Source organism: Pseudomonas paralactis, assembly GCF_001439735.1.
Lineage (GTDB): Bacteria > Pseudomonadota > Gammaproteobacteria > Pseudomonadales > Pseudomonadaceae > Aquipseudomonas > Aquipseudomonas paralactis.
Window position 1 is genome coordinate 57,672 of sequence record NZ_JYLN01000007.1, and the last position, 57,671, is coordinate 115,342.

Here is a 57,671-nt window from a genome sequence, read left to right on the forward strand (position 1 = left end):
CTGCTGCGCGCCGCTGGAGATCAGACCTTTGTTGCTGTTATCCAGGCTGGCGGCGCTGACATTCAACCGCCCTTGGCTAGCCAGCGCGCCTTCACCACTGTTGAGCAAGTGACCACCAAGGCGTACATCCAGAGTGCCGTTGCGACTGGACAGCGTACCTTTGTCACGGTTGTCCAACTGGGTGCCGATCAGGTTGAGCCCTTGCCAACCCGACAGCAAGCCGCCGCGATTGACGATGTCGCCTGCATTCAGCGTCAGCAGTTGCTGACTGATAAGCGTACCGGCGCTGTTGTCCAGGTTACGTAGCGTCAGGTTCAGGGCGTTTTGGCTGGACAGTTCGCCGCCCTGGTTTTGCAGGTCACGTACATGTTTGAGGGTCAACGGGCCTTTGGCGAAGATCAGACCTTTACGGTTATCCAGATCCCCGTTGGCCAGGTCCAGGCTCAGGTCCTGCTCGCCGATCAGCCTGCCGCCACGCAGGGCCATGGACGTCAGCGTAAGGTCCATATCGCCCTTGGCCGACACCTCGCCGCCATCGCTGGCGTCCAGTGCCTGGGCATTGAGTTGCAGACGGCCCTGGCTGTTGATCAAGCCTTTGGCGCTGTTGTCCAAAGCCGACGTATTAATTGTCAGCGCGCTGGTGCCGAGCAGGCTGCCGCCCTGGTTATTGAGGCTCCCCGCGTTGACCGTGAGGGCTTGCGCAGCATTGATCAAGCCTTGTTGCCCGTTAGTCAGCAGCCCGGTGCTGGTCAATTCAAGCCCGCCGCGACTGGTCAGCGTACCGCCGCTGTTATCGACGACACCCGCCTGAGCACTCAGGCTCGCCGCCGCGACCAAACCCTTGATGTTGCCGAGCGCCTGGTCGATTCGCAGGGTCAGGCCCTGGTTGCTGAGCAGGCGACCGTTGCTGTTATCCAGGTTGCGCGCAACGATATTGAACGCCTGAGCGCTGGAGATTTCACCGGCCTGGTTGTTCACGCCGTTGAGGTGGTTGAGCACCAGCGGCCCATTCGCGTTGATCAGGCCTTGCTGGTTGTTAAGCTGGCCGTTGTTCAGGTTCAGCGTCAGCGCGGCGTTGCTGAACAGCTTGCCGCCTGGCTGATCAAGCCCGTCGACGCTGGCCGTCAGGGCCTGGGCGCTGCCGATACTGCCGGCGCTGTTATTGAGTAGCCCAGCCTTCAGTTCCAGGGTGTCGCCACTGGTGAGACGGCCCCCCGTGTTATCCAGCGCGCCGGTGCTTACGCTGACCGCCCCTTTGCCGCTGAGCACGCCCTTCTGGTTCCCCAGGCTGGCGCTGCGCAGCTGAAGGGTGCTGTCAGTCACAAGCTCACCGCCGTCGTTGTTCAGGGCCCCCTGCGTACTCAGCACCAACGCGTCGGCGCTGGACATCCTCCCTTGACGGTTGAGCACGCTCGCCGCATCGACGCTCAGGCGCCCCTCACTGTTGAGCACGCCCTGGCTGTTATTCAACTCACCTTTAAGCTCAAGTTGCAGAAGCTGCTGAGCAAGCAGTTTGCCGGTGCTGTTGTCCAGGCCCTGAGCACTGAGCATCAGGCGCTGGGTATTTAGTTGGCCCTGGTTGCGATTAAGCAGCTTGGTAAGCGTGAGATTCAACGATTGCCCGGCCAGCACACGACCGGCATCGCTGTTATCCAGGGTTTGCCCGGTGACGGTCAGGTCGGCGTTCGTCGACAGTTCGCCGCCACGGTTATCGATGCTATCGACCCGTAGTTTCAGCGTTTTATCGGCGCCAACCAGGCCTTTGCGGTTGTCCAGGGATGCTGCACGCACATCCACGGCTGCAGTGCTGATAAGTTGACCGCCGCGGTTATCGACCTGATCGATATCAGCGCTCACCCCTGCCTTGCCCGATACATCACCGCCACGGTTATCGAGTCGCACGGAAGACAGCTGCATGGCGCCGTCGGCAATCAGCGTTCCGCGCTGGTTATCAAGTGCCTGTGTGGCAGAGACGTCCATCACGCCACGACTGTTGATCAGGCCGTCAGTGTTGTCCAGACGAGCGCTGCTGGCGTTGAGCGAGGCTGCGCTGATCGCACCTTTGGCGTTGCCCAAGGCATCTTGAATCTGCAGTGTCAGGCCTTGGTTACTGATCAGCTTGCCGCCGCCGTTATCCAGGTTGCGCGCCGCCAGGGCGAAGGCTTGCTGGCTGGAAATCTCACCACGCTGGTTGTTCACATCAGCCAGGTTTTTAAGCATCAGCAGCGGGCTATTGATAAGGCCGCCGACGTTGCTCAGTTGGCCGTGGTTCAGGTCAAGTTCGAGCTGAGTATTACTGAACAGCTCACCGCCCTGTTGATCCAGACCGGTCATCGTGGCGGTAAGGTTTTTGCTGCTGGCGATACGTCCGCTGTTGTCTACCTGGGTTGCGGCCAGGTCCAGACGATCGGCGCTGGTGATACGGCCATTGTTGCTAAGCGCGCCGGTGGTCAGGCTCAGTGCACCACGGCTGTTGAGCAGGCCTTCGGGGCCGTTGTTGAGGCTGGCGCTGGAGAGCGTCAGGGTGGCATCGGTCTCCATGATGCCGCCCTGGTTGGTGATACCACCGCTGGCAGCAAGGGTAAGCGCACCCGCCGAAGAGACCGCGCCCGCGCTGTTGTCGAGGGTCGCGCTGGTCAGTTGCAGGGTGCCTTCGCTGCTGATTTTACCCAGTTGGTTATCCAGTCGCCCGTCCAGTTCTGTGCCGGGAATGGCCGTCAGCAGCAGGCTCAGCGACTGCTGGCCCGCGAACCTGCCTTGGCTGTTGTCCAGGCGCGCCCCGGTAAAACGGTTGTCTTGCGCAAACACCAGCCCTTGGGCCTGGTTGATCACCTGCGCCACGGCCAGTTGCAATGCAGTACCAGCCAGCAATTTGCCGGCGCTGTTATCCAGGCGCTGCCCCTTGAAATCCACACTGCTCTGACTGGAAATTTCGCCCGCACGGTTATCAACGGCGTCGACCGTCAGTTTCAGCGCTTTTGTGGCCCCTACCAAACCGCCGTCGCGATTATCCAGGGAAGTCCCGCTCAGGCTCAGCTCGTGCTGAGCAACCAGTTCACCGCCTTGCTGGGCCAGTACACCGATGGTTGCCTGTAAATCGCTTTGGCTGGCGATGCGGCCAGCCGCGTTTTGTACAGTGTCGGCAGTCAGCCGCAGCGGGCCCACGGCGCTGATCAGGCCCTTCTGGTTGCGCAGCAGCTGCCCGGCGAAGCCCAGGGCCGCCTTGCTGCCGAGTGAGCCTTGCTGATTGTCCAACTGCCCCACGTTGAGCTGTAGGTCTTTGTGAGCAAGGATCACGCCGCCGCGGTTGTCGACGTTGGCACTGTGCAAGGTCAACAGAGCCTGGCCTGTCAGTTGCCCCCCGCGGTTATCCAGGCCACCGGTGTGCAACTGCATCGCGCCCTTGGCCAGCACCTGCCCTTTGGCCTGGTTGTCCAATAACCCGTCGACAGTGGCCGTGAGTTGGCCGTCACTGGCCAGTTTGCCGCCCTGGCGGTTATCCAGGCTGGCCGCACGCACGTCCAGCGATGTGCCGGCGCCGAGTGTGCCCGCCTGATTATTCAGCGCGCCCTTGACCTTGACGTCTACGCGAACATCACCGAGTACTTGGCCTGCGGTGTTAGTCAAACTGGCCGCATCCAACTGCGTCTGGCCTGCGCTGACGATTTCGCCCTGGTCGTTGAGCAGGTCCTCTCGGATCGCCAGTCGTGCGTCCCGGGAGCTGCTCACCTTGCCTTCGCTGTTGTCCAGTCGCGCAGCATCAAGCCCGACACCGGCGGCTGAAATCAGCCCTTTGACGTTGAGCAGGGCCTGTTCGATTGTGAGGGTCAAACCCTGGTCGCTGAGCAAGTTGCCCGCGCTGTTATCCAGGCTGGCCGCACTTAGGGCGAACGCCTTGGCACTGGAGATTTCACCGTTACGGTTGTCGACGCTGTTCAGGTTTTTGAGCAACAACTGGCCTGGGGCATTGATAAAACCATCGGCGTTATTCAAGTGCCCATGGTTCATGTCCAGGGTCAGTTCGCTGTTGCTGTAAAGCTCACCAGCCCCGCGCTGGTCAAGGCGATGGATGCTGGCGTTGAGCGCTTGGCCACTGGCGATGCGGCCTTCGAAACGGTTATCTACGTCGGTTGCTGTGAGGTTGAGGCGATCAGCGCTGGTGACACGGCCTTGATGCTGGTTAAGCAAGACGCCTGTGGTCAGTTGCAGCGCACCGTCAGCCACAATGCGCCCGTGGCTGTTGTCGACACTGCCCGCATTCACCGTTGCCGTATCAGCGCTGAGCACCTCGCCGTTCTGATTGGCGAGGGCATTGGCGGAGCTCAACAGTAACGCCCCGCCGCTGCTGATACGCCCGCCGTTGTTGCCAAGGCTGGCGCTGCGCAGTTGCAAGGCGGCGTCGCTGCGTATCACGCCTTGGCTGTTGTCAGCCTGTTCGGCGAGGGTCATGTCGAGGTTGCGTTTGGCGTAGAGACTGCCTTGGGCGCTGTTGTCCAGGCTGGTTGCTTTGAGGTTGACGTCCTGTTGCGCAGAAATCAGGCCCTTGAGCTGGTTGTTCAGCCTGTCGAGCGTCAACTGGAGCGTGCTATTGGCCAGTACGCGGCCCGCATTGCTGTTGTCCAGTTCGCGGCCGGTGATCGTCAGTTCGGTAACGCTGGAAACTTCACCCCCTCGGTTGTCCACTTTGCCGATGGCCAGGTTCATGGCCTTGCCAGAATTGAACAACCCGGCCTGACGGTTATCCAGCTCGTCACTCTTGACCTGCAACTGCCCGACCGAGGTGATGCTGCCGTCTCGGTTATCCACGCGCCCTACCACAAGCTGCGCGTCCCCCTTGCTGGTGAGGCGGCCCTTGGCCTGGTTGTCCAGGCTGACGGCATTCACCATCAGCGTCTGACCGGCAGCTAACGTGCCGTTGGCATTATTGACCGCGCCGTGGCTGGTCAAGGCCAAGCGGTTATCGCCCTGGATGCGCCCCTGGCTGTTGTTGAGCGCAGCCACTTCGACTATCGAGCGCTGCCCCAGCAGCTCACCGCCGCGGTTATCCAGCACACTGTCCACGCGCAGACTCAAGTCAGAACCGGCACTCAACTTGCCGCCCTGGTTGTCCAGACTGGCGCTGTTTACCTGTAAGGCCGCGGCGGAAATCAGGCCACGGGTGTTATCCAATGCCTGGGCGATTCGCAGGGTCAAGGCTTGTTGGCTGAGTATCTTGCCGTCCGCCGTGTTCAAGGCAGTTGCCGCCAACTCAAAGGCGCGGGCACTGGAGATTTCACCGCCCTGGTTATCGACGCTGCCCAGTTGCTTGAGCAGCAGCTGCCCTGGGGCGTTGATCAGGCCTGCACTATTGTTGAGATGGCCACCTTGCAGGTCCAGGCTTACATCGGCCTGGCTGGAGACCTGCCCCTTGCGGCTGTTGTCCAGCGCGGTAACCGTCATCCCCAACCCAGTGGCACTGCTCAGGTGCCCGCCCTGGTTGCTCAGGTTGCCGGTCGTGATCTGCAGGTCGCCGGCACTGGAGAGTGTGGCGTCATCATTGGTTAAACCGGAGGCAGTGATGGTCAAACGACCATCGCTGCGCAGGGCGCCCCGGACGTTGTTCAACTGGCCGCCGAGGGCCATACCCAATTGAGCTTTGGCATACAGACTGCCGCCTGCACTGTTATCCAACGCTTGCGCCGTGAGCTGTACCTGGTGCGCGGCAATGCGCCCTTTGAGCGAGTTGTTCAGCTCTGTGGCACTGAGCTGCAAGTCAGTGCCGGCACTCAAAAGCCCCGCTTGGTTAAGCAGGCTGCCCGCAATAACTGCCGTCAGTGCACCGTCGCTGGTCACGTTACCTTGGCGGTTATCCAGACTGGCGCTGTTAAGCCTCATGCTATGCCCAGCGGCCAACGTGCCTGCCTGGTTACTGACCGCACCGCCCGTTTGGAGCAGCAACGTCGATTCGCCCTGCACCAGGCCCTGGTCGTTGGTTAGCGTCCCAACGCCAAGCACAAGATGTTTGCCCAGCACCTTCGCACTGCGGTTATCGAGTTCGCCCTCGACTTGCAAAGTGAGGCCGTCCACCGCAGCCAGTCGACCAGACTGGTTAACCAGTGTTCCCGCTTGAACATCCAGGGACTTGGCGGTTAACACACCTTTGGTATTGTCCAGTGCGCGGGCAATGCGCACGCTCAAGGCTTGCTCGCTGAGTAGCTTGCCCGCGGCGTTATCCAGTTGATCCGCGACCAGGTCGAAGGTTTGGGCGCTGGAGATCTCGCCACCCTGGTTATCGACGCTGTTAAGTTGAGTCAGCAACAACTGGCCCGGAGAGTTGATCAAGCCGCCCTGGTTGTTCAAGTAACCCCGATTGAGGTTCAGGCCAAGAGCGCCTTGACTGAAGAGTTGGCCGCCATTGCTGTTGTCCAGGCTACCCATGCTCAACTGTGCGCCTGCGTCGGCACTGAAATTTCCGCTTTGATTGACGAGCAAACCGCCCACCCGGGCGTCAAGCCGACCACGGCTATAAACTCGACCGCGTTGGTCGTTGATCAAACTGGCAACATCAATGTCCAGGCCGCTGGCGGCGATCAGTCCTGCCCCGTTATTCAGAGTCTGCACAATTTTCAGGCCCAAGGCCTGGTCGCTGAGCAGCTTGCCGGCGCGGTTGTCCAGGCTGTTCGCCGCAAGCGTAAAGCCACGGGCACTGGAAATCTCGCCGCTGCGGTTGTCGACGCTATTGAGGTTATTCAACGTCAACTGGCCACCGGCGTTGATCAAACCACCGTCGCGGTTGTCCAGATGGCCGTTGCCCAGGTCCAGGATGACATCGCTGTTGCTGTAAATGCGCCCTTGGCCGTGCTGGTCGAGGTGGGTGACACGGGCATTCAGAGCTTTGGCGCTGGTCATCGACCCGCCCTGGCTGTTATCGAGCGAGCCGGTCGCCAACTGCAGGGCGCCGCCACTGACGAGTACACCCTGTTGCTGGTTATTGAGGTTTGCGGCGCTGATCTGTGCGGCCGTACCAGACTCGATTCGGCCCTGCTGTTGATTATCCAAGGTACCGGCAATGTTCAGCCCCAGACTGCCCTGACTGCTCGCGCTACCGGACTGGCGGTTATCCAGTTGCCCGGCGTCAATCTGTAGATGCTGCCCCGCTACCAGGCGACCCCCTTGATTGTTAACCATGCCATTGGCAGTCAAACGCAGCGCCTGGCCGGCAGAAATCAGCCCGGCGACGTTATCCAGGCTGTCGACCTGCAAGCTGACTTCGGCAAGACTCGATAGCTCACCTTTACGATTGACCAACTGTCCAATGCGACCGCTGAGCCCTCGGTCGCCAACCACCAGGCCCGCGTCAGCATTGAGCAACTGCGCAGCATTCAGCTCAATGCGTGCGGCGCTCAATACGCGGCCTTGCTGCTGGTTATCGAGCTTTTCAGCACTCACCTGGAGCTGATTTTGCGCACTCAGGGTGCCGCTCCGGTTGTCGAGAGTGCCATCAACCTTGACGGACAGGTCACGGCTGGCGATGACGGTCTTGCCGGTGTTATTCAATCGGGCGGCGGTGACTTGGATATCACCCTGAGCATTGCGCGTCTGATCAGGGTTGACGCCGGCTTCGATGATGCCGTTGTTGGTCAATACCCCACCGCTGTGCAGCGCCACACGATCACGCGCCGCCAGGCTTTTTTGATTGATCAGCTCGCCCTGCGTCTTCATCTCCAGAACGCTGCCCGCTGCGACCACACCCTGGGCCTCAACGCTATGGGCCTTTACGTTAATGGCGCCGCCTGCCGTTGTCTGGCCCATGACCACCTTGCCGCCAGCGTCGATTTGAATATCGCCGCCAGCGACCATATCCCCCGACAACTTCACGCCGACACCCGCCTCGGTGCCCATCAGCTTGACCGCGCCTACATACATGCCGCCCAGCGCCGACGAGTCAATCGCCAGATCCGGCGCCTGGCTGCCATCTGCGGCCCGCGCGGTGGCATTTAAGCTGCGTGCGTCCACATCATTACGACCGGCGACGATGGTGAGCTTTTTCGCCTGGATCTGGGCATTGATGGTGGTAGCGCGGGTGATGATTTCGAATTGATCGACGTTGCTGGCGTTCAGGCCCGCGCCTTCGATGGCGACACTGCCCTGATCCACCTGATAACGATTGATCTGGCCGTTTTCGATCACGGCTTTACCGGTGGTGAGCGTCGCTTGTGGGGTATTGATAAAGCCGCAACCGTTACAGCTGATGCCATACGGGTTGGCAACGATCACATGCGCCGATTGCCCGGCCACTTCGGTGTAGCCGCGCAGTTGGCTGGGGCTGCCGCCGTTGACTTCATTGAGGATGATGTTGGCAGCGGTGCCGTTGAGATTGGGGTTGCCGACGATGATGCCGCCCAGTTGCGTGGCCTGGGTGCGGTCGGTGGCGTTGTTGAGGATCACCCCATTGGCGCCGACGTTGTAGTCATGGAATTGGTTATGCGACAGCCCGCTGGCATTTGGCGTGGCGATGTTGACGATGGGCACGCCATTGCCCGCTTGCCCGAGCGTAGTGCCCGGCGCATTCACGACGATGCCGTCCGCCTGAGCCAGTAACGGATGCCAGAACATGGCGTTGGCCAGGATCAGCGCCAACCCACGTTTAGGCAGCCCCAGAGAATGGGAACGGCTTTTTACGGCAGCAGAAGGCTGACGCGCGAGGAATGCGTACTGGCGAACGTCCATGTCATGTCTCGAAGCCCGAAGGCGGTCAAAAATTTAAAGAAAAAAATCCATGCGCAAATAGATCGGTGCTTCACGGTCCGTGATCGCGTCCGGTCTTTCCAAGGAGTGCGCAAAGGTCACGCTGGCCGCGACGTTCTTGCCACGCGCAAACAACTCCACCGAGTTGCTGCTCATGCGCCCGTGCTGCTCGGCGTTGTAGCGGCCATGGCTGATGACGCCCTGGTCGTAGCCGAGGCTGGTGCCATATTCGCTGAATACCGGCTGCATCCAGGCCCAGGTCACCGGCCGGCTCCAGCGCAAATCGTTGCGCCAATAACCGCCGCTGTCGCCGGCCAGCATTTGGTCTTTGTAGCCACGAATCGACGACTGTCCGCCCAGGCTCATGCGCTGAGGGCTGAACAGCACGTCTTCACTGCGCTGGCCGGTCATCAAACTGCTGAAGCTGAGGGACTCGCCCCACAGTTTGAAGGGGTACAGGTAGCTCACCGTGGCGGTGTATTTGCGGTAACGCGCATCGGGCTGGCCGGGCTTGGGGTCATGGTTGGCCTGAGCGTCGAACGCGCCGATGCCGTTTTGCATACCCAAGTCGATATTGAGAAATGAGCCGCCGATACGCCGACCATGGTTGACACCCACTTGCGCTTCACTGAGGCGGTTGCTGCTCAAGGCGAGCTTGCTGTCTTCGATGAAGTTGTTGGTACGAAGATAGGCAATACCGGTGTTCAGGGAGGTCTTGCTCAAGGCATCACGATGGATGACCCGCTCCAGGCGCAACTGGTGATTCTGGCTGTCGCCGGTCTGCTTGAACTTGAAGTTGTTGGCCTGGGCCTGGGAGCGGTACTCACTTTCGATGTAGCTGTACGAGAGGTTCCACCAACCGAACGGCAGGCTATAGCTGAGCATCGAATTGCGTGAGGTTTTTTGGTGATCGCTTTGAGCATCGTGGCCACCGCGCAGCGAGAGTTGGTCAGCCAGGCCCAACGGATTGTCCCAATCGAGACTGGCGCCCCACTGCTGCTCACCGGTGCTGCGCTGGCCGCCGTTATGCCGCGACAGGCCGACACGCCAGGGCTTTTGCGGTGTGTTTTTGACCAGAACATCGCTGCCACCCACGGCCTTGCCCGGCGCCAACTCCATCTGCGCCTGATTCGACGGCAAGCGATTCAACTGATCGACCATCTGCTCGATTTCGCGCAGGTTGAGCAGCTCGCCCTGCTTGCCGGGGAAACTCATGGTCAATTGACGGTCGGTGATACCACTGCCTTCGGCGCCCTTCAGGCTTTCCAGCCGGCCTTCGACAACCTGAATTTTGAGGTTGCCACTGGAAAGGTCCTGCTGAAGCAGGTAGGCGCGACTGGTGACCAGGCCCTTGGCCAAATAGCGATCGGTGATGACCTTGAGCACTTGGTTGAGCTGCGGTACGCCCAGGCATTGGCCGGTGTAAGGTTTGATAAGGCTCGTGCGCTCATCTTCGGTCAGCGCATCAGCGCCGCCCAGCTCGATGGTTTTGATCGGGAAGCAACGGGTGTCGACAGGCGCGACCGGTGCGGCGGGCGCCGCAGATTTGCCAGGCAGATCCTTGAGCTCTTCGATTCGCCGTTGCTGATCCTCAAGCAGGCGGTCCTGGCGATCACGGATCAGGTCGGTGATGCCTGGGGCATTCTGCGGCGTGGCAGCTTGCACCCCGCCAACAAAGCCCAGGCAAAAAAAAGCGGACAGCAGATGACACCTGGTCCGACGCGGTAAACGCCACATTCTCTAGATCCCTCTATTGTGGCCTTAAGCCACCAATGGAGGGCGATCATAGGATGTCATTTTGATGGCGTCAATTAAGCGTGTGAGTTTGTTCAATCTCTAACACGCGGCGAAGCGCGCTGAAAGGTAAGACTTTTTTGTCTGCGGCTGCTCATTGGCAACGAGCATTCAAAGGGGTTTTGCATGACATCCCATTGATCTCAGGAAGAAAAAATTTCAGCGCCTTGTCGCACCGGCTTCTGATATCGAGGCACTTGCTGCCTGGCCAATTGCGCCTGCACACCCGCGACAGCCTCAAGCACTCTCTGCGCCCACTGTTCATCCTGCGGGTCAACCACGACCACCCGAAAGCCATGCTCATGGCCTTCAATGCGCACGCCCTCGGAATCATCCACATGCAAATCGATATCGAAGGCCGACGGAAGCTTCGAAGGTGTGTTCAACAGCCCGCGTGCGCTCAGGGTCTGGTTATGCAGGACGCTGTTTACCACCCCATCGACACGAATGCCGTACAGCATCAGCCAACGCCTGATGTAGGAAGGCGCCCGCCCTGACGAGGTGTAAACCCAGATGCTGCATCCCTGGCGCCGTAACTCCCGGGTCAGGGAGCGAGTGCCGACACGCAGCGGCTCGCCCCACCAGCGATGGACGCAGGCCGGCAACCAGCTGCTTTCGACGGGGGAATGATCAAGTTGGCAGGCCAGTGTGTCGTCGATATCAAACGAGATCCGTACGCGCGGTCGCGCGAGCATACGCGTGGACAAGGCTTGTACGAGTCGGCTGACGGACGTTCGGCAGTTGCCTGCGAAAGTTTCATACCGGCGCATCATTGGCCTCCCTGATAGATTGGCTGCGGTGTGTCGCTCAAGAAAAACACCCCTGGATCAGGCGCTTGCTCTTCCAGGAACGCGGCGTACTTCTTCTTGATTTTTGGCAACTCATACAACGCCTTCACCCCATGTTTGGCCGAGTTGCGGATCACCGAAGAGGGGTTGAAGTAGCCCTCGGCGTTTTCCAGCGTGAGCACGAACGGCGGCAACCCGGCGCGCATCAGCAGGTAGCTGACGATCAACGACCCGCTGCGGTTATTGCCTTCGATAAATAATTGCGGCTTGCTGAGGATGCGTACATACACACCCGCCGCACGCTTCCACACCGATTCGCTGCGGTACGCGCAGTACCAATTGAACAAGTCCTTGATGCCGCCCTCAACGTTGTTGAAAAAGTGCTCCTCGGTAGCGGCCAGGTGCTGCGCATATTCCAGCCTGCGCGCCGGGTCTCGACCGCAGAGCACCGTGGCGTTGATCTCCAGCATCAGGTCAAGGTGATGCAGATCAAACAGGTCGACGCCCCGGGCGACATAGTCGTCAACCAGCGCGTAGCCCTCAAGCACGTTCTCCAACACCTCGTCCGTCAGCGGGTCCCGCGGCTCGGTAAACTGCGTGCTGAGCTGGGCAAAGCGGCTCTGCACCTTACGCAGGGCGCGTTCAATCGCTGGCAAATCTAGACGATGCGTTGCAGGCATTGGCATTCCCGAGAAGACGTTGGCGCAGGTGCGGCGGTTATCGAACATGGAGGACTCAGCTGAACTTGCCGCTGATGTAATCCTCGGTCATTTGTTCACGCGGGCTGCCGAAAACCTGCGCGGTCGCGCCCATTTCCACCAGGTAGCCCGTGCGCGTGCCCTGGGAAATATCCACCGAGAAAAACGCCGTGGTGTCCGCTACGCGAATGGCCTGCTGCATGTTGTGAGTCACCAGGGCGATGGTGTAATCCTTCTTCAACTCGACCATCAGTTCCTCGACCCGGCGGGTGGCGATGGGGTCCAGGGCCGAACACGGCTCATCGAGCAACAGCACTTCCGGCTCGGTGGCGATAGCGCGGGCAATGCACAACCGTTGCTGCTGGCCACCGGAAAGCGACAAGCCACTGACCTTGAGCTTGTCCTTGACCTCATCCCACAGTGCCGCGCCTTGCAGGGCGTGCTTGACGCGATCGCCCAGATCACCCTTGTAGCGGTTCAGGCGCAGGCCGAAGGCGACGTTGTCGAAGATGCTCATGGAAAACGGGTTGGGCTGCTGGAACACCATGCCGATGTAGCGGCGTACCACCACCGGATCGACGCCCTTGCCATATACATCCTGGCCGAGGAAATGCACATGGCCCTCAAAGCGAAAGCCCTTCACGAGGTCGTTCATGCGGTTGAGGCTGCGCAACACGGTACTTTTGCCGCAGCCCGAAGGGCCGATAAAGCCGGTGATCTTGTTTTTTTCAATCGGCACGTGGCTGTCACGCACCGCCATGAAGTTGCCGTAGAAAATTCTGTCCAGCTTGCAGTCCATGACCACAGGCGACTGGGTGACAAACGGAGCGGCTATTTGCGCAGTTGAGACGTTCAAAATTCAGATGCTCCCGTTCTTAATACTTGGGCTTGCCGAAGATACGGCTGACAATATTGACAACCAGCACAATCATCACCAACACCAACGAGGCCGCCCAGGCGAGCTCAAGCTGGTTGTCGAAAGGCATGCCGGAGAAGTTGTAGATCAGTACCGCCAGCGAGGCCGTGGGGTTCATGACCGCGAGGTCGCCGTCGTGGTAGATCCAGTAGTTGCTGAACAGCGCGGTAAACAGCAGCGGCGCGGTTTCACCGGCAGCACGGGCCACGGCGAGCATCACGCCGGTGAGGATCGCCGGCAGGCCGGTCGGCAAGATGATTTTCCAGATCACCTGCGAGCGGGTGCAGCCCATGCCGTAGGCGGCGTCCTTCATGATTTTGGGCACCATGCGCATCGACTCTTCGGCGGTCAGCACCACGATCGGCAGCATCAGTACCGCCAGGGCTACACCGCCCGCCGGTGCCGAGTAAGTTCCGGTGGTCATGACCACCAGGGCGTAGGCAAATACCCCGGCCAGAATCGACGGCAACCCCGTGAGCATCTTGGCGGCAAAGCGCGCAGCGTTCGCCAATTTGCTGTCCGGCCCCAGTTCGGCCAGGAAGATCGCCGCCATGATGCCGACCGGTACCGCGATGGCAGCCGCGATGCCGACCATCACAAAGGTACCTGCCATGGCGTTGCCGAAACCGCCACCGGTCTCGAAGCCGGTAGGCGGCAGTTCGGTGAACACTTCCAGGCTCAGGCGTGCGCCGCCACGGGTGATCAGCATGTAGAGCACGGAAATCAGCGGCACGCTGGCAATCAGCGCCCCCAGCCAGACCAGCGTGGTCAACACCAGGCTGCGCAGCGCGCGGCCTTCGAACTTGCGCTGCAGGCTGGGCACCGCAGTGATCGGGGACGTGAGGTTAGTCATTGTTTGTTACCGCGCTGGGCGTAGAGCATGATCATGGAACCGATGACGTTCACCAGCAGCGTGATAAACATCAGCACGAGCGCGGCGTACATCAACACCTCGATCTCGTTCGGCCCGGCTTCGGGAAAGTTCAGCGCCAGCAAGGCCGCCAAGGTATTGGCCGGCGCAAACAACGACAGTGAGATGTTGTTGGCGTTGCCCACCAGCATGGCCAGCGCCATGGTTTCACCCAGTGCGCGACCGAGCCCGAGCACCAGGGAACCGAAAATACCGGTGGCGGCGGATGGCACCATTACCTTGAGAATCGCCTCCCAATGGGTGGTGCCCATGCCATAGGCGGCCTGTTTGGTTTTCATCGGTACGCTGGTCAGGGCGTCCTGGGACACGGCGGCAATCGTCGGCAGAATCATGATCGCCAATACCAGCGCCGCCGGGAGCAACCCCGGCCCGCTCAAGGACGTGCCGAAAAACGGTATCCAGCCCAGCTCGCTGTTCAACCAGGTGGTCAATGGCCGGATCGCCGGGATCACCACGTAGATGCCCCACAGCCCATACACCACGCTGGGGATGGCCGCGAGCAATTCAACGATGGTGCGAAACACTGCGGCGAGCTTCGCCGGCAGGAAATCCTGAGTGAGAAAAATTGCCATGCTGACGCCGAAAACCCCTGCAATCAGCAGCGCGATCAAGGCGCTATAGAGCGTGCCCCAAATCGCCGGCAGGATCCCGTACTTGCCTTGGTTGACATCCCAGACACTACCGAAGAGCACGTCAAAACCGTGCTTCTCCATGCCGGGAAGGGCCTTGCGTCCCACCTCGAATACCAAGGCTGCGACCAACGCCAGAATCAGTACCACCCCGATTCGCGCGAGCCCTCGGAAGGTGCGATCGACCAGGAAGTCCTTTGCAGAGGGGGGCTGGCAGGCAGAATCGGGGTTAACCGGGACGACGAAAGGTTTGATCATGGGCGAATTCCGGAACAAGGGGGGAAACGCTCCCGGCCTGGCTGACAGCCCAGGCCAAGAGCGACCTCACGGGTGTTACTGGATGTTGGCGGAAGCTTTGCGCACCTGATCGACAACCGATTGCGGCAGCGGGATGTAGCCCATCGAGTCGGCGATTTTCTGCCCCTCGGTCAAGCTGTATTCGACCATTTCGCGCATGGCCTTGGCCTTGGCCGGGTTACCGTTGTCCTTGCGGAAGATCATCCAGGTGTAGGACGTGATCGGGTAGGACTTCGCGCCGTCCGGGTCCGGCAGCCAGGCCACCAGGCTTTCCGGCATCTTCACGGCTGCCAGGGCCTCGGCACCGCTCTCGGCATTGGGCACCACATACTGCCCGGCCTTGTTCTGCAACTGGGCAAAGTCGACCTTGGCCAACTTGGCGAAGCCGTACTCAATGTAGCCAATCGCGCCTGGCGTCTGGCGTACGGTGGCGGTCACGCCATCGTTCTTGGGCGACTTGATGAACTTATCGCTGGCCGGCCAGTTGACGGTGTTGCCCTCCCCCAGCGCCGTTTTGAATTCAGGGTTAATGGTCGCCAGGTGCTTGGTGAATACCGCTGTGGTGCCGCTGGAGTCTGCACGTACCACCACAGTGATCGGCATGTCGGTCAGTTTCAGGTCCGGGTTGGCGGCGACGATCTGTGGGTCGTTCCACTTGGTGATCTTGCCCAGGAAGATATTGGAGTAAACGTCGCGTGGCAGCTTGAGGCCCTTGGGGTTGCCCGGCAGGTTATACGCCAGCACGATTTCACCTGCGGTCATTGGCAGCAATTGCACGCCTTCGGCCACCTTGGCGATGTCCTCATCCTTCATGGCCGAGTCACTGGCGGCGAAATCGACGGTTTTATTCAAGAAGTCCTGCACGCCTGCGCCGCTGCCCTTGGATTGATAATCCACGGTAACGCCAGCGGTCTTCTTGCTGAAGTCCTTGAACCAGGTGAGGTAGATCGGTGCAGGGAAGCTGGCGCCGGAACCGGTGAGGCGCACGTTCTCGGCGGCGAAGGTCATGGAGGAGGCACACAGAGATACCGTAACGGCGAGTGCTGCGGACTTCATCAAGCTTTTCATTAAAAGGAACTCGTTGTGGTGACGGGCTCCCGAACTGTGCAGCAGGGTTGTTACATTTTTATGAAAATTGAATGGCAGGCTGCGGATTTGTCCCTGATTGCCCCTACAACGCGGAATTTTCTGGCATCCAGTTAGTAACAAATTGCGACTGGATTACCGCCGAATGCACAAAATGAGGCTGCCGACAGCCGGCAGCCTCACTCATCAGGCTTATTTGCCCTCAGTCAAGGCGTTGTAACTGGTGAACAGGTTGCGGTAATCCGGGATGTGGTTGGAGAACAACGTCCCCAAGCCTTCAATATCGTTGCGCCAATCGCGATGCAACTCACACGCCAGGCCAAACCAGGTCATCAGTTGCGCGCCATTGGCCGTCATACGGGCCCAGGCCGATTGCTGGGTCAGTTCGTTGAACGTGCCGGAAGCATCGGTCACCACAAATACTTCAAACCCTTCAGCCAGGGCCGACAGCGCCGGGAACGCCACGCACACTTCGGTCACCACGCCGGCAATGATCAACTGCTTCTTGCCCGTGGCCTTGATGGCCTTGACGAAGTCTTCGTTGTCCCAGGCATTGATCTGGCCAGGGCGGGCAATGTACGGAGCGTCCGGGAACAGCGCTTTGAGCTCGGGTACCAGTGGGCCGTTCGGGCCGGTTTCGAAACTGGTGGTGAGGATGGTCGGCAGCTTGAAGTACTTGGCCAGGTCAGCCAGGGCCAGCACGTTGTTCTTGAACTTGTCCGGGTCAATGTCACGAACCAACGACAGCAGACCAGCCTGATGGTCCACCAGCAATACAGCGGCGTTATCTTTGTCCAAACGAACGTAAGGTGTAGACATTGTGGTACTCCTGATAAAAAAGATGATGCCCTGAGCGGGCACCTCGTAAAAAAACCCAGCGTGTTTACTTTCGCTGTGAGTCCGGTTCTTCGTGACCATCGAAGTTTGCAGCGTTACCTGATGCAGTCAGGAGCCACCTTAGTCATCAGGTTCAGGGTTAGGTAGTGGCTGAATCAGGCCGCTGCATCTCATAAATGGAACGATGCCTGTGACCCGCCCGCTTGGACGTGCCAGCCGTTACAATGAGACCATCTGCTCAGCTCTCGCCGCGTACCGCGTTCCCGACACTCTTTCCAGGCAGCCTTAATGGACATAAAGCAACTCAAATTCCTGATCGCGCTGGAACAGACCCGCCATTTCGGTCAGGCCGCCGCACGCTGCCACATCACCCAGCCGACCCTGTCGATGCGCCTGCGTAACCTGGAGGATGAGCTGGGCCTGGAACTGGTCACCCGCGGCCAACGCTTCGAAGGTTTCACCGAGGCCGGCGAGCGTGTGCTGGCCTGGGCCAGGACCCTGCTCGCCGCCCATGACGGCCTGTTTGCCGAGGCCGCCGCGTGCCGTGGTCAACTGGTCGGTAACCTGCGCCTGGGCCTGGTGCCCCTGAGCGGCTTCAACCCGATCCGTTTCATTCAGGACTTGTCCAACACCTTTCCGGAACTCAAGTTCAGCCTCACCTCCATGAGTTCGGACAGGATCATCGAAGCCCTGGGCACCAACCAGCTGGACCTGGGCGTGTGTTACCTGGACCACGTCAACGCCAACTACCTGGAATTTTTCGAAATGGGCGAGACCCGTGTCGGGCTGCTCTACGACACCCGCCACTTCCAATTCGAAGGCAGCGAAATGAGCTGGGAAGAGGCCGCCAAACTGCCGCTGGGGATGATCAGCAACGGTATGCACTACCGAAAATCCATCGACCTGAGCTTCCGCAGCCGTGGCCTGGATCCGCAGCCCATTCTGGAAAGCGATTCCACCTATCAACTGTTCCAGGCGATCCACGAAGGCTTCTGCTGCGCGATCATGCCGTTGGACAGCGGCCTGGAAAGCCCGATTGAGAACCTGGCATTCATCAACCTCCCGGACGCCAGCGTACTCGCGCCCCTGGGCATGGTGATGCGCAAGACCGAACCGCGCTCGGCGATTGCCGAAAAGTGTTTTGCCGAGGCCAGGAAGTTGTTTGCGGCCGAGGGCGAGGTTTAGCACGCACAAAAAAGGCGCTCCGTAGAGCGCCTTTTTACCGCCGATTACATCACTGCACGCTTACCTGACGCAGCTCGGGCTTGGCATCGCCACCGATCGTGATGCGTTTTGGCTTGGCCTCTTCAGGCACTTCACGCAGCAGGTCGATGCTCAGCAAGCCATTGGTCAAGGCAGCGCCGCGCACTTCGATATGGTCCGCCAGGCGGAACGACAAACGGAAGGCACGTTGAGCAATGCCCTGGTGCAGGTAAGCGACCTTATCGTCGGTTTCGCGTTTTCCGCCGGAAACCGTCAAGACGCCCCTTTCGACCTGGATATCCAAGTCCTCCTCCGTCAGGCCGGCAACCGCGATGACAATCCGATACGCGTCATCACCGTGCTTTTCCACGTTGTGAGGTGGATAGGAATTGGGAGCCTCGCTGCGAAGCGCCGACTCGAACAGGTCGTTGAAGCGATCAAAGCCCACCGATTGACGGAACAGTGGGGCCAACGAAAGGGTAGTAGCCATTTTAAAATCTCCTGAGTTTCTCCAAGTGATTTAGTACGCGACCCGCGTTCGGCATCGCGTGTTCAAAAATCTATGGACGCTGAAAAGGAATTCAAGAGGGCTGAAAAAAATTTTTATCTTGCGCCGATCACCGTCACAAGAACCGCAGTGTCACGGCGTGTGCTCTAATCAGAATATCAGGCGTGCTTTAACCCGTGAGCGCCTGAGACAGCCCTTGAGGTACAAAAATGAAAATGACATTCCCTGCCCTGGCATTGGGCATCCTGATTTCCCAAGGGGCCCTGGCCGCTGGCGATGGCACTGCTGCCCTGGGCGGCGGTGTCGGTGGCGCGCTGGGCAATGTGGTCGGCCAACAGCTCGGTGGGTCGACCGGTGCGGCCATCGGTGCAGGCGTGGGTGGCGCGGCCGGTAGTGCGGTTGGCGCGCAGAAAGGCAACAAGACCGAAGCGGCAATTGGCGGCGGTTTGGGCTCGGCAGGTGGTTCGCTGATTGGCAATCGCCTGGGCGGCACCACCGGTTCGACCATCGGCGCGGGCGTTGGCGGCGCCGCAGGTGGCGCGTTGGGTAATAATCTGGCGGATGACGAGAGCAATCACCGTTCAGGCGGCGCCAGGCACAAAGGCAACAAGCATAAGCACAAGAACAAACACCATTGATTCTTTGATGCGGTTTTTTCAGTAAACAACACGAAGCAACCGGGCCCTGGGCGCTGGTGAATGCATCACTATCGCCGCGAAGTGTGGCTATCCTTCCACAAAGGCAGCGGCTCGGGGTGCCTGTCGACCAGCGCACCTGACTCCAGGTCAAAAGGCACCACCCATAACTGTAATTGCGCCGAGAAACGGAAAGGGTCAAGTGGCTGATCAAAGCTCGCCTTGTAAGGATAGATGAGCAACATTTCGCCCTGCGGCTGGTCTTTCAAATAGTGCTGGCCATAAGCGAACAACTGATAGAAGTCCGTTTGGCTCAAGCCGTACTTGTTTGTGCGCTGATCCAGGCGTTTCCATTTGGTGTCCAGCACCCAGCGTTGACTGTTCTGTGTGATGAGCATGTCAGGTTTGAGTGGGAACATACCGTCGTCGTTATGCCGACACAGAAATTCTTGCTTGACCTGCCGTTGCATCGTTGCGCAATCCGGTAACGTCCTGCGAATACAGACTTCGACATACCGCTCAAACAGTTTTTCCATCGGGTACAACAAACTGATTCCATGCCAATTGCCCGACACTGCAGTGGGCATCCCCTCCCCCAGGACCAGTTCACACCAAGGCTTAACCGGTTGGTAATGGGCCATCAAACGGTCATTGCGCCACAGCTTCAAATCAGCTTTCAGGTTGCGGCTGGCAGGCAACTCCTGCAACAGCCCCCGCAACTCATGAGCCAGGCGCCAGCTGTCCGGTTGTTGCGTCGCCTGGCAGACTTTCTGCAAGGCCAGCATCAGCAAGCGATTCTCTGGACGGTCCGGCAGAAAGACATCATGGCGCAGTTGAAACTGATGCTGACGGCCCGGTGGCTGACGAATCTGCCTGACAATATCCAGTTGGCCACGCAGATAACGCTGCTCCTCTTCAAGGCGATGGTAGTCAAAGCGCAGCCCGCGCTTGACCAAGTGGTCCAGTTCCAGCAAGAACTGAAGCATCACCCACTCGCTAAGTGGCGCATCGAACAGCATCAAGTCCGCAGGGCCCACGCGACGGGTTTTGAGGTTAAAAGCTGCCTGAATCATCTTGCACAGCAATTTACGATTGAGCTCAACACAATCGCCTTGCTCAAAATGCTTGGGCAATATCTCCAACCGCATACCGCAGGGGCTCTCCAGCACGCCGACAAAGTTATCCAATTTCAGCCAACATTGGCCTTCTATCTGCGCTAACGCCGTCCCTGCCTTGGTGAAGGAGTCGTTCAGGTCACATAGCCACTTGAAAGCTGAGGGAGAAATTTGCGCACGGTCCAGCCCCGACTCGATCGCCTCAGTAGTCAGCCGCGCGTATTCGCGGACCGTGACGGTAGGATTCAACGGGAGATCCTGCTGATCGCCTTATAGGCCTGGATGCGATCAAATGCACACTCGTTCAGCTTCCAACGTTGGGTACGTGAGTCTACCGGCCCTTTTTCGCCAAACAATTGCAGGAAGTCTATTGTCACTTCCTGGACGAACTGATCGTCCTCTTCCTTATTGTGGTCGTTCAGCACCCAGTGAATGCGCTGCCAGTCCTCGAAGAAGTACTCTTGCAGCAGTGGCAGAATTTGCTGGCGAAAGATAGACGCCAACAGCGCCAGGCTCGGCTCGTGGCGCAACGGCAGGAAGTAAGCGTGTCCCAGGCAATGATCGCGATCGAGCAAAACCTCGATACGTTGATTCATTGTGCTCAACAGTTGCTTGATGTCCACCCCGGCTTCAGATGTGGAATCAGCGCCATCGTTGACAAAAATGCCTTCGAGCAGACCGGGCTTGGGCGGCATTTCGATGAAATTGAAACGACGGCGCAGGGCAATATCCATCGAAGCCAGGGAGCGATCCGCCGTATTCATCGTGCCGATAAGGTAAACGTTGTCGGGGACGCTGAAGGGCTTTTTCGAGTACGGCAGTTGGACGCTCAATGCCTCATTCGATTCAGCATTCAAGCGCTCACGCTTGCTCGGCTCGATCAGGCTGATCAGTTCGCCGAAAATACGCGAGATGTTGCCCCGGTTGATTTCATCGATCACAAGAACATGAGGTTTGCGTACTCCATCCGCTTGCTCGAAAGGCTTGATCGGCTTGGCGTCAGACTTGTGCAGATAACCCAGCAGGTCGCTCCAGTTGAAGCGATCCAGTGGGTATACGGTTTTGCGCGTAAATAACTTGTCGCCATTAATGGGCAGAACTGAAAGTTCAAGATCGCGATACAGCCAGTTCACCGGCAATACCTGCGGATACTCACGCACGATGCTCGGCGGGTTTGCCTCATAGCGATACTCGCCGGTCACCACGCCGACGGCCGAGATCAACTCCGCAGAATGAATACACACCAGAACATCACCCGGCTGAATTTCCTTTGCAAAAGAGCTCAAGGTGCCTTTGCTCTGGCTACTGAGCTGGTCGTAATAAGGCGTGTTGTTTTCGGCTTTCAGATCTCCGGCGCCCACCCAACCGATACGCGCTTCGCCATGTTCCAGGCAGTAACTCAACTCGGGGCTTCCCCAGCTGCCGTTGATGGAAATTTTCCAGATGCGCGGGTTGCTACTGGTGCCGGCGTTGGCAGAACTGGTACGCGCCTGGTCACACAAACGTTTGAAAACACCCGGCTCGACCGGGTACTCAATTTGACCATTGTCGTTGCTGACTGCACGCAAGCCTTCAACGAAGTCTTCGTAACTGAAGCTCTGGTGAAAGGTGACGAAGCGAATACGCCCTTCCCGATCCAGCTCATCGATGCGGGTTTTCAGGGAGTGGTGCAGCTCATCATCAGCCGGGCTGTTCAAGCGTTGCTCGGCGAGAAACTGCGGGTCGAGCACTTCCAGCGCGGCCTCGATGGTGGAATACGTTTTACCCGTGCCCGGCGGACCAAACAGAATCCGGTTAAGCGCCACTTTTTCAGCGGCTACCGAGGGTGAAACCTGAGTGCCGGGCGCAAGTGCGGGCAAGGTGTCATCCCAATAGAGACGGCGGGGGTTCTCCCCTTCGGATTGCACCTGGGAATAATTGTCCTCCCAGCGACCGCGAGAACCGTATATTTCACGGGCTATTTGAGATACCAACGCATCGTCAGTTTCGATGGCCTTGCTGCGCGCTTTTTTTTCCTGACACTCAACGGGATAGAGTCGAAAAAGCTCCAATGCCAGCTCACTAGGCGTCCAACGTGTACCAGGAGCTTCTTGCAGCAATTCGAACACACGGTTACGCAACTTCAATGTCATGTGAAACGTCCTGATGGAAAGGTGTGATGGCGAAGCTAGCCACTTGCCATCACCTTGTCCAGCTCAAAACAACAAAACACTCAAGGCTCGCGCCGACACGCACCGTTCAATACTGCTTTTGCCTAAAGCATCGGTGTACTGCTTACCACCCGTAGCGCCAAGCCCTCATACGCATCCAGGGTGATGGTGAACTCACCTTCGGCAGTCAGATCACCCTCCACGCGCTCATTGATGATGTCGACCACCGGCCCGGGCGCAATGTTAGGCAGGTGCAGGGATTCGGTGATCGGCGTGGCACCGAAGTTCAGCGCGGTGATCTGCGTCCCCTTACCCGCCGGCAGTTCATGGACCATAACCAGCAAACCTGGATGCTCGACATCCGGTATCAGGATCTGGCGGCTCGCGGCGATGTCGTAGGCGCGGCGTACGCTGAGGATTTTCTGCAATTGCGAGGCGAATGAATCCGGGTCCTGCAACTGGTGGTTCAGGCTGCCATACAGGCTTTTGGAGCGCGGCATCTGCCCGGCCGAGAGCTCGGCGTCGGGGTTCAGGTCCACCAGGTCGTAGGCGCCGCGGTGTATCCAGCGGGTATCGCCATCGGCCATCAAGTGCGCGACGTCTTCGGCCGCCAACGGCAGTGCGCCCACCAGGTCCCAGCCGGATAACGCAAACACGCCAGGCTGCATGGCGTTGTACATCACCAGCAGTAAATGGATCTGGCGAATCTGCTGGATATCCGCAGCAGTAATCGCCTCAAGGTCACGAATGCCCAAGGCGGCAGTGATGATGCTGACCGTGGTGCAGGACACGCCGTTGGTCACGAACTTGAGGTTGTACGGCGCATGTTCGCCGGTCAGGCGTTCGTACATCTGCTCGCGGATATGCTCGCGCAGGATGTTGCCGGGGAAGGTCTGCCCCTGGAACATGAAGCTGTCGTGGGCGTGCAGCGTCCAGAAGTGCACCAGTTCCAGGGTCAGTTCATCGTGGTTCTGTAGCGCGTGGATCAGCGAGCCTGGGTCGATACCCAGCGTGTGCATCTGGCGCAGCATCAGGCGCAGAAATTCTGTGTCGCCCATCAACAACGCGTGCTGGTAGGCAGGCCGGGTGATGAAATCATAGGACAGGTCGGCGCCGCCGTGGGACATGGAGGCAATGTCATCCACAGTCAGGTTGAGTTCCTGGAAGCTGAAACCACCGGCCTTGCGAATCGCCCCGCCGAGTAACTGGTTGCCGGTGATCGACAGCGGGTGGCTTTCCGACCAGGCCGTACCGTCCAACTTGCGCTCTACACCGAGAAACCCGTTGGCGTCCAGGCGCAGGATCTTCGCGCCCATCACGTCAATGGCATGCAGCGCGTCGCCGATGATCATCTGCTGAGCCGCGAACGAGGGATCCAGCCAATTGAGCGACGGCTGGCCTTCCTTGAAGTAATGCAGGTACACCCAACGCCGTGGTTTGCCGTCTACGCCGACCACTTGCGGCGTGGCGCTCCAGTCAGTTTCCTTTACCCCCGGTTCGAAAAAGATCACCCGCTGCAACTGGCCGACGATGTAGTGCTTGTCGCGCAGCGCATCCACCTGTTGCGGGCTGAGGTTCTGTGCATCGCGGCCTTCGGCGACATCCGGCAGCAACGACCAGTCTTCCTCACGGATTTCCACCATGTGGTAGAGCCCCGGATAGTCCTCATAGGCCATCTCCGCCAGGCGAAAGTCCGCGCCCTTGCCGGTATGGGACGGGATCACATCGTCGATGATCACCGCATTGTGCGCGGCGGCCATGCGCGTCAATGCCTGCAACTGCGCCTCGGTGCCCAGTTGGGGGTCGATGTCGAAGCTGATGCGGTCGAAATTGCCGTCGATGGTCGGGGTATGCCGGGTGCCGGACAGGCCGCCGGATTTCTTCAGGGGGCCGTTGTGAATGCCCTGAATGCCGATCTTCGACAAGGCGTGCCACAGGGTTTCATCCCCCAGCGCTTCGAGCACAGTGCCACCTTCGCGGGTGACAATCGAGGCTGGGTAGGCGGTGAACCATACCGACGACAAGGCTGACGCATCACGCGGCCGGGTCTGCGCGTAGGGCTGCTGCCACAAGCGCCCTTGCCCGCAGTAGAGCCTGGCCCGCTGCCGCGCCGCGTGCAGCATGGACTGTTGCACCAGCCAGTTCACATGATCGTTATTCGCCGCGGTCATAAGCTCGATACCTGTGGTGGTTAAAGGTTACTCGTAAGCATATGAGGGGCGTGCGCGCCATTCGTTGCATCGCAATGGGACGCTTATCCTGTAGGAGCGAGCTTGCTCGCGAAAAACGTCAACGATAACGCGTGCTTCCTGAATGAACGCGGCGCGTGTGAGTTTTTCGCGAGCAAGCTCGCTCCTACATAAGACATTCACCTGCGCTGGCGCCTTGCGTTGCTTGCCGATACTGCCTGGGGGTGAACCCGGTGGATGCCTTGAACTGACGGGTAAACGCACTGTGGTCGGTGTACCCGCATTGCAATGCCACCTCGGTAATCGGCAGCTCGGTATGCAACAAGCTCCGGGCATGTTCCAGGCGCACTTTCTGGATCATCTGCCTGGGCGTCAGATGGAAGACGCGCTTGCAGTAGCGCTCCAACTGCGCCACGGAAATCCCGGCAATGCGCGTCAACTCACCGAGGGTGACGCGGCGGTTGAAGTGGGTGCGGATATGTTCATCCACCGCTGCCAGGCGTTGATAAGCCGGGTGAGTCTGGCTGGCCGATTGCAGGTCCACTGAAATCCCCGCCAAGCCGATGATCGCACCGAGCCGGTTGTACAGCGGCCATTTGTGCGTGAGGCACCAGCCGGGTTCGCGGGTGCCGTAGAGATGCAACTCAAGCTGGTCTTCCAGCACCTGCCCGCGTTCGAGCACGCGCCGATCCTGCTCGGTATAGCCCGGCCCCAGTTGCGCGGGGAACACCTCGGCGCTGGTCTTGCCCAGCAGCGGCTCAAGCCGCCTGAGGCCGCAGCGCTGCACCAGAGTGCGGTTGGCGAGCACGTAGCGGGCATCGATGTCCTTGATAAAAATCGCCGCGTTGGGCAGCACGTCAAGCATCGGCAATAGCTGCTCTACCCCGCTTAACAGCTGCTCGATGCTGTCGGGGCGGCTGCCGTTGAGAAGGCTTGCAAACGCGCTGTGCAACATGACTTTCACCGCCCTTTTATTGATCGACGGCCAGCAGATTGCGCCATGTGCCTTGCGCTGTCGAGTACGGGAAATTGTGCTGAATTCGTCATTCATGCCCATGCAAAACATCAATCGCCGCCGGGCTGACGGGTTCACGATAGCGCCACTGCATGCCTATCCAATAACTCACAAGAAGGCGCCGCTATGTCAGGCCAAGGCAAGTTCAAGAAACAGCTGTCACTGATGGACCTCACCTTTATCGGGCTGGGGGCCATCTTCGGTTCGGGGTGGTTATTCGCTGCCAGTCATGTGTCGGCCATCGCAGGCCCGGCGGGGATTTTCTCCTGGTTGCTGGGTGGTTTCGCCGTGCTGTTGCTGGGTATTGTTTATTGCGAACTCGGCGCCGCCCTGCCCCGCGCCGGTGGCGTGGTGCGTTACCCGGTGTACTCCCATGGCCCGCTGCTGGGCTATCTGATGGGCTTTATCACGCTGATTGCGTTTTCCAGCCTGGTGGCGATTGAAGTGGTCGCCTCACGCCAATACGCCGCCGCGTGGTTTCCTGAGTTGACCAAGGCCGGTTCCAGCGACCCGACCACCCTGGGCTGGCTGGTGCAGTTCGCGCTGCTGTGCCTGTTCTTTATCCTCAACTACCGCAGCGTCAAGACCTTCGCCATCGCCAATAACCTGGTGAGCGTGTTCAAGTTCATCGTGCCGTTGCTGGTGATCGGTGTGCTGTTCACCTTCTTCAAACCAGCGAACTTCCAGATGCACGGTTTTGCACCGTTTGGCCTGTCGGGCATTGAGATGGCGGTGTCGGCCGGCGGCGTGATCTTCGCCTACCTGGGCCTGACGCCGATCATTTCGGTGGCCAGCGAAGTTAAGAACCCGCAGCGCACCATCCCTATCGCGTTGATCCTCTCGGTACTGTTGTCGACCGCCATTTATGTGCTGCTGCAAACCGCGTTCCTTGGCGGTGTGCCCACCGAAATGCTCGCCAACGGCTGGGCCGGTATCAGCAAGGAACTGGCCCTGCCGTATCGCGATATCGCCCTGGCGTTGGGCGTGGGCTGGCTGGCTTATCTGGTGGTGGCCGATGCGGTGATCTCCCCCAGCGGCTGCGGCAATATCTATATGAACGCGACCCCACGTGTGGTGTATGGCTGGGCGCAGACCGGGACCTTCTTCAAGATCTTCACGCGCATCGATGAGAAGTCCGGCATCCCGCGCCCGGCGCTGTGGCTGACCTTTGGCCTGTCGGTATTCTGGACCCTGCCGTTCCCGTCGTGGGAAGCGCTGATCAACGTGGTATCCGCCGCGCTGATCCTGAGCTACGCCGTGGCCCCGGTGACCGTCGCCGCCCTGCGCCGCAATGCACCGGACATGGCGCGGCCGTTCCGGGTCAAGGGCATGGCGGTATTGGGCCCGCTGTCATTCATCATCGCTGCGCTGATCGTGTACTGGTCGGGCTGGAGCACGGTGTCGTGGCTGTTGGGCCTGCAAATCCTGATGTTTGTGGTGTACCTGCTCTGTGCACGCTGGGTACCGACCGCACACCTTAATCTCACGCAACAAGTGCGCTCCTCGGCCTGGTTGATCGGCTTCTACGCCGTAACCATCTTGCTCTCCAAACTCGGCAGCTTTGGCGGTATCGGCGTGATCAGCCACCCGTTTGACACGCTGGTCGTGGCGGCTTGTGCCCTGGGCATCTACTACTGGGGCGCCGCCACCGGCGTGCCGGCCCACCTGGTGCGTCTGGAGAGCGAAGACGATGAAAGCGAAGCGGTCGCTGACGGCCACTACGACACCTCCCTCTCGGCGGCCACACACTGATGGAACCTTCCATGAAGCGTCTGCATGTAATCGATTCCCACACCGGTGGCGAACCCACGCGCCTGATCATGAACGGCTTCCCGGCCTTGGCGGGCACTACCATCGCCGAGCAGCTCGAAGATCTGCGCACTCACCACGACCAATGGCGCCGTGCCTGCCTGCTGGAGCCACGGGGCAACGATGTGCTGGTCGGCGCGCTGTACTGCGCGCCGGTCACACCCGGCGCCACCTGCGGGGTGATTTTTTTCAACAACGCCGGCTACCTCGGCATGTGTGGGCACGGCACCCTCGGCCTGGTGGCCTCGCTGCATTACCTGGGGCTTATCGCCCCTGGCGTCCACACCATCGACACACCAGTGGGCACGGTGACGGCCACGCTGCACGAGGATGGCGCGGTGACCCTGCGCAATGTGCCCGCCTATCGTTACCGCCAACAGGTACCGGTGCAGGTGCCTGGGTATGGCGAGGTGCGGGGCGACATTGCCTGGGGCGGCAACTGGTTCTTCCTGGTGTCGGACCACGGCCAGGCGTTGCAGATGAGCAACGTTGACGCCTTGACCGACTACACCTGGGCGATGCTCAAGGCTCTTGAGGCCCAGGGTATTCACGGTGCAGACGGCGCGTTGATCGACCATGTCGAGCTTTTCGCCGATGACGCCCATGCCGACAGCCGCAACTTCGTAATGTGCCCCGGCAAAGCCTATGACCGCTCCCCCTGCGGCACCGGCACCAGCGCCAAACTCGCGTGCCTGGCCGCCGATGGAAAACTCGCGGCGGGGCAGATCTGGGTACAAGCCAGCATCACCGGCAGCCAGTTCCAGGGCCGCTATGAATGGGACGGCGAACGCGTAAGCCCCTTCATTACTGGCCGCGCCTTCATGACCGCCGACAGCACTTTGCTGATCGACGAGCAGGACCCTTTTGCCTGGGGCATTTAAGCCCCTTATTTAAATGAACCTGGAGTGAGTACCATGAGCGATAACATCTTCACCGGCTGCATGCCCGCCCTGATGACACCCTGCACCGCCGGGCGCACGCCCGACTTCGACGCGCTGGTCGCCAAGGGCCGTGAGCTGATCGACATCGGCATGAGTGCGGTGGTGTATTGCGGCTCCATGGGCGACTGGCCGCTGCTCACCGAGGCCCAGCGCCAGGAAGGCGTGGCGCGCCTGGTCGCGGCGGGTGTGCCGACCATCGTCGGCACCGGTGCGGTGAACAGCCGTGAGGCCGTGTCCCACGCAGCCCATGCCGCCCAGGTCGGCGCCCATGGCCTGATGGTGATTCCCCGCGTGCTGTCCCGAGGCGCTTCGGTCACCGCGCAAAAGGCCCATTTCGCTGCGATCCTCAAAGCAGCGCCCAACCTGCCGGCGGTGATCTACAACAGCCCCTACTACGGGTTCGCCACCCGCGCCGATCTGTTCTTCGAACTGCGCCGCGAACATCCGAACCTGATCGGCTTCAAGGAATTCGGCGGCGGCGCCGACCTGCGCTACGCCGCAGAAAACATTACCTCTCAGGACGATGACGTCACGCTGATGGTTGGCGTGGATACGCAAGTGGTACACGGTTTCGTCAATTGCAACGCCACCGGCGCCATTACCGGTATCGGTAACGCGCTGCCACGAGAAGTGCTGCAACTGGTGGCCCTGAGCAAAAAGGCCGCCAAGGGCGATGCCAAGGCGCGCCGCCAGGCCCGGGAACTGGAAGCTGCGTTGGCGGTGCTGTCATCGTTCGATGAAGGCTGCGACCTGGTGCTGTATTACAAGCATCTAATGGTGCTCAACGGGGACAAGGGTTACGCCCTGCACTTCAACGAAACCGATGTGCTCAGCGCTGCCCAGCGCCGCTATGCCGAGCAGCAGTACGCGCTGTTCCGCCAGTGGTATGCCAGCTGGTCGGCTGAACAAAACGTCGCCTGATTTTCTGTAGGAGCGAGCTTGCTCGCGAAGGTCGTTAACGATAACGCGTTCATCCTGAATAAACGCGTTATATGCACTTTTTTCGCGAGCAAGCTCGCTCCTACAACAACCCTCTATTTACCTGGATGCCCCCATGACTCTGACAGGCAAGATGCTGATCGGTCAGCAATCCCTTCATGGCCGTCGCGATGCAATCCGCGCCATCAACCCCACCACCGACACGCCACTGGACCCCGCCTACGCCGGCGGCGATGCCAAACACGTAGACCAGGCCTGCGCACTGGCCTGGGCTGCCGTCGATATTTATCGCGAAACCTCCCTGGCAGATCGCGCCAGGTTCCTTGAAACCATCGCCGACAACATCGAGGCCTTGGACGAGGAACTGATCGAGCGCGCCATCGCCGAAACCGGCCTGCCGCGCCCGCGCATTCAAGGCGAGCGCAGCCGCACCTGTGGGAAGTTGCGCACCTTTGCCCGCACCGTGCGCCTGGGCGAGTGGCTCGACGTACGGGTCGATAACGCGCAACCCCAACGCCAACCCCTGCCCCGTGCCGACCTGCGCCAGCGCCATATCGCCCTGGGCCCGGTGGCGGTGTTTGGTGCCAGCAACTTCCCCTTGGCCTTCTCCGTGGCGGGCGGCGATACCGCGTCGGCGCTGGCAGCCGGTTGCCCGGTCATCGTTAAAGCTCATAATGCCCATCCCGGCACCAGCGAGCTGGTGGGCAGCGCCATTGCACAGGCCGTTAAACAGTGCGGCTTGCCCGAGGGCGTGTTTTCACTGCTCTATGGCTCGGGTAATGAGTTGGGTATCGCACTGGTGACCGACCCGCGTATCAAGGCCGTGGGTTTCACCGGTTCACGCAGCGGCGGTATCGCCCTGTGCCAGGCTGCGCAGGCACGCGCGGAGCCGATCCCGGTGTACGCAGAGATGAGTTCCATCAACCCGGTCTATTTGTTTGCTGCCGCGCTTGAAACACGAGGTGAACAATTGGCCGGGGGCTTTGTCGCGTCCCTCACCCAAGGCGCCGGCCAGTTCTGTACCAACCCTGGCCTGGTGATCGCTGTGCAAGGCCCAGCACTGGAGCGCTTTATCCATGTCGCCAGTGATTTGCTCAGCCGCTGTCCAGCCCAGACCATGCTCACCCCGAGTATCTTCAACGCCTATGAAACCGGCGTGAGTGCCCTGGCCAAACATGCCCGGATCGCCGCCAAGGGCCTGGCGGCTACTGGGCCAAACCACGGCCAGGCCCACCTGTTCGTGACCCAGGCTCCGGCCTTTCTGAGCAACGTACATCTGCAGGCCGAAGTGTTCGGTGCGACCTCGCTGGTGGTGGAGTGTAAGGATGCCGAGCAAGTACGCCAGGTATCAGAGCACCTGGAAGGTCAACTCACGGCCACCCTGCATATCGATGACCACGACCTGCCACAGGCCCGGGCCCTGCTGCGCGTGCTGGAGCGCAAGGCCGGGCGCCTGCTGGTCAACGGCTGGCCGACCGGCGTGGAAGTCTGCGACGCGATGGTGCACGGCGGGCCCTTCCCGGCGACCTCGGATGCGCGCAGCACCTCGGTGGGCACGGCGGCGATCCACAGGTTCCTGCGGCCGGTGTGCTATCAGGATTTCCCGGACGCCTTGCTGCCCGCTGCGCTCGGGCACGACAACCCGCTGGGGCTGCGGCGCCTGCTTGATGGCCAGAGAGAGGCGTAGCCATGGCCCAGCCCAATCAAGCAGACATTGTGGTGGTCGGCGCCGGCATTATCGGCGTCGCCTGTGCCTTGCAGCTGGCACGCCAGGGCCGCCAGGTGCTGGTAGTCGACGCGCAGGCGCCGGGCATGGGCGCCTCCTACGGCAACGCCGGTCACCTGGCGACGGAGCAGGTATTTCCCATTGCCGACTTGTCGATCCTCAAGCGCTTGCCGGCCATGCTGCTGGACCCCATGGGCCCACTGCGCCTGGACTGGACCTACCTGCCCCGCGCCCTGCCCTGGTTTATTCGCCTATTGTTGAATCTGCGACCGGCAAGCTATCGGCGCACCGTGGCCGGTATTCGTGCGCTGAACGAAGCCAGCCTGGGGGCGTGGCAACGCTTACTGCGCTCTATCGGGCAAACGCATTTATTGCGTGAAGACGGTTCGCTGCTGGTGTTTGAGCGCGCCGAATCCCGAGCTGCCATCGATGCGTTGCAGCAGCGCATGTCTGGGCAAGGCGTAGCGGTGAACTTCTGGAGCGGCGATGCGGTGCGCAAGGCCGCGCCACAACTGAGCGACGCGATACAAGGCGGATTGTTCTTCCCCGCTACCGGACACTTTCTCGACCCTTACACCGTGGTGGGCGAACTGGTGAACGCGGCCAAGGCCGAGGGCGTGCAATTTCTGCAGCAGCGCGTGTTGGATGGACGCCTTGAGGGCAACGGCGTTTCACTGATGACCGACCACGGCGTACTGACGGCACGCCAAGTACTGATCGCCTGCGGTGCGCACTCGGCCAAACTCACCGCCGCACTGACCGGCAAACAGGTGCCGCTGGACACCGAGCGCGGTTATCACTTGATGCTGCCCCACGAGCATCAGCGCCTGCCCTTTGCCGTCACCTCGCTGGAGCGCAAGTTCATCATGACGCCCATGACCGGCGGTTTGCGCCTGGCCGGAACAGTCGAATTCGCCGGCCTCGACCGCCCGGCCAATATGCAACGGGCCTGGCAACTGCACCGCTTGAGCAAAGGGCTGTTTCGTCACGACCTCAGCGACCGTGGCGCCACGCCGTGGATGGGGTTTCGGCCGTCCCTGCCCGACTCGCTGCCGATCATCGACCGGGTGTGCAACGGTAAAGTACTGCTTGCGTTCGGGCACCAGCATTTGGGGCTGACGCAGGCGGCGGTGACGGCCGAAAGGGTTGGGCAGCTGGCGGCGGGAGAGTCGGTGTCTGAGTTAAAGCCCTATCGACTCGATCGGTTCTGAGAAAACCGGCCTGTGGAGCGAGCCTACTCGCTCCAGATTTGGCGCCTCGCCTTGAGCCCCCAAAATCAGATAAATCCTGCAAAGCGCGTGGGAACCCGATCGCGCGGGTCCTTCGCCCCACACTTATCACCATAAAACAAGCGGTTAGACAGATAACGTAGTACCTGGCCGACGTCGCGCAGATGGCGTGTATCGCAGACTTTGGCTCTGAATAAACATTACGTGACGATTCAGCCGGCCCCAACGAAAAAGTAGCTGCTAAAAACGACGCAGGCCCTTTGTACGAGACCTCGGTCGTGAAAAAAAGCACCTCTTCCACTTCATTCAACGCTTGGGGTTGGGTTGGCAAGCTAACGCCACCGTTGACACTGCAGACTTCCTTGCCTCGTCAGGCTTTATTGAAGTCTTTTCGCGAAAGAATGCGAGGCCCTTTGGTGCTGGTGATAGCACCCGCAGGTTTTGGCAAAACCACACTATTGATGCAGTGGCGACAAGACCTGCTGTCAGCCACGATACCTGCGACCCTCGCTTGGCTGTCATTGGATGAAGCAGATGGCGACCCCAACCGTTTCCTGTCCTATCTGATCCTGACGCTGGACCACGCCGGCCTGGATCTCGGGCACCTTGTGCGCCTGGCGCAGGCTCAATCACTGGATGTCCAACCGCAGCGCACAATCACTGCCCTGCTCCACGCACTGGCCCGTGCAAACCGAAAAGTCACCCTGTTCCTTGATGACTACCACACGACAGCGAACCCTCAACTCGACCCAATCGTTCAGGCCCTGCTGGAACAGGCCTCACCGTGGCTCGAATGGATTGTGTCCGCACGTGTGCGGCCCAACTGGCCCCTGGCGCAATGGAAGGCCAATGGTTGGATGTACGAAGTCTGCGCCCAAGCGTTAACGCTCACACCCGCCGAAACCGCTGCCATTCTGGGCCTCGATATTCCGACCGTCGAACTGCATGACTTGCACGAGAGAACCGAAGGCTGGGCGGTAGCCGTGCAACTGGCCAGGTTGTGGCGCGGCAGTGGCGATGCATCACCGTACAGCCTGAATGCCTTTTCCGGGCGTACCACCGACATGGCCGAGTACCTTACCGAACAGGTGGTGCAACGCCTGTCACCTGAATGTCAGGCTTTTTTGCGTGATATGGCATTGCTGGAGCGCTTCAACGCCGAGCTGGCCGACGCAGTACGTGGTCGTAACGACAGTGCGCAGCTCCTGACGCAGTTGACTCATCTGGACGCCTTGCTCGTCCCTTTGGATGCTGACCGCCAATGGTTTCGTCACCATCGGATACTTCAGGACTTTCTCAACCAGAGCATTGATGCCGACGCAGCCCGTAACCTCTATAACGCGGCAGCGCACTGGCTGGCGGAAGAAAGAGACTGGGTGCAGGCCATCCGCTATGCACTGCGCGCCCGTGACACTCGGCTCGCCGTTGACCTGCTTGTGCAGGCGGGGGGGTGGGAGGTAGTGCTGCATAACGGCATTCGTTACGCAGAAAGCCTGCTGCAGCAATTCGACAAAAAAACCCTCAGTACCGAACCAGACCTTTTGCTGCTCCAGGCGTACTTGCACGCAAAGCTTGGCGAGCACGCCCTCGCTAACCAGATGCTTGACCTGACCCGGGCCCGGGCCCATAAGGATAAAAGGCTGACGCGAGACTTTCATGTGATTCAGACGCTGGCCGATGCCTATATCGATCGCTACGAACTGCCATTTTGCGAAAGCGACTCAGCCGACAACCTGCTCGCAGCAGGTACGCTGGCAGCCGTTCATGCCTTACAGGCACAGGTGCAAGGCCAACTGCCCTTGGCCTTGCAAGTGATTCGTTCGGCTCAGATCAAGATGCGGGTGGCGGCCAGTCCCTTGGGTGAGATTTACTGCCAGATTCATGAAGCGCAAATCCAAGCGTTGGCCGGCGATATCCGCTCATCAGCACAGATAGTAGACGCAGCCCTGGCCGTGGCCAATATCCAGTTCGGCAGCGAAAGTTCCGTGCGGGCCCTGGTGGGCTGCCTCAAGGCGCAGCACCTGTATTGGCAAGGTGCCTGGGGCGAAGCGAAACCTTGGTTTCGCGACGGTTGGACTTCGCTCAAACACACCGACGGTTGGCTCGATATCGCCGCGACCACTGCCGAAGCGTCATGGCGCACCTCACTGCGCAATCTTGGCCAACAGCCGGCGTTACTGGAGCTTGCGCAGGTGGTCCAACTCGCCACGGCGCGCAACTGGCATCGGTTGACACGGCTGGTCAACGCCTGGCGAGTCGACCTGCTGGTGCAAGCTGGGGCCTTGGCGCAAGCGCGTCAGGAGGCACTCGCCACTCAATTGGAAAGTGCCGCGAACAACGCGGATGACTGGCGCAACCATGAGGCAGCGACGTTGGCACTGGCCCGATTACAGTTCGCAACAGGGGCATCCGGTGAGGCACTTAATCGTCTGCAGAGGGGCGCCAGGACTCTCCAGGAACGCGGCTTGCAACTGCCCGCCTGGCGCCTGCAGCTGCTGGCCCTGGCGATCCACGGTAAAGGCCATCCAGCAGAACACCACGCAATTTTGACGTCGATCCCGGCTCAGGCATTGCCCGGCCTGCTACTGGAAGCCGGGCCTTGCATACTGGGGGCGTTGGAAGCCTGCCCGAACACCGCCCACAACCAACATGCAATCATCACTCGCCTGCGCGGATGGCGAGCGCACCCTGTGCGCTCGCGCCATTCCTTCAGTGCCAAGGAGACACAGATCCTCACCTTGCTCGCCGAAGGCCAATCGAACAAAGCCATTGCCCTGGCGATGGATATTTCTGAAAACACGGTGAAATTCCATCTCAAACACGTGTTTTCCAAGCTCTGTGTCGACAATCGCACCGCGGCTATGGCGGCAGCGATGCGTATTGGTCTACTCGCCCCCCCTCATTGACCCACCAACCTACCCAAGCGGGTAGTCGACGCGCCGCAATTCTCGCCACCTACCCACCCTGCTCGTAGCCGCAGCCGAGCAGCGCGCCCTAGCATCCCTCAACACCAGAGAGAGGTGCTCTCCTGGCCCCAACAACAATAAGTACAACAGGAGATGCCCTGTGGGTATGGACGGAAAAACAGTACGCGTGGCCACCGATGTCGGCGGGACATTTACCGACCTCGTGTATTTCGAAAACGATCCGGCGACCGGCGAACAGACGATTCGTACAGCCAAGGTAGACACCACTCCACCAAACTTCGCCCAAGGCGTGCTCAATGTCATCCGCAAGGCCGACGTAAACCTTGCTACCGTAGACTTTCTGGCCCATGGCACCACCGTGGTCATCAATGCCTTGACCGAACGCCGAGGCGTCAAGACGGGGTTGATCACCACCCGGGGCTTTCGCGATGTGCTGGAGATCGCCCGCGCCAATCGCCCGGATTACTTCAACTTGAAGTGGGTGAAACCGGCGCCGTTCGTACCGCGCTATTTGCGTCGTGAAATCACCGGGCGCCTGCACACCAATGGCCAGGAGCGCCAGCCCCTGGACCTCGCGCAAGTGGCCGAAATCATCGAAGCTTTTCGAGCCGACAACGTGCAGGCCATTGCGATCTGCCTGCTGCACGCCTACGCCAACCCTGCGCATGAACAGGCCGTGCTGGAAGAGGTTCGCAGGCTCTGGCCGCAAGTCAGCGTGGTGGCCTCTCATCAGATCACCCGAGAATGGCGTGAGTACGAGCGCTCCAGCACGACCGTGCTTTCGGCCTATGTCCAACCCATCGCAGCACGCTATCTGGACGACTTGGCCAACGGTTTGCGGGACGGTGGCTACAAGGCTCCGTTGTACATCATGCAATCGAACTGCGGCATCGACAGTGTGGAGCATGCGCGGGAAACCCCCATCACCATGGTCGAATCCGGCCCGGCAAGCGGCTTTTGGGCGGCTGCCGAACTGGGGCATCTGATTGACGAGCCCAACGTATTGGGCCTTGATATTGGCGGCACCACGGCCAAGTGTGCATTGATCCGCAACGGGCAAGTGTCGATCAAGACCGATTACTGGATTGAGCGTAACAGGGTCAATGCGGGTTACCCGATCATGGTGCCCGTGGTCGACCTGGTGGAAATCGGCAACGGTGGGGGCTCGGTCGCCTGGGTGGACGACTTTGACAAGCTGCACGTCGGCCCCGAGTCCGCCGGTGCCGTGCCGGGCCCTGCGGCCTATGGCAACGGTGGCACGCAGATCACCACAACCGACGCCAACCTGATGTTGGGGCGCATCAACCCCGATTACTTTTGTGGCGGCGACATGGTGGCGGACCTGCCCGCTGTTGTACGCGGGTTGAACGCCCTGGGCCAACGTTTGCAACTACCCGCTGAGGAGATCGCGCGCGGTATCGTGCGCCTGGCCAACGACAATATGGTCAACGCGTTAAAGCTGGTGTCGTTGAGTCGCGGACATGACCCACGGGAACTGACCTTGATGGCCTTCGGCGGTGGTGGCGCCATGCATGCCGTGGCACTCGCCCAGGAATTAGGTGTGCAAAAAGTCATCGTCCCGCGCAGCGCCTCGGTGTTCTCGGCCTGGGGCATGACCCTTTCAGACTTGCGCCGCGACCTGTTTATCAATCGCTTTGTCGAGACCGCCCGCCAAGGCGAACTCGAGCAAGCGCAACAGTTCCTGGAAGAGCTGACGTGCGTGGCCCGCGAACAGTTCGTCGCGCAAGCCATCCCCCCTCAGCACGTCGACGTTCAGATTCATTGCAAGCTGCGTTACCAGAACCAGGAGCACTCGGTAGAAGTGCTGCTCGGCCCGCACGAGCGCATTGATTCGGGCTGGGCGGCGATCGAACAACGCTTTCACCACCTTTACGAACAGCACTACACCTACAGCCTGCAAGCGCCCGTGGAAATCATCGGTTTTCATCTGGTGGCCATTGCCCAGATCGGCAAGCTGGCACCCCAGGCGTTGCCGATTACCGGGCGCCTGGTGAATGAGGCCTGCAAGGGGCGGCGACGCGTCGACTACGCCCAGGAAGGCATTCACGAGGCCACTCTCTACGACTATGCCTTGCTCGAACCCCTGATGACGTTTACCGGGCCCGCCATTGTCGAGGACGCCGGTACCACCGTGGTTGTGCACCCTGGCAACCTCGTGCAGGTGGATCGCCTGGGCAACCTGCACATCTTGATCAACGGCTGACGGAGTCTCGCCATGAGCAACCTCGATATTTTTACCCGCGACATCATCCAGAACTCACTCCAGGCGATTGCCGACGAGATGTTCACCGCGATGCGCAAAGCCGCCATGAGCCCGGTGATTTACGAAGTGTTGGATATGGGCACAGGCATTACCGACGCCCAAGGCGAGATCGCCAGTTCCGGCGCAGGTATCCCGGCGTTTGTCGGTGTGCTGGATAAAGCGGTAAAAAAAATCCGCCAGCATTATCCGTTGCCACAGGACATCGAAGACGGCGACGTTTTTATCAGCAACGACCCTCATGATGGCGCGGTGACGCACCTTAACGATGTGGTCTTGGCGATGCCGGTGTTTACCGACGGTCATCTAGTGGCCTGGACCGCCAACATTGCGCACTGGAACGATGTGGGTGGCCGAGTGCCGGGTTCGCTGTCTACGGACGCCACGGATATTTTTCAGGAGGGCCTGCGCCTGGCATCGGTGAAGCTGATCAGCAAGGGCCAGCCAATCCGTTCGGTTTTGCAGATATTGCGCGCTAACACCCGTATGCCAGACTTCATGGAAGGTGACCTTTGGGCTGGGGTCGCCGCTGTTCGCGGCGGTGCAACACGCTTGCGCGAACTCACGCAAAAATACGGTACGGCGCTGTTTTTGCTGGCGATGAACGACTTCATGGACCTGGGCGAGAAGGTCTCGCTCAAGGCGCTCGCCGCGCTGCCTGAAGGGCAACTGAGCCTTGAAGAGCCGCAAGATGACGGCTGCCTGTTCAAGGTGCACATAGATATCCGTAGCACCGAACTGGTGATCGACCTGCGGGATAACCCCGACCAGTGTCTGGGCCCGACCAACCTCAGTCGCGACGGCGCGGTAGTCGCGGCGCAAATGGCGTTCAAGGCATTGACTGCGCCACAGGGCATTACCAACGGCGGTACGTTTCGTCCCCTGAGGGTGCTGACACGTCCAGGCTCGTTGTTCGATGCGCTGCCGCCCGCTGCCGAAGGCTTTTATTTCGAGAACCTGATCCGGGTACACGACCTGATCCTGCGCTGTCTGGCTCAGCAATTTCCCGAGCGGTTACCCGCCGGCAATTTCGCCTCGGTGTGCGCCACGATCATTGGCGGCGTGCATCCGGACACCGGCCGCCCGTTCACCCTGGTAGAGCCGGAAATCGGCGGCTGGGGTGCCGAACCCGGCCGCGATGGCAACAACGCCGTTTACTCCGGGCTGCATGGCGAAACTTACAACTGCCCCGCCGAAGTGTGTGAAGCCCGTTATGGGCTGTATGTCGAACGCATGGAACTCAATGACGAGCCTGGTGGGCACGGCCAGTTCCGCGGTGGCCGTGGCGTATGCATCGACTACCGGATTCGCGCCGACGCCAGTTTCATGACCTGCGGCTACACACGTTCGGTCATACCGCCGTGGGGCCTGGAGCAAGGGGGCGAAGGCACGCCCAACTATGTCGAAGTCATCCGCGTTGACGGCCAAGAGGAGCGCTACTGCATGGCCAGCGGCATCGCCTTGAATACCGGCGACCTGGTCAGGGTGCGCACGGGCGCGGGCGGAGGGTACGGCCCCGCCAGCCGCCGAGACCCGCACGCCGTTCGCGAGGATCTGAAAAACGGCTATATCGACGCCGCGACAGCCCGCTTGGTTTACGGCCTGACACTTTAGCCTGGGGCGCATCGCGCGCCCTGAAGCTCGGCTTACAAGAACAACAACAAAAAGAGAGCACCACTATGAAACTGCAACACCCATCGCATCTATGCGTAGCGCCCGCGCTTGCCCTGATTTTTGGATTCACACCCACGGCACAGGGCGATCAGTTCATCGGCTTCGCCCAACCGGGGGTTCCCGGAAAGTGGGCGCTGGAAACGTTCCCAGTGTTCAACCGTACGGATAATGGCGACGTACGAGCGGGCAGTAATACGGTCCTGACGTACTTCTCCGAAACCGGCTTTACCGGAACGCAGCGTGATCAGTTGCAAGTCTGGGTCGGTGCCGATACGGGTTACACCGGAGCCAACAACACGCGCAGCAATGGCTCCTGGGGCGTTGCATCACCCAACGTCGGCCTTGCCTATTACTACAACGTGGTGCAACCCACCAGCGAGTACGGCGCCGATGACTTCACCACATTCTGGGTCAACCCCACCCTCTCGCTGGAGTTTCCCAACGGCAACGATGAAGGCACCGGATATGGCGCGTTTGCCAACCGCTATGGTGCCAGCTTCAGCGTCGCCAACTATCTGCGCGTAGGACGTTTCGCCGCCACCTTCACCCCGGTCGGCATTCATTACGCCGCGCGCAATCGTCACACCACCGACCTTGGCAACGGCGATCCCACCCGTCTTCAAGGCGGTGTCAGCCTGTGGTTTGCAAACATTGCGGCCGGGTACTTGGTAAGCGATGACTTATGGCTCGGTGTGCATCACGCCTACCACATCAACAACCATACGGCTTCGGACTTCAAGGAATCGCGCCAGGGCAAGATCGGCCCGGCAATGACCTACACCGGTTTCAGCAAACAGGGGTTCTACCTGTCAAGCAACCTGAACTTCGATTACTACCACAGCGCCAACCTGCCCCGTTCCAATAGCTTGACCATGGCACTGGTGAAGTTTTTCTAGCGCCACTCAATCTTCTATGAGGAATACCGTATGGACGACACCACAAGCACTCTTGCGCCACATGACATGCCTGTCATCGTGCGCTGGCTCAATCCGATAGGTTGCCCGACCTTCGACGCCCCTATCGCTGCGCTACTGCACAGCATCAAACAACCGGCCACCGAGGTTGAGGTGGTGTCGTTTGATATGACCCCAACCCCGACACACCTGGAATACCGCGCCTACGAGGCACTCACCTATGAGCGCACGGTGCGCATCGCCCGCGATTGTGCACACTCAGGGGTGGATGCCTTGGTGTTGGGCTGTTTTTACGATCCTGCACTGGAGGATGCTCGAGAAATCTCCGGTAGAACCCTGGTCATCGGGCCCTGCCAGGCGAGCCTGCAAGTGGCCGCGCACCTGGCCAATCGTTTCTCCGTCATTGTCGGGCGTACCAAATGGATCGAGCAGATGCGCACCCTGATCCAGGGCTATGGTGCTGGCGACAGGTTGGCCTCAATGCGACCGCTGGGCATGGGCGTAGATGAGTTCCAGCAGGACCACGCATTAACCCGCCAAAAGATCATCGAGCAAGCCCATCGCGCAGTCGACGAGGACGGCGCCGAGGCAATCATCCTGGGTTGCACCATTGAATTCGGCTTTTTCGAGGAGGTGCAAAGGGAGGTCGGCGTGCCGGTGATAGACCCGGTGGTGGCGGCCTTCAAAGTGGCCGAAGCCATGGCGGGCATGAAACGCAGGTTCGGCTGGCGGCCGAGCCGAGTGGGCAGTTGTGAGCCGCCACCGGAAGCCGAAATCGAACGCTTCGGTTTGTTCCAGGGCCCCGCCCCCATCGGCAACCGCGTCAGAGCCTGAACCTAAAAAAGGATCACCACCATGAGTGATATTCCCTTGAAACCGCACCAGCCCCATTTGGAGCAGAGTACTGCGGCCCAACACCGCAACGTGGGAGATGTCTTTAGAGACGTACCACTGACAAGCACCCATCTGCGGTGCTGTCTGGTGCTGTTCTGTGTGTTTGCGATTGAAGCGTGGGAAATGATGATCATCGTCTACACCGCGCCGCTGATTGCCGCAGAGTTTTCCCTGGATGCACTCGCCGTCGGCCACCTGATCGGCGCGATGTTCATCGGGATGCTGCTGGGTGCGTTGGCGTGGGGCAAGGTAGCCGAGAGGATTGGGCGTAAACGCGCGATTACCTGGAGCCTTGGCACTTATGGGGTGATCTCCCTGGCCAGCGCGTTTGCACCCGATTACTCAACCCTATATGTCCTGCGATTACTTTCTGGCGTTGCGGCCGTGGGCATGATGGTGGTGACCTTTGCGCATTTCCAGGAGTTGCTGCCGGTGCGTCACCGCGGTGCATTGACGGTGTATCTCGCGTCGGGCTGGCCGATCGGCATGTTGCTGGCTTTGGGCGCCACGGTGTGGCTACTGCCGCAAGGTTGGCGCGCCATAATCTTCTTGAGTTCGCTCGGCGGGTTATGGGCGATTGCCGTAGCACGCTGGGTACCGGAATCGCCTTATTGGCTGACGTCGGTGGGTCGTCAGGAAGACGCCAGGGCAACAATCGATACATTGAGTCGAGGCACGGTGAACATACCAGCAGAATGTGAGCTGCGGGTTGATCGTACGAGTTCTGGTCGCCAGCGAGACTTGTTCCGTGGCGCCCTGCTCAAAGTCAGTTTGCTGCAAATCGCCGTCAACTTCACGTTTTCGTGGGGCTACTGGGGCTTGCAAACGTGGCTACCGACGTTGCTGCAACAGCGCGGCCTGAGCCTGCCCCAAAGCTATGGTTTTATTGCGTTATCGGCGCTATGCATGATCCCAGGGTACATGGCCGCGTCTTATTTGACGGGGCGCCTGGGGCGGAAAAAAACCATTGTGATGTTCATTGGCGCATCGGTGCTTGCCGGTTACAGCTTCGCCAACGCCCAAAGCTTGGAGATGCTCTATCTGAGTAACTTCGCCCTGGCCTTTTTCAGCCTTGGGGCATGGGGAGTATGGGGGGCCTGGATCGGCGAGCTGTACCCCACGGCCCTGCGCACAGTGGGCTACGGTTGGGCCATCTTCGCGCAACGCGTGGCGAACGTGCTGGCGCCCTCACTGATCGGTGCGCTGATCGCCTATGGCTCCTCGTTCAACCTGACCACCACCATCATCAACGGCTTTTTATTGGTCACTGTGGTACTCGCCATATTCATCCCCGAAACGGAAGGTGAGGTGTTGCGCTGAAGCCTTCTTGTTTCACCGTCGAATCCGACTAGCCCGAAGGCACGCTGCTGGCATTCGCCGGCAGCGAACCCGGATTGAATACCTTCCAAGCCCCCTCCCGACATCAGTCGGGAGGCCTACATTCCCCTTGGAAACGGAGTTCCCATGAACCATCCCCCCTCGCCAAGCCACGTAGTTTTCCCCATGCAGCGCGGCCCCTTTCAAAACAACGGCGCGTCGCCCTGGTATTGCACGATCCTACTCGGCACGCCGGCGCAATCGCTGAAGTTTGCCATCGACTCAGGCACTAATATCAACTGGATCACGTCGACGCTCTGCCGTGACGATCAGTGTGTGCATTATGCGGGTGGCCGTTTTGACGTAGAAGCTTCCAGCACCTTCAGTTTCACCGATTGCCTGCAGCGGCCCTACAGCTTTGGCCCATGGGGCACCATGCAAGTTGAGTCTGCCTCAGACGTATTGACTACACCTGCAGGCGCTCACCTGGACACTCAGCTGTTTTTGGCCGCTGCCTATGAAGGCGAGCAATTCAAACAGCTCGACTGGGACGGCGCACTTGGCTTGCCTTGCAGCAGTGCGTATGTGGAAGGTCGCAGTTCGTTTGTGCTCCAGACGTTGATGCGTGAGGGGCAGTTGGACCCTGCTTACCCTTTTGTGACGTTTGACTACAACAGCCGCGAGCGCAATGGCAGCTGCCAAATGGGGGCCGTCGACCCATCGAAAACCCAAGGCCCACACCTGTTTTTGCCCTGGTCCGTCTACACTTCCTTGCCTGGAGTGGAATACATCTGGTCAGCCGAACTGAAGTCTTATTCAGTCGGCTCAGAGCAACTGGCGTCCAATATAAAGTTTGCTATCGATTCCGGCTCTTCGCGGTTCAAGGGCGATGACACACTGATGCGCCAAACCCTTGCCCGTATTGCCGTGGGCGACCATCCCAAGGTTGTGCTGGGATTTGCAGACGGGGAAATCACTCTGGGTGCCGACCTGTACAACTGCCTGATCGAAGAAGGCCCGCAAAAAGGCCAAGTGCTGCCTCAGTTCAATGCTCTGGGGCTTCGCGACCTGGTACTGGTGGGGTCGGTGGTGATGGAACACTGCTATACGGTGTATGAATACCAAGTGGTGAAATGCTCTAACACGGTTTATTCCCTGGCCCCGGTGGGCATCTGGTTGTTTAATCGCCCTGACGGGCCTCAGATCATTACGCAATCGTCTTCGAAGCGCTTCATAGCCGGCGAGCGAACGGTGCTCAACGGCAGGACCACCCTGCCGAACTCTGCTGACGCAACTGTCTCAGTCGCGGGGACGTGGCAGAACGACTATGGCTCCTTGATGTCCCTGCAGGTCTCGGGCCAGCAAGTCTTCGGCACTTATCAATCTTCAACAGGTTCAACTGGGCATTACGCAATCAGCGGTTTTTCATCGAAAACAGGCGCCACGCACGCTGAAAACCAGCCGCTGTCGCTGGCTATCGAGTGGCACGACCTTGACGAAAAAACCAGCGATCCAAGTTGGAATTGGGTCTCGGGGTTAAGCGGGCAGCTGAGTACCGGCGACACAGGCGATGTGCTAACACTCTCGCACCTGTTGATCGCGTCCAGTGATTTTCCAGACTTGGCGGGCCGTGGAACCTACATCGACAAACTGGTTTATCGTCGAGTGGCAAATCCATCACTTGCCAACCCCTGTCACACTATCGAATCAATACCTGTCGACAACGATTTGGCGGGTCGCTGGATCGCCCATGATGGAACAACCCTGACGCTGACGGTCGAGTCTGAACGTCAGTATCGCTTTGGGGTGGTTCGGGGGTATCTGACATCCAGCGCTAGCGATGCCGTCGTCGACGTATGCGGTTTTACCGATATCAATGCAGTAGCGAGCAAGCTTGCGTTTCAATCCGTGAGTTTGAGCGTCAGCAATACCCCGGACGCAACGCTTGCGACACTGAGTGGCACATTGGACCTGGCACAGAGCACCTTGAGTCTACTTGTGCTAACAAGTGTTCCTGGCGTGCCGGCACAGGCGTACCTGGCAACGAAAATTTCGCCATTGAGTTTCATCCGCGCTACTTGACCAACCTTTTTTCCTTCGAGGGCCTGTAACCGAAATACGCGCTGTAGCACTTGCTGAAATGGCTCGGCGAGACAAACCCGCAAGCCACCAGCACATCCACCTGGGACAGCTCGGTATGCTGCAACAGGCGCCGCGCTTCAGTCACACGCAATTCCATGTAGTAGCGTTGCGGCGTAGTTCCCAGTTGCTCCTTGAACAGGCGCTCCAGTTGGCGGCGGGAGCGACCGGCGTAAACCGCGAGTTGGTCGAGTTCCAGGGGTTCTTCGAGGTTGGCGTCCATCAGCTTTACCACTTCACGCAACGGTGCGCTGACACAGACGTTTTCGGTGGGTTTGATACGGCGATAGCGCGACTCTTCGAACGCCAGGATATCTTCGATACCTTCGACCAATGCTTTGCCATGCAGGCTCTTGATCCAATCCAGCGCCATGTGGAAAGCACCGGAGGGGCTGGACGCAGTGAGGCGATCACGGTCGATCACGTAGGGCTCGCTGGTGACCTGGGCGCCTTTGGACACTTCCGCCAGCGCCGGACGGTGCTCGGGGTGAATGGCGCAGCGATAGCCCTGCAACAGGCCGGCACGACCGAGAAACCACGAGCCGTTCCACAAACCCGCCAGGCTGACACCCGCCTCGGCCGCGCTGCGCAACAGCTGGATAAACGGCTCGCTGGCCTTGAGTTCGGTGCGGAACCCCCCGCAGATAACCAGCAGATCCAGGTCCGGCAATGCCGACAGTTCCAGGCTCGCATCGGGCCGGATGACAAGGCCCAGGTCACTGATGACTTCGCCTTCGCCCCAACCGAAGGTGCGCGAAGCAAATAGCTCGGGGCGCAACAGATTGGCGGTCACCAGCGTGTCCAGGGTCTGAGTGAAAGCGGGCAGAGAGAAGTGTTCAAGCAGCAGGAAACCGACGCGGGTGACCAACGCTGCTTGCCGGGAGGGATCGTTGAGGTAGCGCAGGTTCTTGCCTTGCATGCCACCGCTGAATTGGCGTCTTTCCATCGAGGGTGGGCCCACTCTTATTGTTGATGCAGTGGGCGCTATCTTAGGGGCAAATGCAGTGGCTGTCTCAGGGGATGGCGCTGATCTTTATAAAAACTGTTGGCGTGAAAAGCCGCGGCTTAGGCGCTCGGGCTTAATCTGATACGGTTTTTTCTTTTCTATCTGCGCCTGTATTGAAAACGCCTACAGGCGGACAATACCCTCATCCCGACATTCCTGTCGTCCCCTTCCCTTCGGAGGCCTTATGACCAAGATGGCAATTTTCCTGTTCGGCTTTTTGGTGCTGACCATTGGTATTGGCATGCTGGCGACTATCTCGCCGGTCTAGGCGCATTTCGATTCAGGAGCGCGTTTCACAAAGCTTTCACAGACGAGCGCCTATTGTGCCTACAGCTCCTGAAAACATCCCTTTTAGCCCGCCCCCCATCGCGGGCTTTTCTTTGCCTGGGATTTTTCCCTGCGCACTGGTATGACTACCCTGTCAAAAGGGTTGCACGCTTAATCGCCGGGCGTGTGGGCGCAGGTCAGAATCGAATGGATACCGACCTGCCGTGAGTGTCCTTTACTTCCCTGCCCCGGAAGCGTCCTGCTCGACCACCATATCCAGTACATAGACCTTCGAAGGCGCGTCTGCGGGAGGATTCTTCCATTCGTATTGCTTGACCCGCAGCACAGTGCGCACGCCGTCATGATGCTCGAAGCCTTCGATAGGCTGATACAGCGGATGCCATGCGTCCTGGGTCGCAAGTTGCAGGCCGGCGTCATCGTAGCGCCGCTCGCGCACCTGCAGACACTGATAATCAGGGATCATCGGGTGACTGCATTTGACGGTCTTGGCAGCTACCTCCAGGAACTTGACCTCTCCCTCGCTCCCGTAACGCGTCTGTGGCGTAGCCTCGCCCTGCAGCTTGAGCACCGAGCCGTCGGCTGTAGTCAGTTGCAGCATCGGCGCCGTGTTATCGCCGGTGATGACAGCGCGCAGATCGCCCTTGAACAGTCGGGCGACCTCTGCGTCAAGGTCCATCAGGTTCTTGTCGCAGGCCATAAGCGTTGAAGCCAGTGACTGCACCTTCAATACCCCGTCCTGATACTGATAGCCACCGAATTGACCGTTGCAGCCGCCGCTGATGCTCAGATTCCTGTCGCCGAAGGAAACGCGCAGCTTGCGCTCGATGCCTTTATTCAGAACGGCGAGCGGTTTACCCGCGGCATCATTGGCCGAGACCAGGTCCCAGTAGTAAGCGGGTAAAGCGGGCTGGGCGACAGCAGCCGAGGTAGTCGTGAGCATGGAGGGCGAGTCCTCATGGCTTGGGGAGGTGGAGGCACAGCCCTGGATCAGTGCAGCACAAACGGCTGCAAGAAGAATGTTTTGTTTCATGGTTCTCTCGCTTAGCTTTGATAAGTACGGACATAGTCCTGCGCTTGCCAACATACGCACTGAATAAGGGCGCTGGAAGCGTTGCCAAATCACAGACAATAAAAAACCCCGTAGACGTTAATCTACGGGGTTTCCAAGAGTGGAGGCCGAGGTCGGAATCGAACCGGCGTAGGCGGATTTGCAATCCGCTGCATAACCATTTTGCTACTCGGCCTCAAACGATCAATGCCCTTGCCGCTGACATTCACCGCATACAAACTTGAGTGGGCTACGTTAAGCCGCCTCTACTCTAACTCATTGAATACATTGAAGTTTTTAATGCTTCATTGCGTTCGATGGGCGCCATTATGTACTCATTTGCCTATGCCTGCAACCCCTTGATTTCAAAAAATATTCTGCCCTGGCATCAAGGGGTGCGGGCCTGCCCTATTCCTTGAGAGTGTGGAGCTGGTAGTTCGGATCGGCCTTGATCTGGGCGTCGGTGAATGGCAACGGGCGTAGTTTTTTCTCGGAGAAGGCTTGGGTCTGGTCCTTTGAGTGCTCGGACGCCGGGTTAGTGGATTCGGAAAACGCCAGTAAGCCGACGGCGTTGGGGCCGTTGTTGTCGAAGGTGACGATTTGCAGGTAGCTGGTGCCGCTGACGACCTCGCGCTTGCCATCGGCACGGGGCACGGTTTGCATGGCGTTGTAGATACCCAGTTCTTGCGGGCCGCCGTGGATGGGGGTCTGGCCGCTGACCTGGATGTCCCCCCAACGACTCACGCCGAGTTTGTTGACGTCTGCGCTGGAGGCCAGCATGGCTTCACGCAGGGCGGCGGCCACCGGCGCGCGATCGATGGCGAGGCCGCGGGGCGTGGTCAGGGGGTGGGTCGGGTCGAAAGCGACACGCCAGGCCTCGGGGACCTGCTGCAGGTGCTGCATCAGGTTGATGAAGTGCGCCAGGCCGATGCCGCTGTCGAGGTTGGCGCGCCGGTCCCAGGTTTTCAGGCTGGTGCACAGTGGCTGGAGCGCGGCGGCGTCGGAGCCGAGTTGCTTGGCGCAAAAATCGAGCAGGTCGGGCAGGACTTGGTCCGCCAGGTACACCTCGTTGTCCATGACCATGTTTTGCAGGTCGCTGACGCTGATCGGCTGTTTGTCCAGGGATTGCAGGCGTTGCAGGGCGAAACGCGCACGTGGACCCAGGCCGATATTGTCCTGGCTGATCACCGGAGAGAACCCGGTCAGCGGCGCCTTGGGGTTGACCATCCAGGCGGAATCGTTGGAGTGCTGTACATAATCGGTGCGTAGCAGCTGTGGCAACTGCGCCGCCGGGAAGATCCCGGCTTGCGCGGCCTTGGGGTCGATGTCCCAAGCGCACACACTGCGGCTGCCGTCGAGCATGATCATGTGCAGGCCGGCCCGTGGGTCGCTGCATGTTGCCAGCTTGGCGGCGCTGACGTTGGGTACTACCGACAGGTTCATGTACAGGCTCTGGCCCTGATCATCGGCAGCCAGGGTGTTGACCCAGGGGATGCCTTGCAGGGTGTGCACCGAGCTTTGCAATTCCTTGAGGTTGCCAGCGCGGTTCATGGCGTACCACTGTTGCAGCACGCGATCGTTACCCAGATTCGCGTCACGCAGGCTGAAGGCGTATTTGTTGTCCCAGTCCAGTTTGCCGGGCCATTGCACCACGGGGCCGAACTGCGAACTGTAGACAGTGTGGGCAACGTTCTTGAGGCTGCCATCGGCCTGTTTGGCCTGCACGGTCAGCGTGGTTTTATTCAGGGCCACAGACTTGCCATCAAGCATATAGCGCGTGGAATCCCTGGGGTCCAGGGTCAGCCGGTACAGGGTGAAGTGCTTGGAGGTGTCCACGGTATGCGTCCACGCTACGTGCTGGTTGAAGCCGATATTCACCACCGGCAGCCCTGGCAGTGCGGCGCCCATCACATCCAGTTGGCCAGGGATGGTCAGGTGCATTTCGTAGAAACGCATACCACCCACCCAAGGAAAATGCGGGTTGGCCAGCAACATCCCACGGCCATTGAACGAGCGGTCACGCCCCACCGCGACGGCATTACTGCCCCGATCGAGGCTAAAACGTTGCTGATGCGCGGCGGCCTGTTCGAATGCGCGCGCGCCGGGCTGCACACTCGCGATGGCTTGGGGCGGCGTGGCGCCCACCAAGGCTTCGGCGAACTGGCCGACGCCACCTTCTACCAGCAACCGGCGCGTCAGCTTGACCAGATCTTCTTTAACCAGGGGGCGTACCCACGCCGCCTGGCATTGCGTGGGCGCGCCCTGCTCTTTCAAATAGCGGTTATAACCGGCCACGTAGCCTTCGATACGCTGGCGGATTTGCGGGGTCTGCGCACGCCAGAATGCCTGCACCGCGCCGGGTGTATTGAGCCAGGTAAAAAACACATCGCTAGCGAGATTGTTGCGCTCCTCCAGGGTTGCCTGCTCGGGGCCAAAGTAGCGCGCTCGCTGGCCATTCACCGTGACCACTTCATTGGCCAGCAGGCACAGGTTGTCCTGGGCGTACGCGTAACCGATGCCAAAGCCCAGACCGCGCTCATCATTGGCACGGATATGCGGCACGCCGTAGGTGGTACGCCGAATTTCAGCCGACGCCTGCGTCACTTGCTCACGCGCCGAGGCCGCGAAGTTCAGCCCCAGCAGCAACCCTGCCACGCAGACCCTGGACAACCCTTTGGAAATAATCACGCCGACCCCACAGTCAAATTGAACACCCTCGGTAGATACAACTACCCCACCGTAAGGACGCAAATAACCGGGAATAATTTAGCCGCGAAAGGGGCTTATCCAGGCCCTCCACAGTGTGACAAACCTGATACCGACAAATTTTCTACATGCGGCACTTCATGATTTTGCTTTCTCGTTCGTCTTATTGAATAAGAGCACCATCATTTTCCTGATCAGGCTCTGATAAGGAGTTTTTGCATGTACAACCCGCAAGTGCCCACGGATGGACATTCACCGGCTGCCGAAGCCAACTACGGCAACGGCCCGCAAGGCTTCGGCAAGGCGCCCGAACAGCAAGGCAACCAGCGCATTCGCCATTTGCTCAAGTGCTTCGGTCTGCGCACCAGCCTGATTCGGCTGAAGGTCATCGACGCCCTCCTCACCGCCGCCGACAATCAGCGCACCCTGGGAGTACGGGGCGTGCACAGCCACTTGCTGGAACTGGGCATCCCGTTGTCGTTTCTCAGCGTGCGAGAGGTGCTCAAGCGCCTGTGCAGCGAGGGCGTGCTCACCCTCAATGCCGATAAAAGCTACAGCCTCCATGAAGAGGCTGCCAAAGTGCTCGAAGGTCGCGCCTGACACACGCCCCTTCGATCAGAAGTTCGGCTTGACCTTACGACGCATGATGCCGTTGATCACAACCACCACCACGGCAATCGCAATGGCCAGGTACTGGAAGGTCTTTTCACTGATCACGCCAATGTTCTGCAGGTAGGACAGGCCGAACATCGAGGCCAGCACAGCCAGAGCGATCAAAATCGAGTATTTCAAGCGTTGCTTTTGGGTCATGACGAATTCCTGGACCTGAAGGTTGTATCCACTGTGTATCGCCGCTCATGCCAAGCACATACCCAATTACGGGGACGGCACCGCGTCGGCGGGGTCTTATGTTACAGGCGATGAACAGATTTGGCTTGTCCTACGCCTGACAGACCTATGAAGCCCCGTGGAGCATTGAGAAATGCTTCGACGGCTTACCCTGCTGGTTCCCCTGATGATCATGCTAAGCCTGTGCGGTTGTTTCTCTTCCCACGCGGCGCAGGCTGGCATGATCACCGCGATGATGGCGGCCGAGTTTACGAACGCCGCTGACCCCTTCCGAATACCTCTTCCTATCGACCTGCCCCTGCGTGCACAGCGTGTGCAGCAAGCCCTCTTTTCCCGGTGTTGCTGCACCGATGCGGTACATATTCGTTAATATCATTTCCACGGGCGCCTTCGGAACCTTCCCACGCTCTCACCCCAATTATTCTAGGCCCAAACAAGGAAGAACCATCCCTCGGATATCATCAGGACGCGTGGGCCAATGCCATTGGAATAATTCACGTGATTACAGGTATCGCCCACCATCGCCTGCGCCGGAACATCTCCTCCGATGAAATCCCCCATCCTTCCCACACCCAGCCGATGCCAGGGGCGGTCCGGACAATCGCCATTCCGGACGTGGATGCCATCGCGCCGGTCAGCGCGATTCGTTCCGACCTGATCGAGGGCCTGCAAATAACTGATCAACGCCTGTTGCTCAATCAATACCAGCAACTCAATCAGAACATCCAGGCACTGCTGCTGCGCCAGCCGACGCTCAGCAGCGTCATCGAGCAGCAGTTGACCCGCAGCTTTGGCACTACGCCGCCGGTAGACGCCTCGAAGCTGTATGTGCATCGCTATCGCACCGATGAACAGGGCGAGCGCACGTTGATCTCGATGCAGAGCATCACCGAGGCCCTATTCAATGCGCTGCGCCAGCTCAAGGCATCTCCCAACGCTCAGCCCTCGACCAGTACCCCCGGCACGGAAGTCGGCTTCTACACCAGCGACTCGCCAAGAGAAAGCAGCCAGCAATTGCACACGCGCGACACCCTCCTGTCGATTGCACAAGCCATCGAAAAAGAACTGCCTCTGAGCCTTGCCCGATTCTGGACCGAGCCACGCACGGGCGAACCCAACCCTGAGCCACCCCAGAACGAGTTGCTCGGTATCCACCGGGAGATGCTATCCACCCTGGCCGCCTTGGGCGTGGAAGACGGTGCGTTAACGCCCGCCGCCAAATCATTGATCGACAAGGCGTTTGAGCATCCAACCCTGCAGGCTCGGGAAAGCGCGATGAAGGATGGTGAAAGACCCGGTGTCTACCCGCTCAAATTGGATACCCCAAGCCGAGAGGGCAGCCTGCTGGCAGGGGCCTTCCTGATCACCAGCAGCGACGGATCGTCGGCGACACGCCCATTCAATAGCGCACAGACGGACCGAACCTTACTTCCCGGCCAACAGCAAGGGCTGACGGTGCTCTACACGCCTCGCGATGGCTACGAAACGTTCGACAGCCCGGCCAAGGCACTTGCAACGTTGCGTCAACGCATCAACGACGACCCCGAGGCCGCAGCGCAGCTACTGCAAAGCCTGCCGGTGGCGGTGCAGCAGGGCTTGGAGAGTGACTGGAAAAACCAATTAAGCCAGGACCTCTCCCCCGTGGCCGCCGATGTCATTGCCGCAGGCGTGCCGCAGTTGCTGGAACGCCAGGGCCAACAGGTGAACAACGCACTGCAAGCGTTGTATGAATCGAAAAACGTTGAACCGATACTTGTTGACCCCTGGGGGCATTTACTGACTGAGACGGGCCTGCCTGAGGCTGCCGACCTGGGACCGCATTTCGACGGCAACAACGCCCTGTTGGCGCGTGCGCAATGGCTGGACGAGCGCGCGAACAGTATCGACGCGCGCCAGGCACTGGATCAAAGTCTGGGTGATCGGAAAAACTGGCGATACCTGGCGCAAAAACTCAATGAATCTGCCCAGGGCTTATCGGAAAACCCGACAGAACGTGACGTATCGGCCCTGCTGAAAAAAACGCCGATGAATATCGCGCCAGATTCCGCCCATTACCAATCTTATATACGCACACCTGGCATATCCGTAAGCCTCGAAGCGTTCCTCACTGAAAACGGTGTGCCATTGCCCGCAACCGTGGACGACCTGCTGGCATTGGCGCAAACCGCAAAAGCACGGGCACAGCAACACCCCTTGGGCAACTTCGCAGGGGGCCTGTCGTGGCCGATTCCCTTGGATGTCAGCCAACAACACACGCTGCGCATGGCCGCCGTCGAACATGCCGGCAGCGATCCCGAATTACCGCAGGAAAATCCCAGGCGCGGCGTACTGGAACATCTGGGCAGAAACCTGAGTTTCTCCGAGCAGGCACTGGATGACCCAGTCAATGTGCTCGAAACCCTGATCCTCTCCGAGGAAGGCCAGGCGCTAGGCCAGGCCATGCAAACCAAAATGAATGGTATCGCCACCGACACCAGCGCAAACGACTATGCGCTGGCGGCGATCCAACTGATGCTGGATCCCGAGTCGTTGACCGCGCCACTGCGAAACCATGTGGCAGGTTTCGACCTGGCGCAGAAGAGTCATTGGGGCAAACCGCTTTCGACCATCACCAACAGCCTGCGCCAACACTTGATTGACACGGAGCGTGAATCCCCTGAGCTCGCTGGCGCGGCCGCACATCTGTTACTCAGACGCACGGCGCCGCAATTGCTGGTCAAGAACATTCCTGATTCGGTAGTTTACGGCAGCACCGCGTGGGCGAACCTTTGCATTGCAGTAGCCGCCATTGAAGCCAGGACTCCAGGCCGCGTGGCCACTATGTCTTATGCCGAAGTAATGATCACCGCCGACACTGCAGGCGCCGTGCCCGCCTCTGCGCAAGCCGCTGTGATGTTGGATTGGGCCGTGGCCAATGACATTCTTCCAGTGAAGGAAGATGCCTTGTATCAGCCAGCTGACCTGGAAAAAGCCCAGGCGCTGTTCAAAGCACAACTCGATAAGCTGATAGAAGCCTCATCGCTCATCGGCGGGAGTTTTCCAAGCCGTAAACAAATGGCGCTGGATCTGCTCTTGAAGACATTCGGCCCGGGCATGGACTTCGAACTCAAGATGTTCTCCAAATACAATGGCGACACGCCCAGCGCTGCGCGCTCACTGGTGGAAATCGTCATGGAAGAACGGGTCATGGACGGTCGCTGGGTACTCACAAAAGAAAATACCGCCGTGGACCTTGATGCTGTCATCGCCTTCACCAAGAGTGCGCCATTCAATATTCAGCGAGCGTTTGAGGATGCCTTTTCTACCGCCTTGGACAATCATAAGACCGTTAAAAAAACAGCGCTCCTCAACGCACTCAGCAACCTGCCGCCCGAAGACAGAAAAAACTTGACCCAGGGCAAGCTCAATTATTTTCAAGAAAAAAGTTACAAGGTTGGCAGGATTCCTTTCGAAGGCGACACCTTGTTTCACACCAACCCTGCCGTACTGGTCACCGCGCAGAACAATGGACAAACCACCACCTATGAGTTCGATACGGTAAACGGCGTTATCCGAAGCCGCGGCAACAGAAAAACACCGGCGGCCCCTGTCAAGTTCTCCAACGAAATAGTCAGGGAAGAGGCATTTTATCCGGACAGAGACAAAGTCAAGATCGTTGACAGCGGGCAATCGATTCTCGCAAGTATCCCGGTCAACCCTGTGCCGGTTTCATGGTTTGACCTGGGTGATTTGAAGGAAAGCAAGCTGGATCGCGAACAGCCCTCCACAGCACCCCAGCCGTATATGTTCCTGAACCCACGCACTCACCATATCGCCGACTCCGTGCTCAAGGCGTTGGACCTGGACAATCCCGCCATCAAGAAAGCCGCTGCGGGGACCACGACCTTTGAGCGTAATCACGAAAAGCTGACGGACTTCAAAGAGTTTTTGCTCAACCTGATTCCCTTCCGTTCCGCAATCGTCAATTTCATGGACGGCAACTACGGCGAGGGGATGACTGACGTCACCCTGGATATTTTCGGTTTGGTCACCGCCGGCATCGGCCTGGCGGCCAAACTCGGAAAAGTACTGGGTACGGCTGGGTCAGCAGTGAGCAAGGCGCTCAAGGCAACGAAAATCATGGTGCCTGCCCTGCTCAAGGAACTGAACCCGTTAAACGGCGTGGGTGATCTGCTAAAGGGCGCGGGTAAACGCATTTACGAAGGCGCCGACGCGTTAGCGGGTGCGGTGTCATCTCTCAAGGGAAGCGCAAGCCACGAAGCGCTGATCAGCGCCGCAAGCCGCTACGAAGCAGCAGCAACCGGGACCTTCAAGGTGGGCAACCAGCAGGTTCATGGCTCTGCCGTCAAACACAACGGTAAATGGTATCCCTACGATGTGCATAAGCAGGAGGCTTACGGTGCGCCTCAAGCGTTTGATCCTGTACATACGCTGATGCCACCCTCACCCCATGCTGACTTCTCCCCTCGGGGGCACGTGAATGCTCGTCACAACACGCGATTTCAACCCTACAAAAGACCCACCCCAAAAACACCGAACATCAATGGACCCACGCCAACGATCGTAAACAAAACCGATCATCTGGACGCCATCAAAGACGAATACGTAAAGCATATTAAAGGCCTCCCCAATGAAGGCCACTTCACACCCAGCCGAAGGCAACCGACAGAAGAGCGGTTCAACGCAGAAATGGATGCCTTCCATCAAAAACTGGACCCGTTAAACCCACAAAATCGCCCCACAATTCCGGAAACGAAACCCTACGAGACAGTGCCCGACCTGATCGAAAAAGCCTTGGACAATTCGGACGTGGTGGTATTCGGGGAGAGTCACCAGCATTTGGCCATGTTCCGCGAAATTGACGCAAGCATCGACCTGTTCAAGCGCAAAAATGTAAAGGTGGTCGGCATTGAAGGTGTCGTCTATGACAACAATGGACTACTCAAGGACGATGGCATGGGCCATACAGGCCCCGGTTTGAGACCCGCCCACCCTCAATTCAATCTGCAAACGCTGCTCAGAAAATTCAAGAATGCCGGAATAGAAGTCGTGCCACTTGACCACTTTTATCTGACACGGCACCGGCATGACCGTAATGCCTACACGAAGCTAAGCGAAACCGAACGAAACCTGAAAAGGCTCAAAGAGTTTAACTACTACGCCGCACGCGTCATTGAACAACACAAGCACAAGGGTAAAGTGATCGCCTTGGTGGGGCGCCAACACATCAACACCACTCAAGGCGTCACCGGTTTGGCTGAGGCGACCGGAGGGATCGGCATCGGTGTTTACGAACGAACAGGCATGAAGGTGGGCTACGGCACGAACTCCACGGATGCCAAACCGGGCCCGATGGGTATCCTGAACGCTGACAACGATCTGGCGGGAGATCTGCAAATCTTTTCGCCGGCAACCTGATAACACGCTAACTAAATAGTTGCCTGCGTAGCACGCAGGCAACGTTCGAGTTCATCGGCCGCCATGCACCCACCGCTGGTGCAACCAACGCGCTAACGCATCCAGCGCAAAACCCAGCAACCCGATCACCACCACCATCGCCATCAACTCCGAATACGCCAGGCGATCACGGGTATCGAGGATGTAATAGCCCAGCCCCGCACTGACCCCGAGCATCTCGCACGGCACCAGCACGATCCACAGAATGCCGATGGCCAGGCGTACGCCGGTCAACACATGCCCGACCACCCCTGGCAGGATGATTCGGCGCAAGGTCTCCCAACGCGTGGCGCTCAGGCTCTTGCTCAATTGCAGCCAGCGCGGGTCCAGTTGACGCACGCCGGCAGCGGTGTTGAGCACGATCGGCCAGACGGCGGCGAACGCCAGCAAGAAGTAGATGGGCTGGTCCCCTACCCCCATCAGCATCACCACGATCGGCATCCAGGACAGTGGCGAGATCATCCGCAGAAACTGGAAGGCCGGCGTGGTCGCGGCTTCCAGATTGCGCGAACTGCCCACCAGCAGCCCCAGTGGCACCCCCACCAACAGCGCAAGAAACAGCCCGACAAAAATGCGTTTGAGGCTCACGGCTATGTGCAGGTACAGCTCACTGCGGCCAAGCAATTCCCACAGGCTGCTGGCGGTGGCCGCCAGCGAAAAGCGCGCCGACAGGCCGTCGGCCTCACCGAACACTTTCACGCCCAGCCACCAGAGCAACAACAAACCTGCCAAGCCGCTCAACCCCAGCCACCAACCCAGGATTCTACCGTTGTTCAAACGCCAATCTCCTCGTGCCGCTCATAGCCGTCCGGCAGGCCGAAGGTCTTCATGCCGCCCACCGCTTCGATCGCATGACGCACGAAACGGTCGTCCACCAGGTCCTTGGCAACGAACGCCGGGTCGAGATCGGCGAGAAACTTCTTGTCGCCTTCGATCAGCGTGTCTTTGAGGCGGCGCACCAGTTCTTCGGTGTAGCTGGGGAACGGGTACGGCTGAAAGTCGATGCGGTGCTCGTCCCAATTGGCGTGCTGGATCGCGCCATCTTTCACATAGAGGTCGCGGTCGGTGGCAGCCGGGGCCAGGACCTTGCTCAACACCGGCTCGGCATGTGGCGTGTAGCGGTTCGGGCCATCCTTGGACAAAAGCTTCACCGCCTCTTCGCGATTCTCGCGGGTCCATACCTGAGCCTTGACGATGGCGTTCACCACCTTCTGCGACCACTCCGGGCGGTTGGTCAGGTCGTGCTCATGCATAAATACCACGCAGCAAGCGTGGTTGCGCCACACATCGCCGGTAAAGCGCTGCACGCGGCCAACCTTGAGGTTCTCGGCCAGGGCGTTGAACGGCTCGGCGACGATATAGCCATCGATGCGCTTGCTGGCCAGCGCGGGCGGCATGTCCGATGGCGGCAACACGATCAGGTTGACTTCATTGGTGGCAATTGAACTGCCGGTCGCACGCGTCACCGGTGTGAGGCCGTTGTCGCGGAACAATTGTTGGACCACCACATTATGGATCGAGTACCAGAACGGAATCGCCACCGACTTGCCACCCAGCTGCTTCACGTCGGTGATGCCCGGCGATACGGTCAGGCCCGAGCCGCCCACATGGTTCCAGGCCACCACTTTGGCCGGCACCTTGCTGCCGTAGCGCGCCCACACGGTCATCGGTGACAACAGGTGAATCACGTTGACCTGCCCCGAAATAAACGCCTCGATTACCTGGGCCCAACTGCGCAACAGTACCGGGCGTTCGGCCTTGATGCCTTCGGCTTCGAACAGACCGTTGTTGTGGGCGACCAGCAGCGGCGTGGCGTCGGTGATCGGCAAATAACCGATACGCACCGGCGCGTCGGGCTCATTGGCGGCGCGGGCCTGCAGGCTGCTCAACAGCGGCAAGGCCCCGGCGGCACTGAGCACCGCCGAGAGTTTGAGAAAGTCACGGCGCGAGTGGGTCAGGTCATCCAGACACATGGCTAAGCTCCTGTTGTTCATGGGGGTTGGGTTGAG

The 57,671-nt window shown here is 59.5% G+C and carries 37 protein-coding genes and 1 tRNA gene (2 of these 38 cut by a window edge); 16 read left to right on the plus strand and 22 right to left on the minus strand.

The window, feature by feature from the left end; translation table 11 throughout:
• From TX23_RS18255 to ycaC, 9 genes are all read right to left on the minus strand, one after another.
• Window positions 1-8,709, minus strand: partial view of a hemagglutinin repeat-containing protein gene (locus tag TX23_RS18255; RefSeq protein ID WP_244885966.1) — the 5' portion only. Its footprint begins 8,157 nt before the window's first position; only the first 8,709 of its 16,866 coding nucleotides appear in the window; it begins with the start codon at window positions 8,707-8,709; the stop codon falls past the left edge of the window.
• Between the two features lie 33 nt (window positions 8,710-8,742).
• Complete coding sequence (locus tag TX23_RS18260; protein ID WP_082629652.1) at window positions 8,743-10,464, minus strand: ShlB/FhaC/HecB family hemolysin secretion/activation protein; 1,722 nt, start codon at window positions 10,462-10,464, stop codon at window positions 8,743-8,745.
• Window positions 10,465-10,664: 200 nt separating this feature from the next.
• The gene (locus TX23_RS18265) at window positions 10,665-11,291 is read right to left on the minus strand and encodes a hypothetical protein (protein ID WP_057703395.1); all 627 of its coding nucleotides are present in this window, start codon (window positions 11,289-11,291) and stop codon (window positions 10,665-10,667) included.
• Window positions 11,291-11,989: a hypothetical protein gene (locus tag TX23_RS18270; protein ID WP_057703396.1), complete on the minus strand. Its 699-nt coding sequence runs from the start codon at window positions 11,987-11,989 to the stop codon at window positions 11,291-11,293. The genes TX23_RS18265 and TX23_RS18270 overlap by 1 nt, the downstream gene beginning before the upstream one ends.
• A gap of 55 nt (window positions 11,990-12,044) precedes the next feature.
• Window positions 12,045-12,806 (minus strand): phosphate ABC transporter ATP-binding protein PstB, encoded by a 762-nt coding sequence (gene pstB / locus TX23_RS18275; RefSeq protein WP_233102297.1) that lies wholly within the window; start codon window positions 12,804-12,806, stop codon window positions 12,045-12,047.
• A 76-nt stretch (window positions 12,807-12,882) separates the two neighbouring features.
• Complete coding sequence (pstA, locus tag TX23_RS18280) at window positions 12,883-13,776, minus strand: phosphate ABC transporter permease PstA (RefSeq protein ID WP_057703398.1); 894 nt, start codon at window positions 13,774-13,776, stop codon at window positions 12,883-12,885.
• The gene (pstC, locus tag TX23_RS18285; protein WP_057703399.1) at window positions 13,773-14,741 is read right to left on the minus strand and encodes a phosphate ABC transporter permease subunit PstC; all 969 of its coding nucleotides are present in this window, start codon (window positions 14,739-14,741) and stop codon (window positions 13,773-13,775) included. The genes pstA and pstC overlap by 4 nt, the downstream gene beginning before the upstream one ends.
• Window positions 14,742-14,816: 75 nt before the next feature.
• Window positions 14,817-15,848, minus strand: coding sequence for a phosphate ABC transporter substrate-binding protein PstS (gene pstS, locus TX23_RS18290; protein WP_057703400.1), 1,032 nt, complete (start codon window positions 15,846-15,848; stop codon window positions 14,817-14,819).
• 210 nt (window positions 15,849-16,058) lie between these two features.
• A complete protein-coding gene (gene ycaC / locus TX23_RS18295; RefSeq protein WP_057703401.1) occupies window positions 16,059-16,685 on the minus strand; it encodes an isochorismate family cysteine hydrolase YcaC in 627 nt (208 codons plus the stop codon).
• 306 nt (window positions 16,686-16,991) lie between these two features.
• On the opposite strand from ycaC, the gene TX23_RS18300 reads away from it, so the two are divergent.
• Window positions 16,992-17,888, plus strand: a complete 897-nt coding sequence (locus TX23_RS18300) for a LysR family transcriptional regulator (RefSeq protein ID WP_057703402.1) — start codon at window positions 16,992-16,994, stop codon at window positions 17,886-17,888.
• Window positions 17,889-17,937: 49 nt separating this feature from the next.
• On the opposite strand, the gene TX23_RS18305 is transcribed toward TX23_RS18300, so the two are convergent.
• Window positions 17,938-18,396, minus strand: coding sequence for an Hsp20 family protein (locus TX23_RS18305; RefSeq protein WP_057703403.1), 459 nt, complete (start codon window positions 18,394-18,396; stop codon window positions 17,938-17,940).
• Window positions 18,397-18,623: 227 nt separating this feature from the next.
• Here TX23_RS18305 and TX23_RS18310 point away from each other — a divergent pair, with 227 nt between their 5' ends.
• Window positions 18,624-19,052 (plus strand): glycine zipper domain-containing protein, encoded by a 429-nt coding sequence (locus TX23_RS18310; RefSeq protein ID WP_057703404.1) that lies wholly within the window; start codon window positions 18,624-18,626, stop codon window positions 19,050-19,052.
• Between the two features lie 68 nt (window positions 19,053-19,120).
• On the opposite strand, the gene TX23_RS18315 is transcribed toward TX23_RS18310, so the two are convergent.
• The 4 genes from TX23_RS18315 to TX23_RS18330 all read right to left on the minus strand — a co-directional run bounded on the left by TX23_RS18315 (window position 19,121) and on the right by TX23_RS18330 (window position 25,458).
• Window positions 19,121-20,413 carry an McrC family protein gene (locus TX23_RS18315; protein ID WP_057703405.1) on the minus strand — a complete coding sequence of 431 codons (1,293 nt, stop codon included), beginning with the start codon at window positions 20,411-20,413 and terminating at the stop codon, window positions 19,121-19,123.
• Window positions 20,410-22,272, minus strand: coding sequence for an AAA family ATPase (locus TX23_RS18320; RefSeq protein ID WP_407071386.1), 1,863 nt, complete (start codon window positions 22,270-22,272; stop codon window positions 20,410-20,412). The genes TX23_RS18315 and TX23_RS18320 overlap by 4 nt, the downstream gene beginning before the upstream one ends.
• A gap of 146 nt (window positions 22,273-22,418) precedes the next feature.
• On the minus strand, window positions 22,419-24,485 hold the full coding sequence (treS, locus tag TX23_RS18325) for a maltose alpha-D-glucosyltransferase (RefSeq protein ID WP_057703406.1): 2,067 nt from the start codon (window positions 24,483-24,485) through the stop codon (window positions 22,419-22,421).
• Window positions 24,486-24,669: 184 nt separating this feature from the next.
• Window positions 24,670-25,458 (minus strand): AraC family transcriptional regulator, encoded by a 789-nt coding sequence (locus TX23_RS18330; RefSeq protein WP_057703625.1) that lies wholly within the window; start codon window positions 25,456-25,458, stop codon window positions 24,670-24,672.
• A 186-nt stretch (window positions 25,459-25,644) separates the two neighbouring features.
• On the opposite strand from TX23_RS18330, the gene TX23_RS18335 reads away from it, so the two are divergent.
• The 12 genes from TX23_RS18335 (at window position 25,645) to TX23_RS18390 (ending at window position 44,251) form a co-directional block, all read left to right on the plus strand.
• Window positions 25,645-27,270, plus strand: coding sequence for an APC family permease (locus TX23_RS18335; RefSeq protein ID WP_057703407.1), 1,626 nt, complete (start codon window positions 25,645-25,647; stop codon window positions 27,268-27,270).
• An 11-nt stretch (window positions 27,271-27,281) separates the two neighbouring features.
• The gene (locus tag TX23_RS18340; protein ID WP_057703408.1) at window positions 27,282-28,208 is read left to right on the plus strand and encodes a 4-hydroxyproline epimerase; all 927 of its coding nucleotides are present in this window, start codon (window positions 27,282-27,284) and stop codon (window positions 28,206-28,208) included.
• A gap of 33 nt (window positions 28,209-28,241) precedes the next feature.
• On the plus strand, window positions 28,242-29,189 hold the full coding sequence (locus tag TX23_RS18345; protein ID WP_057703409.1) for a dihydrodipicolinate synthase family protein: 948 nt from the start codon (window positions 28,242-28,244) through the stop codon (window positions 29,187-29,189).
• Between the two features lie 133 nt (window positions 29,190-29,322).
• Window positions 29,323-30,894 (plus strand): aldehyde dehydrogenase (NADP(+)), encoded by a 1,572-nt coding sequence (locus TX23_RS18350; RefSeq protein ID WP_057703410.1) that lies wholly within the window; start codon window positions 29,323-29,325, stop codon window positions 30,892-30,894.
• 2 nt (window positions 30,895-30,896) lie between these two features.
• Window positions 30,897-32,144, plus strand: coding sequence for an NAD(P)/FAD-dependent oxidoreductase (locus TX23_RS18355; protein ID WP_057703411.1), 1,248 nt, complete (start codon window positions 30,897-30,899; stop codon window positions 32,142-32,144).
• Between the two features lie 479 nt (window positions 32,145-32,623).
• The gene (locus TX23_RS18360) at window positions 32,624-35,068 is read left to right on the plus strand and encodes a LuxR C-terminal-related transcriptional regulator (RefSeq protein ID WP_244885967.1); all 2,445 of its coding nucleotides are present in this window, start codon (window positions 32,624-32,626) and stop codon (window positions 35,066-35,068) included.
• A gap of 166 nt (window positions 35,069-35,234) precedes the next feature.
• Entirely contained in the window at window positions 35,235-37,313 is a 2,079-nt protein-coding gene (locus TX23_RS18365; RefSeq protein WP_057703412.1) for a hydantoinase/oxoprolinase family protein, read from the plus strand.
• Window positions 37,314-37,325: 12 nt separating this feature from the next.
• Window positions 37,326-38,984 (plus strand): hydantoinase B/oxoprolinase family protein, encoded by a 1,659-nt coding sequence (locus TX23_RS18370; protein WP_057703413.1) that lies wholly within the window; start codon window positions 37,326-37,328, stop codon window positions 38,982-38,984.
• Window positions 38,985-39,049: 65 nt separating this feature from the next.
• Window positions 39,050-39,940: a hypothetical protein gene (locus TX23_RS18375; protein WP_057703414.1), complete on the plus strand. Its 891-nt coding sequence runs from the start codon at window positions 39,050-39,052 to the stop codon at window positions 39,938-39,940.
• A 30-nt stretch (window positions 39,941-39,970) separates the two neighbouring features.
• A complete protein-coding gene (locus tag TX23_RS18380) occupies window positions 39,971-40,792 on the plus strand; it encodes an aspartate/glutamate racemase family protein (protein WP_057703415.1) in 822 nt (273 codons plus the stop codon).
• Window positions 40,793-40,813: 21 nt separating this feature from the next.
• Window positions 40,814-42,172 carry an MFS transporter gene (locus TX23_RS18385; protein WP_057703416.1) on the plus strand — a complete coding sequence of 453 codons (1,359 nt, stop codon included), beginning with the start codon at window positions 40,814-40,816 and terminating at the stop codon, window positions 42,170-42,172.
• Window positions 42,173-42,316: 144 nt separating this feature from the next.
• Window positions 42,317-44,251, plus strand: coding sequence for a pepsin-like aspartic protease (locus tag TX23_RS18390; RefSeq protein WP_057703417.1), 1,935 nt, complete (start codon window positions 42,317-42,319; stop codon window positions 44,249-44,251).
• On the opposite strand, the gene TX23_RS18395 is transcribed toward TX23_RS18390, so the two are convergent.
• The 4 genes from TX23_RS18395 to pvdQ all read right to left on the minus strand — a co-directional run bounded on the left by TX23_RS18395 (window position 44,244) and on the right by pvdQ (window position 49,338).
• The gene (locus TX23_RS18395) at window positions 44,244-45,227 is read right to left on the minus strand and encodes a GlxA family transcriptional regulator (protein ID WP_057703627.1); all 984 of its coding nucleotides are present in this window, start codon (window positions 45,225-45,227) and stop codon (window positions 44,244-44,246) included. The two genes, TX23_RS18390 and TX23_RS18395, sit on opposite strands and share 8 nt — an antisense overlap.
• 589 nt (window positions 45,228-45,816) lie before the next feature.
• Entirely contained in the window at window positions 45,817-46,542 is a 726-nt protein-coding gene (locus TX23_RS18400; protein WP_244885968.1) for an META and DUF4377 domain-containing protein, read from the minus strand.
• Window positions 46,543-46,772: 230 nt separating this feature from the next.
• Window positions 46,773-46,846 (minus strand) — tRNA-Cys (locus tag TX23_RS18405).
• Between the two features lie 212 nt (window positions 46,847-47,058).
• The gene (gene pvdQ / locus TX23_RS18410) at window positions 47,059-49,338 is read right to left on the minus strand and encodes a bifunctional acylase PvdQ (RefSeq protein ID WP_057703419.1); all 2,280 of its coding nucleotides are present in this window, start codon (window positions 49,336-49,338) and stop codon (window positions 47,059-47,061) included.
• Between the two features lie 237 nt (window positions 49,339-49,575).
• On the opposite strand from pvdQ, the gene TX23_RS18415 reads away from it, so the two are divergent.
• Window positions 49,576-49,956, plus strand: a complete 381-nt coding sequence (locus TX23_RS18415) for a hypothetical protein (RefSeq protein WP_057703420.1) — start codon at window positions 49,576-49,578, stop codon at window positions 49,954-49,956.
• A 15-nt stretch (window positions 49,957-49,971) separates the two neighbouring features.
• Here TX23_RS18415 and TX23_RS18420 read toward each other — a convergent pair whose 3' ends face one another.
• Window positions 49,972-50,166: a hypothetical protein gene (locus tag TX23_RS18420; protein ID WP_057703421.1), complete on the minus strand. Its 195-nt coding sequence runs from the start codon at window positions 50,164-50,166 to the stop codon at window positions 49,972-49,974.
• 537 nt (window positions 50,167-50,703) lie between these two features.
• Here TX23_RS18420 and TX23_RS18430 point away from each other — a divergent pair.
• Window positions 50,704-55,623, plus strand: a complete 4,920-nt coding sequence (locus TX23_RS18430) for a membrane-targeted effector domain-containing toxin (RefSeq protein ID WP_057703423.1) — start codon at window positions 50,704-50,706, stop codon at window positions 55,621-55,623.
• A 51-nt stretch (window positions 55,624-55,674) separates the two neighbouring features.
• Here the strand turns inward: TX23_RS18430 and TX23_RS18435 are convergent, their stop codons facing one another.
• The 3 genes in view from TX23_RS18435 to TX23_RS18445 are tightly spaced (at most 11 nt apart) and all read right to left on the minus strand, a layout consistent with a single transcriptional unit that may run on beyond the window.
• Window positions 55,675-56,424, minus strand: coding sequence for an ABC transporter permease (locus TX23_RS18435; protein ID WP_407071388.1), 750 nt, complete (start codon window positions 56,422-56,424; stop codon window positions 55,675-55,677).
• 11 nt (window positions 56,425-56,435) lie between these two features.
• Window positions 56,436-57,635, minus strand: coding sequence for an ABC transporter substrate-binding protein (locus TX23_RS18440; protein WP_057703425.1), 1,200 nt, complete (start codon window positions 57,633-57,635; stop codon window positions 56,436-56,438).
• Window positions 57,622-57,671 carry the 3' end of an ABC transporter ATP-binding protein gene (locus tag TX23_RS18445; RefSeq protein ID WP_057703426.1) on the minus strand. The gene runs 754 nt beyond the window's last position, so 50 of the gene's 804 nt are visible here — the last part of the coding sequence; its start codon lies beyond the right edge, outside the window; the stop codon is at window positions 57,622-57,624. The genes TX23_RS18440 and TX23_RS18445 overlap by 14 nt, the downstream gene beginning before the upstream one ends.

Coding starts and splice junctions, on each gene's coding strand:
- TX23_RS18260 (WP_082629652.1), bottom strand. CDS start 10,464: ATGTGGCGTTTACCGCGTCGGACCAGGTGTCATCTGCTGTCCGCTTTT.
- TX23_RS18265 (WP_057703395.1), bottom strand. CDS start 11,291: ATGCGCCGGTATGAAACTTTCGCAGGCAACTGCCGAACGTCCGTCAGC.
- TX23_RS18270 (WP_057703396.1), bottom strand. CDS start 11,989: ATGCCTGCAACGCATCGTCTAGATTTGCCAGCGATTGAACGCGCCCTG.
- pstB (WP_233102297.1), bottom strand. CDS start 12,806: ATGGACTGCAAGCTGGACAGAATTTTCTACGGCAACTTCATGGCGGTG.
- pstA (WP_057703398.1), bottom strand. CDS start 13,776: ATGACTAACCTCACGTCCCCGATCACTGCGGTGCCCAGCCTGCAGCGC.
- pstC (WP_057703399.1), bottom strand. CDS start 14,741: ATGATCAAACCTTTCGTCGTCCCGGTTAACCCCGATTCTGCCTGCCAG.
- pstS (WP_057703400.1), bottom strand. CDS start 15,848: ATGAAAAGCTTGATGAAGTCCGCAGCACTCGCCGTTACGGTATCTCTG.
- ycaC (WP_057703401.1), bottom strand. CDS start 16,685: ATGTCTACACCTTACGTTCGTTTGGACAAAGATAACGCCGCTGTATTG.
- TX23_RS18300 (WP_057703402.1), top strand. CDS start 16,992: ATGGACATAAAGCAACTCAAATTCCTGATCGCGCTGGAACAGACCCGC.
- TX23_RS18305 (WP_057703403.1), bottom strand. CDS start 18,396: ATGGCTACTACCCTTTCGTTGGCCCCACTGTTCCGTCAATCGGTGGGC.
- TX23_RS18310 (WP_057703404.1), top strand. CDS start 18,624: ATGAAAATGACATTCCCTGCCCTGGCATTGGGCATCCTGATTTCCCAA.
- treS (WP_057703406.1), bottom strand. CDS start 24,485: ATGACCGCGGCGAATAACGATCATGTGAACTGGCTGGTGCAACAGTCC.
- TX23_RS18330 (WP_057703625.1), bottom strand. CDS start 25,458: ATGTTGCACAGCGCGTTTGCAAGCCTTCTCAACGGCAGCCGCCCCGAC.
- TX23_RS18335 (WP_057703407.1), top strand. CDS start 25,645: ATGTCAGGCCAAGGCAAGTTCAAGAAACAGCTGTCACTGATGGACCTC.
- TX23_RS18340 (WP_057703408.1), top strand. CDS start 27,282: ATGAAGCGTCTGCATGTAATCGATTCCCACACCGGTGGCGAACCCACG.
- TX23_RS18345 (WP_057703409.1), top strand. CDS start 28,242: ATGAGCGATAACATCTTCACCGGCTGCATGCCCGCCCTGATGACACCC.
- TX23_RS18350 (WP_057703410.1), top strand. CDS start 29,323: ATGACTCTGACAGGCAAGATGCTGATCGGTCAGCAATCCCTTCATGGC.
- TX23_RS18355 (WP_057703411.1), top strand. CDS start 30,897: ATGGCCCAGCCCAATCAAGCAGACATTGTGGTGGTCGGCGCCGGCATT.
- TX23_RS18360 (WP_244885967.1), top strand. CDS start 32,624: ATGCAGTGGCGACAAGACCTGCTGTCAGCCACGATACCTGCGACCCTC.
- TX23_RS18365 (WP_057703412.1), top strand. CDS start 35,235: ATGGACGGAAAAACAGTACGCGTGGCCACCGATGTCGGCGGGACATTT.
- TX23_RS18370 (WP_057703413.1), top strand. CDS start 37,326: ATGAGCAACCTCGATATTTTTACCCGCGACATCATCCAGAACTCACTC.
- TX23_RS18375 (WP_057703414.1), top strand. CDS start 39,050: ATGAAACTGCAACACCCATCGCATCTATGCGTAGCGCCCGCGCTTGCC.
- TX23_RS18380 (WP_057703415.1), top strand. CDS start 39,971: ATGGACGACACCACAAGCACTCTTGCGCCACATGACATGCCTGTCATC.
- TX23_RS18385 (WP_057703416.1), top strand. CDS start 40,814: ATGAGTGATATTCCCTTGAAACCGCACCAGCCCCATTTGGAGCAGAGT.
- TX23_RS18390 (WP_057703417.1), top strand. CDS start 42,317: ATGAACCATCCCCCCTCGCCAAGCCACGTAGTTTTCCCCATGCAGCGC.
- TX23_RS18395 (WP_057703627.1), bottom strand. CDS start 45,227: ATGCAAGGCAAGAACCTGCGCTACCTCAACGATCCCTCCCGGCAAGCA.
- TX23_RS18400 (WP_244885968.1), bottom strand. CDS start 46,542: ATGCTCACGACTACCTCGGCTGCTGTCGCCCAGCCCGCTTTACCCGCT.
- TX23_RS18415 (WP_057703420.1), top strand. CDS start 49,576: ATGTACAACCCGCAAGTGCCCACGGATGGACATTCACCGGCTGCCGAA.
- TX23_RS18420 (WP_057703421.1), bottom strand. CDS start 50,166: ATGACCCAAAAGCAACGCTTGAAATACTCGATTTTGATCGCTCTGGCT.
- TX23_RS18440 (WP_057703425.1), bottom strand. CDS start 57,635: ATGTGTCTGGATGACCTGACCCACTCGCGCCGTGACTTTCTCAAACTC.